At 36.9% G+C, this 57,671-nt stretch carries 57 protein-coding genes and 4 tRNA genes (1 of these 61 running past the window's edge); 34 read left to right on the forward strand and 27 right to left on the reverse strand.

Features of this window, described 5'->3' with window-relative positions:
- The 7 genes from H344_RS21035 to H344_RS0109915 all read left to right on the forward strand — a co-directional run.
- Positions 1 to 1,068 (forward strand): collagen-like protein (locus H344_RS21035; protein WP_051254249.1); only part of this gene is annotated, 1,068 nt, incomplete at its 5' end.
- A gap of 34 nt (positions 1,069 to 1,102) precedes the next feature.
- A complete protein-coding gene (locus H344_RS0109890; RefSeq protein WP_051254250.1) occupies positions 1,103 to 2,512 on the forward strand; it encodes an Ig-like domain-containing protein in 1,410 nt (469 codons plus the stop codon).
- Between the two features lie 4 nt (positions 2,513 to 2,516).
- The gene (locus tag H344_RS0109895) at positions 2,517 to 3,482 is read left to right on the forward strand and encodes a PorP/SprF family type IX secretion system membrane protein (protein WP_026810175.1); all 966 of its coding nucleotides are present in this window, start codon (positions 2,517 to 2,519) and stop codon (positions 3,480 to 3,482) included.
- 98 nt (positions 3,483 to 3,580) lie between these two features.
- The gene (gene idi, locus H344_RS0109900) at positions 3,581 to 4,114 is read left to right on the forward strand and encodes an isopentenyl-diphosphate Delta-isomerase (protein ID WP_026810176.1); all 534 of its coding nucleotides are present in this window, start codon (positions 3,581 to 3,583) and stop codon (positions 4,112 to 4,114) included.
- Entirely contained in the window at positions 4,111 to 4,518 is a 408-nt protein-coding gene (locus H344_RS0109905) for a 6-pyruvoyl trahydropterin synthase family protein (protein ID WP_026810177.1), read from the forward strand. The genes idi and H344_RS0109905 overlap by 4 nt, the downstream gene beginning before the upstream one ends.
- 108 nt (positions 4,519 to 4,626) lie before the next feature.
- Positions 4,627 to 5,595 carry a type I phosphomannose isomerase catalytic subunit gene (locus H344_RS0109910; protein WP_026810178.1) on the forward strand — a complete coding sequence of 323 codons (969 nt, stop codon included), beginning with the start codon at positions 4,627 to 4,629 and terminating at the stop codon, positions 5,593 to 5,595.
- 32 nt (positions 5,596 to 5,627) lie between these two features.
- The gene (locus tag H344_RS0109915; RefSeq protein ID WP_026810179.1) at positions 5,628 to 5,897 is read left to right on the forward strand and encodes a hypothetical protein; all 270 of its coding nucleotides are present in this window, start codon (positions 5,628 to 5,630) and stop codon (positions 5,895 to 5,897) included.
- Positions 5,898 to 6,050: 153 nt separating this feature from the next.
- Here the strand turns inward: H344_RS0109915 and H344_RS0109920 are convergent, their stop codons facing one another.
- The 6 genes from H344_RS0109920 to H344_RS0109945 all read right to left on the reverse strand — a co-directional run bounded on the left by H344_RS0109920 (position 6,051) and on the right by H344_RS0109945 (position 12,814).
- Complete coding sequence (locus H344_RS0109920) at positions 6,051 to 6,764, reverse strand: DUF4369 domain-containing protein (protein ID WP_026810180.1); 714 nt, start codon at positions 6,762 to 6,764, stop codon at positions 6,051 to 6,053.
- A 234-nt stretch (positions 6,765 to 6,998) separates the two neighbouring features.
- Positions 6,999 to 8,258 carry a DUF819 family protein gene (locus H344_RS0109925; protein WP_026810181.1) on the reverse strand — a complete coding sequence of 420 codons (1,260 nt, stop codon included), beginning with the start codon at positions 8,256 to 8,258 and terminating at the stop codon, positions 6,999 to 7,001.
- Between the two features lie 32 nt (positions 8,259 to 8,290).
- Complete coding sequence (locus H344_RS0109930; RefSeq protein ID WP_026810182.1) at positions 8,291 to 9,094, reverse strand: Cof-type HAD-IIB family hydrolase; 804 nt, start codon at positions 9,092 to 9,094, stop codon at positions 8,291 to 8,293.
- Between the two features lie 125 nt (positions 9,095 to 9,219).
- Positions 9,220 to 9,384: an Arc family DNA-binding protein gene (locus tag H344_RS21415; RefSeq protein WP_084148767.1), complete on the reverse strand. Its 165-nt coding sequence runs from the start codon at positions 9,382 to 9,384 to the stop codon at positions 9,220 to 9,222.
- Between the two features lie 138 nt (positions 9,385 to 9,522).
- Positions 9,523 to 10,383, reverse strand: coding sequence for an SPFH domain-containing protein (locus tag H344_RS0109940; protein ID WP_026810183.1), 861 nt, complete (start codon positions 10,381 to 10,383; stop codon positions 9,523 to 9,525).
- Positions 10,384 to 10,573: 190 nt separating this feature from the next.
- Complete coding sequence (locus H344_RS0109945) at positions 10,574 to 12,814, reverse strand: transglycosylase domain-containing protein (protein WP_026810184.1); 2,241 nt, start codon at positions 12,812 to 12,814, stop codon at positions 10,574 to 10,576.
- A 351-nt stretch (positions 12,815 to 13,165) separates the two neighbouring features.
- Between H344_RS0109945 and H344_RS0109950 the strand changes: the two genes are divergently transcribed.
- Positions 13,166 to 13,936, forward strand: a complete 771-nt coding sequence (locus tag H344_RS0109950) for a S1/P1 nuclease (protein ID WP_026810185.1) — start codon at positions 13,166 to 13,168, stop codon at positions 13,934 to 13,936.
- Between the two features lie 283 nt (positions 13,937 to 14,219).
- On the opposite strand, the gene H344_RS0109955 is transcribed toward H344_RS0109950, so the two are convergent.
- From H344_RS0109955 to htpG, 4 genes are all read right to left on the reverse strand, one after another.
- On the reverse strand, positions 14,220 to 14,822 hold the full coding sequence (locus tag H344_RS0109955) for an alpha-ketoglutarate-dependent dioxygenase AlkB family protein (RefSeq protein ID WP_034256403.1): 603 nt from the start codon (positions 14,820 to 14,822) through the stop codon (positions 14,220 to 14,222).
- Positions 14,823 to 14,893: 71 nt separating this feature from the next.
- A complete protein-coding gene (locus H344_RS0109960; RefSeq protein ID WP_026810187.1) occupies positions 14,894 to 15,526 on the reverse strand; it encodes an MOSC domain-containing protein in 633 nt (210 codons plus the stop codon).
- Between the two features lie 13 nt (positions 15,527 to 15,539).
- The gene (locus tag H344_RS0109965; RefSeq protein ID WP_026810188.1) at positions 15,540 to 15,902 is read right to left on the reverse strand and encodes a DoxX family protein; all 363 of its coding nucleotides are present in this window, start codon (positions 15,900 to 15,902) and stop codon (positions 15,540 to 15,542) included.
- Positions 15,903 to 16,086: 184 nt separating this feature from the next.
- Positions 16,087 to 17,973: a molecular chaperone HtpG gene (gene htpG, locus H344_RS0109970; protein ID WP_026810189.1), complete on the reverse strand. Its 1,887-nt coding sequence runs from the start codon at positions 17,971 to 17,973 to the stop codon at positions 16,087 to 16,089.
- Between the two features lie 268 nt (positions 17,974 to 18,241).
- Between htpG and H344_RS0109975 the strand changes: the two genes are divergently transcribed.
- Positions 18,242 to 19,252 carry a 3-oxoacyl-ACP synthase III family protein gene (locus tag H344_RS0109975; protein ID WP_026810190.1) on the forward strand — a complete coding sequence of 337 codons (1,011 nt, stop codon included), beginning with the start codon at positions 18,242 to 18,244 and terminating at the stop codon, positions 19,250 to 19,252.
- 510 nt (positions 19,253 to 19,762) lie between these two features.
- Here H344_RS0109975 and H344_RS0109980 read toward each other — a convergent pair.
- Positions 19,763 to 21,238 (reverse strand): sodium:solute symporter, encoded by a 1,476-nt coding sequence (locus tag H344_RS0109980; RefSeq protein ID WP_026810191.1) that lies wholly within the window; start codon positions 21,236 to 21,238, stop codon positions 19,763 to 19,765.
- Positions 21,239 to 21,390: 152 nt separating this feature from the next.
- Here H344_RS0109980 and recR point away from each other — a divergent pair, with 152 nt between their 5' ends.
- The 11 genes from recR (at position 21,391) to rimO (ending at position 30,206) form a co-directional block, all read left to right on the forward strand.
- Positions 21,391 to 22,008 (forward strand): recombination mediator RecR, encoded by a 618-nt coding sequence (gene recR / locus H344_RS0109985; protein ID WP_026810192.1) that lies wholly within the window; start codon positions 21,391 to 21,393, stop codon positions 22,006 to 22,008.
- Positions 22,009 to 22,102: 94 nt separating this feature from the next.
- Entirely contained in the window at positions 22,103 to 23,473 is a 1,371-nt protein-coding gene (locus H344_RS0109990) for a dihydrolipoamide acetyltransferase family protein (protein WP_026810193.1), read from the forward strand.
- 199 nt (positions 23,474 to 23,672) lie between these two features.
- Positions 23,673 to 24,449 (forward strand): 3'-5' exonuclease, encoded by a 777-nt coding sequence (locus H344_RS0109995; RefSeq protein ID WP_026810194.1) that lies wholly within the window; start codon positions 23,673 to 23,675, stop codon positions 24,447 to 24,449.
- Between the two features lie 160 nt (positions 24,450 to 24,609).
- Positions 24,610 to 25,221, forward strand: a complete 612-nt coding sequence (locus H344_RS0110000; protein WP_026810195.1) for a fumarylacetoacetate hydrolase family protein — start codon at positions 24,610 to 24,612, stop codon at positions 25,219 to 25,221.
- Entirely contained in the window at positions 25,222 to 25,560 is a 339-nt protein-coding gene (locus H344_RS0110005; protein WP_026810196.1) for an Hpt domain-containing protein, read from the forward strand.
- Positions 25,560 to 26,807, forward strand: a complete 1,248-nt coding sequence (locus H344_RS0110010; protein ID WP_026810197.1) for a competence/damage-inducible protein A — start codon at positions 25,560 to 25,562, stop codon at positions 26,805 to 26,807. Before H344_RS0110005 ends, H344_RS0110010 begins: the two co-directional genes overlap by 1 nt.
- A gap of 73 nt (positions 26,808 to 26,880) precedes the next feature.
- Positions 26,881 to 27,117, forward strand: a complete 237-nt coding sequence (gene rpmB / locus H344_RS0110015; RefSeq protein ID WP_026810198.1) for a 50S ribosomal protein L28 — start codon at positions 26,881 to 26,883, stop codon at positions 27,115 to 27,117.
- 20 nt (positions 27,118 to 27,137) lie between these two features.
- Positions 27,138 to 27,320 (forward strand): 50S ribosomal protein L33, encoded by a 183-nt coding sequence (gene rpmG / locus H344_RS0110020; RefSeq protein ID WP_026810199.1) that lies wholly within the window; start codon positions 27,138 to 27,140, stop codon positions 27,318 to 27,320.
- A gap of 6 nt (positions 27,321 to 27,326) precedes the next feature.
- Entirely contained in the window at positions 27,327 to 27,479 is a 153-nt protein-coding gene (locus H344_RS21420) for a DUF4295 domain-containing protein (RefSeq protein WP_084148768.1), read from the forward strand.
- A 91-nt stretch (positions 27,480 to 27,570) separates the two neighbouring features.
- Positions 27,571 to 28,530 carry a signal recognition particle-docking protein FtsY gene (ftsY, locus tag H344_RS0110025; RefSeq protein WP_026810200.1) on the forward strand — a complete coding sequence of 320 codons (960 nt, stop codon included), beginning with the start codon at positions 27,571 to 27,573 and terminating at the stop codon, positions 28,528 to 28,530.
- A 374-nt stretch (positions 28,531 to 28,904) separates the two neighbouring features.
- Complete coding sequence (gene rimO / locus H344_RS0110030; protein WP_026810201.1) at positions 28,905 to 30,206, forward strand: 30S ribosomal protein S12 methylthiotransferase RimO; 1,302 nt, start codon at positions 28,905 to 28,907, stop codon at positions 30,204 to 30,206.
- 619 nt (positions 30,207 to 30,825) lie between these two features.
- Here rimO and H344_RS0110035 read toward each other — a convergent pair.
- Positions 30,826 to 31,965 carry a serine hydrolase gene (locus H344_RS0110035; protein ID WP_051254251.1) on the reverse strand — a complete coding sequence of 380 codons (1,140 nt, stop codon included), beginning with the start codon at positions 31,963 to 31,965 and terminating at the stop codon, positions 30,826 to 30,828.
- Between the two features lie 16 nt (positions 31,966 to 31,981).
- Positions 31,982 to 32,230: a hypothetical protein gene (locus H344_RS0110040; protein ID WP_026810203.1), complete on the reverse strand. Its 249-nt coding sequence runs from the start codon at positions 32,228 to 32,230 to the stop codon at positions 31,982 to 31,984.
- A 194-nt stretch (positions 32,231 to 32,424) separates the two neighbouring features.
- Here H344_RS0110040 and H344_RS0110045 point away from each other — a divergent pair, with 194 nt between their 5' ends.
- The 6 genes from H344_RS0110045 (at position 32,425) to H344_RS0110070 (ending at position 39,372) form a co-directional block, all read left to right on the forward strand.
- Positions 32,425 to 33,309 carry a hypothetical protein gene (locus H344_RS0110045; RefSeq protein ID WP_034256408.1) on the forward strand — a complete coding sequence of 295 codons (885 nt, stop codon included), beginning with the start codon at positions 32,425 to 32,427 and terminating at the stop codon, positions 33,307 to 33,309.
- Positions 33,302 to 34,753: a peptidylprolyl isomerase gene (locus tag H344_RS0110050; protein WP_026810205.1), complete on the forward strand. Its 1,452-nt coding sequence runs from the start codon at positions 33,302 to 33,304 to the stop codon at positions 34,751 to 34,753. The genes H344_RS0110045 and H344_RS0110050 overlap by 8 nt, the downstream gene beginning before the upstream one ends.
- A gap of 4 nt (positions 34,754 to 34,757) precedes the next feature.
- Positions 34,758 to 35,711, forward strand: a complete 954-nt coding sequence (locus H344_RS0110055; RefSeq protein ID WP_026810206.1) for an AAA family ATPase — start codon at positions 34,758 to 34,760, stop codon at positions 35,709 to 35,711.
- 183 nt (positions 35,712 to 35,894) lie between these two features.
- The gene (locus H344_RS0110060) at positions 35,895 to 38,162 is read left to right on the forward strand and encodes an aconitate hydratase (RefSeq protein ID WP_026810207.1); all 2,268 of its coding nucleotides are present in this window, start codon (positions 35,895 to 35,897) and stop codon (positions 38,160 to 38,162) included.
- An 89-nt stretch (positions 38,163 to 38,251) separates the two neighbouring features.
- Entirely contained in the window at positions 38,252 to 38,806 is a 555-nt protein-coding gene (locus H344_RS0110065) for a TlpA family protein disulfide reductase (RefSeq protein ID WP_026810208.1), read from the forward strand.
- Positions 38,803 to 39,372 (forward strand): TlpA family protein disulfide reductase, encoded by a 570-nt coding sequence (locus tag H344_RS0110070; RefSeq protein WP_034256410.1) that lies wholly within the window; start codon positions 38,803 to 38,805, stop codon positions 39,370 to 39,372. The genes H344_RS0110065 and H344_RS0110070 overlap by 4 nt, the downstream gene beginning before the upstream one ends.
- Positions 39,373 to 39,421: 49 nt before the next feature.
- On the opposite strand, the gene H344_RS0110075 is transcribed toward H344_RS0110070, so the two are convergent.
- The 8 genes from H344_RS0110075 to H344_RS0110110 all read right to left on the reverse strand — a co-directional run bounded on the left by H344_RS0110075 (position 39,422) and on the right by H344_RS0110110 (position 43,936).
- The gene (locus tag H344_RS0110075; protein ID WP_026810210.1) at positions 39,422 to 39,874 is read right to left on the reverse strand and encodes a sterol desaturase family protein; all 453 of its coding nucleotides are present in this window, start codon (positions 39,872 to 39,874) and stop codon (positions 39,422 to 39,424) included.
- Between the two features lies 1 nt (position 39,875).
- Positions 39,876 to 40,715: a phytoene/squalene synthase family protein gene (locus H344_RS0110080; protein WP_026810211.1), complete on the reverse strand. Its 840-nt coding sequence runs from the start codon at positions 40,713 to 40,715 to the stop codon at positions 39,876 to 39,878.
- Entirely contained in the window at positions 40,712 to 42,184 is a 1,473-nt protein-coding gene (locus H344_RS0110085; protein ID WP_026810212.1) for a phytoene desaturase family protein, read from the reverse strand. The genes H344_RS0110080 and H344_RS0110085 overlap by 4 nt, the downstream gene beginning before the upstream one ends.
- Before the next feature lie 11 nt (positions 42,185 to 42,195).
- Entirely contained in the window at positions 42,196 to 43,119 is a 924-nt protein-coding gene (locus H344_RS0110090; RefSeq protein ID WP_026810213.1) for a MerR family transcriptional regulator, read from the reverse strand.
- Between the two features lie 145 nt (positions 43,120 to 43,264).
- Positions 43,265 to 43,351, reverse strand: a tRNA-Leu gene (locus H344_RS0110095).
- A 99-nt stretch (positions 43,352 to 43,450) separates the two neighbouring features.
- Positions 43,451 to 43,523: transfer RNA gene (locus H344_RS0110100), tRNA-Lys, on the reverse strand.
- Positions 43,524 to 43,696: 173 nt separating this feature from the next.
- Positions 43,697 to 43,780 (reverse strand) — tRNA-Leu (locus tag H344_RS0110105).
- A gap of 83 nt (positions 43,781 to 43,863) precedes the next feature.
- Positions 43,864 to 43,936: transfer RNA gene (locus H344_RS0110110), tRNA-Lys, on the reverse strand.
- A gap of 136 nt (positions 43,937 to 44,072) precedes the next feature.
- Between H344_RS0110110 and H344_RS0110115 the strand changes: the two genes are divergently transcribed.
- Positions 44,073 to 44,588: a shikimate kinase gene (locus H344_RS0110115; protein WP_026810214.1), complete on the forward strand. Its 516-nt coding sequence runs from the start codon at positions 44,073 to 44,075 to the stop codon at positions 44,586 to 44,588.
- Here H344_RS0110115 and H344_RS0110120 read toward each other — a convergent pair.
- The 3 genes from H344_RS0110120 to H344_RS0110130 are packed head-to-tail and all read right to left on the reverse strand — an operon-like array spanning position 44,577 to position 46,067.
- Positions 44,577 to 45,077 carry a phosphoribosyltransferase family protein gene (locus H344_RS0110120; RefSeq protein WP_026810215.1) on the reverse strand — a complete coding sequence of 167 codons (501 nt, stop codon included), beginning with the start codon at positions 45,075 to 45,077 and terminating at the stop codon, positions 44,577 to 44,579. The genes H344_RS0110115 and H344_RS0110120 overlap by 12 nt on opposite strands.
- Positions 45,078 to 45,085: 8 nt before the next feature.
- The gene (locus tag H344_RS0110125; protein WP_026810216.1) at positions 45,086 to 45,673 is read right to left on the reverse strand and encodes a methyltransferase domain-containing protein; all 588 of its coding nucleotides are present in this window, start codon (positions 45,671 to 45,673) and stop codon (positions 45,086 to 45,088) included.
- On the reverse strand, positions 45,657 to 46,067 hold the full coding sequence (locus H344_RS0110130; protein WP_026810217.1) for an RNA-binding S4 domain-containing protein: 411 nt from the start codon (positions 46,065 to 46,067) through the stop codon (positions 45,657 to 45,659). The genes H344_RS0110125 and H344_RS0110130 overlap by 17 nt, the downstream gene beginning before the upstream one ends.
- Positions 46,068 to 46,146: 79 nt before the next feature.
- Between H344_RS0110130 and H344_RS20035 the strand changes: the two genes are divergently transcribed.
- Complete coding sequence (locus H344_RS20035) at positions 46,147 to 46,893, forward strand: FKBP-type peptidyl-prolyl cis-trans isomerase (protein WP_169514960.1); 747 nt, start codon at positions 46,147 to 46,149, stop codon at positions 46,891 to 46,893.
- Positions 46,894 to 48,437: 1,544 nt separating this feature from the next.
- Here the strand turns inward: H344_RS20035 and H344_RS0110145 are convergent.
- From H344_RS0110145 to H344_RS0110155, 3 genes are all read right to left on the reverse strand, one after another.
- On the reverse strand, positions 48,438 to 49,016 hold the full coding sequence (locus H344_RS0110145; protein ID WP_026810219.1) for a porin family protein: 579 nt from the start codon (positions 49,014 to 49,016) through the stop codon (positions 48,438 to 48,440).
- Positions 49,017 to 49,231: 215 nt separating this feature from the next.
- Positions 49,232 to 50,185: a transketolase family protein gene (locus H344_RS0110150; RefSeq protein ID WP_026810220.1), complete on the reverse strand. Its 954-nt coding sequence runs from the start codon at positions 50,183 to 50,185 to the stop codon at positions 49,232 to 49,234.
- A 37-nt stretch (positions 50,186 to 50,222) separates the two neighbouring features.
- Positions 50,223 to 51,068 (reverse strand): transketolase, encoded by an 846-nt coding sequence (locus H344_RS0110155; protein ID WP_026810221.1) that lies wholly within the window; start codon positions 51,066 to 51,068, stop codon positions 50,223 to 50,225.
- Positions 51,069 to 51,236: 168 nt separating this feature from the next.
- On the opposite strand from H344_RS0110155, the gene tgt reads away from it, so the two are divergent.
- The 6 genes from tgt to H344_RS0110185 all read left to right on the forward strand — a co-directional run.
- Positions 51,237 to 52,367: a tRNA guanosine(34) transglycosylase Tgt gene (tgt, locus tag H344_RS0110160; RefSeq protein ID WP_026810222.1), complete on the forward strand. Its 1,131-nt coding sequence runs from the start codon at positions 51,237 to 51,239 to the stop codon at positions 52,365 to 52,367.
- Entirely contained in the window at positions 52,368 to 53,450 is a 1,083-nt protein-coding gene (locus H344_RS0110165) for an LptF/LptG family permease (RefSeq protein WP_026810223.1), read from the forward strand. It begins immediately after the preceding gene.
- Positions 53,437 to 54,327: a DMT family transporter gene (locus H344_RS0110170; RefSeq protein ID WP_026810224.1), complete on the forward strand. Its 891-nt coding sequence runs from the start codon at positions 53,437 to 53,439 to the stop codon at positions 54,325 to 54,327. Before H344_RS0110165 ends, H344_RS0110170 begins: the two co-directional genes overlap by 14 nt.
- Positions 54,328 to 54,395: 68 nt before the next feature.
- Complete coding sequence (locus tag H344_RS0110175; protein ID WP_026810225.1) at positions 54,396 to 55,349, forward strand: acetyl-CoA carboxylase carboxyltransferase subunit alpha; 954 nt, start codon at positions 54,396 to 54,398, stop codon at positions 55,347 to 55,349.
- Positions 55,350 to 55,505: 156 nt separating this feature from the next.
- Positions 55,506 to 57,053 carry a replicative DNA helicase gene (gene dnaB / locus H344_RS0110180; protein ID WP_026810226.1) on the forward strand — a complete coding sequence of 516 codons (1,548 nt, stop codon included), beginning with the start codon at positions 55,506 to 55,508 and terminating at the stop codon, positions 57,051 to 57,053.
- Between the two features lie 176 nt (positions 57,054 to 57,229).
- Positions 57,230 to 57,671, forward strand: the 5' portion of a protein-coding gene (locus H344_RS0110185; protein ID WP_240484969.1) for an asparagine synthetase B. It continues 746 nt past the right edge of the window; 442 of the gene's 1,188 nt are visible here — the first part of the coding sequence; the start codon lies at positions 57,230 to 57,232; its stop codon lies off the right edge, out of view.

The following is a 57,671-nucleotide window of genomic DNA, read 5'->3' on the forward strand; positions in this document are numbered from 1 at the left end:
GGTCCGGTTGGACCGAAAGGAGATCAGGGAAATCCAGGTATTCAAGGCCCAGCAGGTCCAAAGGGTGATCAAGGAGACCCAGGAATTCAAGGTCCAGCAGGTAATGATGGAGCCCAAGGCCCTCAAGGTATTCAGGGTGAAAAAGGAGATAAGGGTGATCAGGGAGATCCAGGTCCCGCTGGTCCCCAAGGTCCAGCAGGAGATCCAGCCACAGATGATCAGACATTATCAACGAATGGGAATCCAGGTGATATAAGTATTTCAGGAGGTAACAATATTAGCCTAAACGTCAATGATGCCGATAGTGACTCAACCAATGAACTTCAAGACCTAAATCTAGCAGGTAATATATTAACGCTGACTAATCCGGCAAATGTAGGGAATCAAGTAGATTTAAGTGGTTATATGGACAACACAGATAACCAGAACATAGAAAGCCTTGGATTGTCTGGTACTACCTTAACAGTGGGTATCGAAAACGGAACCTCACAGACGGTTGACCTATCTAGCTTAATTGGTACGGATAATCAGACCGCCAGTGAAGTTAACATCAGCGACGCTGCAGGTAATTTCACCGCTACGGAAGTAGAGGGAGCCTTGGCCGAATTGGCCGCTAGTAGCACAGATGATCAATACGATGATGAAGTACCATTAAGAACGCCTATTGATGTTAATGAGGCTGGTAAAGATGCTATAACACTAGAAACAACGGTAGAAGAGGTAATCCAAGCAATAGCTCCAATCACCTCTAAAGCGGCAAGGATATTCTATCCCCCATCTATTGCAATTGATGCTTCAACAACTGGGACAGGTAGAACTTTAAATTTATATACAGAATATACGGACCAGTATTCGACACCTATGGTAGTAAGTGGGAGTGGAGCAAGTAAAGCTCCTACCGCCATCCCTACCTATGCAAATACAGAACTGTATTACTATATTACTTACTATGATAATACTGTATTTGCTAATGTCCAAATAAGTGATGTTGGGGTAATGACCTATGATGTAATTGCAACGCCAGCGGATTACAATTCCATAATTAACGTAGTTTTTGTTGTAAAATAATTTAAAAGCCTAATAACCAATTACAACCAACAATTTGAGACCGTACAATCCATATAGATCCTTATTTATCACGCTGGTATTTGCTTTGCTGAATATTACCGTAATTAGTGCGCAATTCTTGTTGCAAGCTCCTAACAGTAGTGATGAGCATAACTATAAATGGTATGAGGCATCGGATAGAAATACCGTATTAGGAACCGAATTTTTTTATGAGGTAACTCAGCCTGGAATCTATTTTGCTACCTATGATGGCACCCTTTGTGGGTCCAACGCCAGTGGTTATTTTATTGTAACCGATTGTTCTAGTCCAGATAACGAGGTTACCTTGGATGTTTCCAATAGGGTAAGTCCAACTGCAAATTTAAGCTGGTCGCCACCAATTAGCGGAGACCAGTTTATGGCAACAGTGACCGCTACCCAAGATGTTACCAAGTATACCGCTACGGTCAATAAGGCTGGAAATAACTTTATCCTTCCCAATTTTACCGTGGTTTGTATTCAACAAGCTGCTATCCTTGAGGATGATTTTGTTACGCTAGATGAAGATACCTCTGTAATAGTACCTATATATGATAACGATAGTAATATCCCCACAGAAGGGCTCTTAACCGCACCCAATCCGTTTAATGGTACTGTATTCATAGACGATAACGGTACGCCTAACGACCCATCGGATGATATTATGACCTTTACTCCAAACCCTAATTTTAATGGAAATACTTCTTTTACCTATACCGTCTGTAACGTTAAGGGCGATTGTAGTACCGCTACCGTTTATGTGGAAGTAGTACCAATAGTGGATGCCTTTGACGATACCGTAGATATAGTGGAAAATGAAGTTGTGGAAATTGATATTTTGGCGAATGATAATGATATTCCAATCATAGGCACTTTGGAGACCTCTAGTGCGACTAATGGAACTGTGGTGATTAACGATAACGGAACACCCAACGACCTCTCCGATGATACCGTAACCTATACCCCCGATGCTAATTATGAGGGGACAGATAATTTTACTTATACACTTTGTGATGATCTTGGGAATTGTAGCACTGCGAGTGTTACCGTTTTGGTAAATACCGATGGCACACCGGATCCAGATCCAGACACGGATGAAGAACCGGATGATTGGGGTAAAGATGTGGAAGTGTTTAATGTAATTACTCCGAATAACGACGGAATTCATGATGTATTAACGATAAAGAATATCGGAAGTTTCCCTAACAATACTATCAAAATATACAACCGTTGGGGAGTACTAGTTTATGCTACCAGAAGTTATAACAACAACACCAATAATTTTGACGGAACATCCCAAGGCAGGGTTACTGTTCAAGAAGATAATAAGCTGCCGACAGGTACTTATTTCTATATGTTAAACTTCACCAATGCGGATCAAAGTAAGAGCAAGACCCTAACGGGATACATTTATATAAATCGATAAAAGAATGTCGTATTCAGTAAAACTATTTTTATCTAAGCAATTATCCTTTCTGGGCCTGTTTCTACTATTGTTTACGGGGTCAGAGGTCATGGCACAGCAAGATGCTCAATACACCCAATATATGTATAACACCGTTAGTGTTAACCCCGCATATACCGGATCTAGGGGACACATAAGTATTGCGGCACTTCATAGGTCGCAGTGGGTGGGTTTAGATGGTGCACCCACTACCCAGACTTTAAATATGCACTCCCCAATCGGTTACAGAGGGGTAGGTTTGGGATTCTCAATTGTAAATGATAAGATAGGTCCCACTTCAGAAACCTATTTTGATGGTGATTTTTCTTATACCGTTCATACCTCTAGAGAGGGTAGATTAAGCTTTGGCCTTAAAGCCAGTGCTCATCTTTTAGATATACGTTTTTCAGAATTAAATCAGGATTATACTAATTCTAATGGGCCAGATCCTACTTTACAAAACGATATAGATAATAAATTCTCCCCTAACATTGGAGCAGGAGTGTATTATCGCACCGATAAATTTTATGTAGGGCTCTCTGTTCCTAGATTTCTACAAACTACTCATTTTGATGGAGCAGTACTTTCAACTGCAAAAGAAAGAATGAACTTTTATTTAATAACAGGCTATGTTTTTGATATAAATGCCTATTTAAAGTTTAAGCCTACGCTCTTAACTAAAATGGTGTCGGGAGCCCCTTTACAGGTCGATGTTTCTGCCAATTTCATGTTAAAAGAGAAATTTATTTTAGGAGCAGCTTACCGTTGGGATGCTGCAGTAAGTGCAATGGCAGGATTCCAAGTTTCAAGTGAGCTTTTAATTGGTCTTGGATATGACAGAGAGACTACAGAATTGGGGCAAGCTATGTTTAATGATGGTTCTTTTGAGATTATACTGCGATACGATTTTATAAGTCATATTACCAATCTAAAATCCCCTCGCTTTTTCTAATACCCGAAGCTGTTTTTTCGGACTCTCTTCCTTTCTTAATCTAGCTTTTTTAAGAAAGCATTAACCCTTATAATGGGGGAAAGCCTTATTTTTACGGTATGGAAGAAGAAAAAGTAATTTTAGTTAATGAGTCGGATGAGCCAATTGGGACCATGCCTAAAATGGAAGCTCATGAGAAAGCTTTGTTACACAGGGCTTTTTCGGTTTTTATTATGAACGATAAAGGGGAGACCATGATTCAACAAAGGGCGGCCCATAAATATCACTCGCCTTTAATCTGGGCTAATACTTGCTGTAGTCATCAAAGGGTAGGGGAGTCCAATACAGAAGCTGGAAAAAGAAGGCTGATGGAAGAAATGGGGTTCCAGGTGCCTTTAAAGGAACTATTTTCCTTTATCTACAAAGCTCCTTTTGACAACGGACTTACAGAACACGAGTATGATCATGTTATGATCGGTAAATACAACGGTGAGCCCAATATTAATCCCGAGGAAGTGGCCGATTGGAAATGGATGAAACCAGAGGATATAAAAGCTGATATCGCTGCAAATCCTGATAAATACTCAGCCTGGTTTAAAATTATTTTCGATAAATTTTACAATCATATTACAAAAGAGATGAGTGTCTTATGAGAGTAAAAGTTAGCAGGAAGGCGCATTTTAATGCGGCGCATAGACTATATAGACCGGATTGGAGTGATGAAAAGAATAATGAGGTCTTTGGCTTATGCAATAACCCTAACTTCCATGGTCATAACTATGAATTAGTAGTTAGTGTTACTGGTGAAATAGACCAAGAAACAGGCTTTGTAATGGATATGAAGGTGCTTAAAGACCTAATAAAAGTTAAGGTGGAAGATGTATTAGACCATAAGAACCTTAACGTGGAAGTCGATTGGTTTAAGACGAATAATCCAACCGCTGAGAATATAGCGGTTTTTATTTGGAATAAACTAAGGGCATTTATAAAATCTGATCTCGATCTAGAAGTCACCTTATTCGAAACGCCTAGAAACTTTGTAACCTTTTCTGGATAAATTAAAATTTTCGGAGCTTTGTAAGTTTCCTTGCCCTACAAGGAAAAGTTTAGGCAAATGCATCTACTTTTAAAAAAAAATAATCTAAATCTTAAAACATAAAGGAATATGAGCCTATACCCGTTGAAGTTTAAACCTATCCTTAAAGAAAGACTCTGGGGAGGAACAAAGCTAAAACAAGTACTGGGAAAGGAAATTTCTAGTGATATTACTGGTGAAAGTTGGGAGCTATCCGGGGTAAATGGAGATGTTTCTATAGTAGCAAATGGCGAATTAAAGGGGGGCTCCTTGCAAGAACTCATAGAAAAGTATCCTGAGGACCTATTAGGGAAAGGCGTTTTAGAGCGATTTGGAAGAGAATTTCCTGTCCTCATTAAATTCATTGATGCCAAACAAGACCTATCCATTCAATTGCATCCTAATGATGAGTTGGCTAAAAAGAGGCATAATTCTTTTGGAAAGACTGAAATGTGGTACGTAATGGATGCAGATAAAGATGCAGAGCTTATCGTAGGATTTAACAAGACCGTAACTAAAGAGGAATACGCAAAAAGTATTGAGGATAACACCTTGTTAGATTTATTAAACTATGAAAAGGTATCTGAAGGCGATACATTTTTTATCAATACCGGAAAAATACACGCTATTGGTGCAGGTGTACTCTTGGCAGAGATTCAACAAACTTCTGATATAACCTATAGGGTTTTCGATTTTAATAGGAAAGATAAGGATGGGAAATATAGGGAATTACATACAGACCTGGCATTGGATGCTATAGACTATGAGAAAAAGGACGACTTTAAAATTGCATATAGTCAAGATAAGGATAAGGTAAACGCAATGGTTACTTGCCCTTATTTTACCACTAATTTTTTAGATCTAACACAACCATTGGAAGTAGATGTTACCAATAGAAATTCTTTTACAATTTATCTTTGCGTAGAGGGAGCGGCAAGTATTACTAACGAATTTGGACAGGTTGATTTGCAAAAAGGGCAAACAATATTAGTTCCCGCAGTATCAAAGACTATACATATTAATACAACGAAAGCAAAACTTTTAGAGGTTACTATCTGAAATTGATTACTTTTGCATAAAATATATTACCAATGGCAAGTATAAGAGATTTAAAAAAAGACATCAATTACGTTTTAGGAGATATCATTGAAGCGGTTTATTTGGTTGACGCTTCTGACAATGGACAAGTTTCTAAAGAAGGTGAAGCTGTTATAGACAGTTCAATTGCTACTTTTGATAACCTGATTGAAAAAGTAAACAATAAGGAGGTTGAGAACAGAGCAGCACACCTTAAGGAAGTAAGAAAGGAATTGGAAACCAAAGCTGCGGCTTTAGTAGGAGAGCTTAATAAGTTAGGCTAACCAAAAAGACATTTCATTAATAAAAAAGCATCCATTTAAGGATGCTTTTTTTGTTTGGTCTAATAACACTTTATTAAAAAAACTCACGATACCCTTTGCTTTAAAATTTCCATTTTTTCAAAGGACAGATAAGCTTAGATATCTCTAGAAGTCTTATTTTTCTTGATTGGATTTTTGATCAGAGATGAATTGTTTAAGTTCTTTTCCATACTTAGAATTAGCTACTTCAGGGCTAAGGGTATTATTGATGGAATCTAAGTACTTAATATTGGCGTCCGATACTTCTTTTAGAGCAATATAAGGTGCAATATAAGAGTCGGTGTTATTCATGGCAAAGTTAAGAGCAAACAAGTAGCCTCGCTTTACATTCTTATCGCTAAGTTCTTGTAGAGAGTCCATTAGAGCTTGATTATTTTGAGCCTTAGGATCTAAACTAGTCTTTATATACTGCAGGTTTTGGGTGTTAAACCTAGACATTACTTTTTGGTACTCTGTTAGTTTGTCATGACTTTCAGATCCTTTGATAATAGGATTTAAATCAAACGTATTCCAAGCAGTATTAATAGTTATCTCACCTGGCTCACCAAAAAACATTATTCGATCGTTAATATCGTTATTGTCTTTTTTGTCTAAATAGAGGTAAAAGATTTCCGGACTTTCTATTTCGGTGGCAAAAGAAAAATTACCATCTCCTTTAACAATTAAAGAATCGATATTAATTAAACTGGTGTCTACAATATGCTGGAGGTAAAGCGTTCCCTTTTTTAATCCTTTTACCTTTCCGGAAACGGTCATGGTATTTTCGTTAGTTCCTGCACAAGAGGCAATAAAAGCAGCAATTAGCCCTGTGATAAATATTTTTTTCATCTGTTTAAATTTTATTGTTTTTTATCGGTCAGATGTAATTTGCCATTAAAAATTTCGGTTGGTGTCAACTTAATTGTTATGGCTCATTTCATAAGTAGATGTTTATTTTTTTTGTTGGTCTTAGGTGAACTTGCCATATGGCAGCTCGGTTCGCATAACCTAATTCATAATTAAGACCATGCTCATTTCATAGTTTTTTAACGGTGCGCAAATATCATTAAAGTTTGTGGAATTTTAAACTTTTGATGCAACTTCCATAAGAATAGTACAAAGAATTGCACCTCCAGTTCCCACCACATATCCAAAAACGGCTAATAGTACCCCTACAGAGGTAAGGGAAGGGTGAAATTCTGCTGCTACGATTGGGGCGGATGCTGCCCCACCTACGTTGGCCTGACTCCCCACAGCTAGGAAGAAATAAGGGGCTTTTATTAGTTTTGCCACTAGGATAAGTAGCCCAGCGTGAATGGCAATCCATATAAATCCTATCAGAATAAGTCCTGGGTTTTCTAATACCTTACTAAGGTCCATTTTCATACCAATGGTAGCAACCAAGATATAAATGAATACGCTACCAATTTTACTCGCTCCCGCACCTTCATAATTCTTAGCTTTGGTAAAGGATAATATAATTCCTATAATGGTAGCAATAACCACCATCCAGAAAAAGTTAGATCCTAAAAAGGATAAGAAACTTCCCTTATCACTTACGCTTTCAAAGGAACTTAGATAAGCACTTAAATAGTCTCCAAAGAAATGGGATAGTCCAACGGCAGTAAATGCAAAAAAGAGCATCATCATATAATCATTTAGCGTGGGGACTCTTGTAATTCGCTCAGAAAATTCGGAAACCGTTATCTTTAATTTTTCAATAGCTGAGGTATCGGCCTTAAGCCATTTATCTATTCGTTTGGTCTTCCCAACACCTAGGAGGATAATAGCCATCCATACATTAGCAACCACGATATCTACTAGGACCATACCGCCATATTTTTCTGGGTTATATTGGTATATTTCTAACATTGCAGCCTGATTGGCTCCACCGCCTATCCAACTACCTGCAATAGTAGATAAGCCTCTCCATACGGCATCAAAATCGTTTCCACCCACAGTCTCCGGTGAAAAAATGGAGACTATTAAGATTGCTATTGGACCACCAATAATAATACCGACAGATCCCGTTAAAAACATAATTAAAGCTTTAGAACCTAAGTTAGCTATAGCTTTCATATCTATACTCAAAGTCATTAAAACCAGGGCCGCTGGCAGTAAGTACCTACTGGCCATATAATAAAGATTGGAGGTTTCATCTGAAACTAGTCCGCTACTTGCTAAAATAGAGGGTAAGAGATAGCACATTAAAACAGCAGGAACAATATTGTAGAATTTACTCCAAAATCCTGTTTTTATAGAAGAGGTATAAAAAATGAACCCGAGACAAAGGGTAAGGAGTCCAAAAACAATGGTATCGTTAGTAATAAATGGTTCGGTCATAATATAATTAGTTCAATTTGGAATAAAATTAGTTAAATATACAAGTGTTGTTTTATATAATGGGCTACTCCATCTTCGGTATTCTTAAGGGTTATTGCTTGGGAAATCTCTTTTACTTCTTCCCTAGCATTTCCTACTGCAACCCCATGGCCGGCATGTTGAAGCATTTCTATATCATTGTAATTATCACCAAAGGCAATTACATCTTCTAGATTTTCTCCAGGATGTAATAATAAAGATATGGCAGTGAGCTTGGATACCGATTTTGGAGCTACTTCAATCAACGTATCGTTAGAACGATATAGATTTAAGGTATTAGAAAATGTCTTGGACAAGATAGGAAAGATAGTATCCATATTTTCCTTTTTGCCCATCATCATAATTTTGTGTCCGCCTAACTTTCTAGTATACCAATCTTTTAAAGTTAATTGGGTATCGCGAAATTGGGGGAGTGCCTTTGTATATTTTATTTCTTTCTGTACTCTTTCTGAGTCGGACTCCACATACCATTCATCTCCGGAATAAAGTCCTAGTTTTATATCTAATTTGTTTGCTTCCTTATATATACCTTCAATTAGGTCTAATTCTATAAAAGTAGAACTCAATTCTTTTTTCCCATTAAGGACCAAGGCCCCATTGTAGCAAATAATGGGCTGATCTTCAATTCCAAGACTTTTTTGGATATAGATCATGGATTTCGGCATTCTAGCAGAAACTAGAACAACTCGCATATGGTTCCTTATTCTTTTTATTTCATTGATGGTATATTCGGATACGTTGTCCTTATAGGTTAAAAGGGTGCCATCTAAATCGGAGCATAAAATCTTATAGGTCATTAAAGCGTATTCTATTGGATTGAAGTCCAAGGATTAGTTGGTGCCAAATATAAACTTATGCTGAAATATATGGAACTGATTTTATGTTAGATCCATATTTTCGTGACATAGTTTACTATATTGCCTTATTCATCCTTGCGTTTTGGCTCTCTTTTAGCCTCTTTAAGTCCCTTCATCAATATCCATTCTATTTGCCCATTAACACTACGAAACTCATCCGAAGCCCATTTTTCAATAGCCTTCAGCATGTCTTCGTTTAGTCTCAGGGCAAAAGCTTTCTTTTTACTCATTTTAACTTTATCTATTTTATCCGAATTCTAGAACTACTTGCTAGATAGTTGTGTTTTTTATTTTAGGCAACAGATTTTTTTCGATCGCCCATCAATAATTTCTTTTCAGACCTTTTAACTATCAAAAATTAATTATGCTTAGTGATTTAAGGTGCCAGAGTTTACTACAGGTGAAACATCCTTGTCCGAACATAGTACTACCATAAGATTACTAACCATGGCTGCTCTTCTTTCATCATCTAGATCAACAATATCCTTTTTACTAAGATGGTCCAAAGCCATTTCTACCATACTTACCGCACCCTCAACAATTTTATGCCTAGCCGCTACAATTGCTGTTGCTTGCTGTCTTTTAAGCATAGCATTGGCAATTTCTTGGGCATAGGCCAAATATCCAATCCTTGCTTCCAAAACTTCTATTCCAGCCATAGATAATCGCTCCTGAACTTCTTTTTCCAAGGCATCGCTTACCTCGTTAACACTAGAACGTAAGGTAATATCTTCATCTACACCCTCATCAGCAAAATTATCGTAAGGATACATGCTCGCTAGTTTGCGTACCGCAGCATCGGTCTGTACGCGTACAAAATTGGTGTAATCATCTACATCAAAAGCTGCTTTATAGGTGTTGGTAACCCTCCATACCAGAATGGTGCTGATCATTATGGGGTTTCCAAGCTTGTCGTTAACCTTTAATCGTTCACTATCAAAGTTGCTTGCCCTTAACGAAATTTTCTTTTTAGTATAAAATGGATTTACCCAAAATAAACCATTGGTTTTAATGGTGCCCATATATTTTCCAAATAAAAGAAGTACCCTAGAGCCATTTGGATTTACTAATACAAAACCGGGAAGAGTTAATAAAATAATTATTCCTAAAGGAAAGGCGTATACCATCATTCCATTAACGACAAGGATTATAGCGCCAATTATCATTAAGACTAGTAATCCTAGCATTAGATATCCGTTTGCAGGGGTAATGTTTTTTTCTTGTGTCATGGCTTAGTTATTTAATATGATATTATAATGATATCATAAATATATTAAAATATATCTAATGTCATGTCCTTTAATCAAGAACATTTTTAAGAAGAGGTCTAACATAGACTTATTCTTAGCAAAAGAAATCTAGAAGTAGTAGGTCTTAGCTATTAATAATTAGTAGGCACAACTATTCAAGTCTTTAATTTTAGGAATTAAACTTCTTGACTTTTTTCTTATTTGGATTTTTAAACAGTCGTTTAAAGAAGCCGTCTCTTTTTACCGGATCGCAATCTAATTTCCTTAACGCGGATGAGCTTGGGGACTTAAATCTAGCTTTTGTGACGTAATCAAAGGACTTGTCTACATTTAATTTTTGTGTCCATAGAGCAAAAATGGGTAATGCCGCATTTGCACCCTGGCCTAGGCTGGTACTTTTAAAGCCAATTTCGTGATTGTCTAATCCTACCCATGTAATGTTTAGTAACTTGGGGGTTAGAGCTACAAACCACGCATCTTTATTGTTTTGGGTGGTGCCAGTTTTACCTGCAATTTCATTTTTTAGGCCATAGGTAGACCTTAAGCGTGCCGCCGTGCCACTATTAACTGTAGCCTTCATCATTTGTATCATAATCTGGCCATTTTCATCAGAAAAAGCGGGCTCTTTAGAAATCTCTGGTTTAAAAGTGACAAGGGTAGAATCCTTTTCATTATTAATATGGTGAATGAGAAAGGGGGTAACTGACCTTCCATTGTTGAGGTAGCTAGAAAAGGCTCCTGCTAATTCATTTATTTTTATCTCTGCGGTACCCAAAGCCAAAGAAGGAGTTTGAGGCAGGTTGGTGGATATTCCCATTTTTTTTGCCTGTGATAATACGGCTGGGATACCAGTTTGTTCTAATACTTTTACTGCTACAGTATTCACCGAGTTGCTTAAGGCTTCTTCCATAGAATAATTAAGGTAAGCCTCGTCCTTATTTCCGGAGTTGCTAGGTGACCATCCCTCCATATTCTCGTATTCTACTTCCTGTGCAGAGAAATAGGTGCAAGGGTCTATTCCGTTTTCTAGGGCAGCAGTATAAACAATAGGTTTAAAGGCAGATCCAACTTGTCTTTTACTCTGTGAAATATGATCGTATTTAAAATTTTTAAAATTAATTCCCCCTATCCATGTTTTTACCGCCCCATTAGTTGGGTCTACGGAAAGGGATCCGGTATTTAAAAATTTAGCGTAATGTAATATGCTGTCTATGGAGCTAGCCAGTAAAGTGGTGTCTCCTTCCCAATCTGTTAAGGTAATTTGTTTTTTTACTCCCAAGGAGTCCATGATTTGTGATTCGCTTAACCCCGTTTTTTTTAATTTTTTATATACATCAGAACGTTGTATAATTTTTGAAATTAATTGTTTGTTGGTCTTCCATGGTGCCTTTTGCCCATAACTCTTTTCAAAGCTATTTTGAAGTTTTTGCATATGTTCTTGCATGGCTTCTTCGGCTAAGAGTTGCATTTTATAGTCTAAGGTGGTATATATTTTTAATCCCGAGGTATAAATATTGTATTCCTGTCCCTTTGCATTCTGTTCCTCTGTCCATTTTAAAAGGTGTTTTCTTACCTCTTCTCTAAAATAAGGAGCTATCCCATCATTGTGATCGTAATCCCGGTAATCTAATTTTAACGGGGTTAGCACAAGGCTGTCTACAGCCTTGGCATCTAAATACTCATTCTTCTCCATAGCGCGGAGTACTAGATTTCGTCTTTGTACACTGTTCTCTGGGAATACACGTGGATTATATCCGTAGGTGGCCTTTAACATCCCTACTAAGACAGCACTTTCTTCTACTTTTAGGTCCTTTGCCCTCTTGTTAAAAAACTTCAAGGCTGCACTTTCTATACCAAAGGTATTATCGCCAAAGGAAACGGTGTTTAAGTACAACATTATAATCTCATCTTTAGAGTAGCGTTTCTCTAGCCTCTTAGCAATAATCATTTCCTTAAACTTAGTGGCCACTAGTTGTAGCATTCCCGATCTTTCACGTGGATAAAGGTTTTTTGCCAACTGTTGTGTTATGGTGCTGCCCCCTCCAGAAGATTTGTCTTGCATGAGAATGGTTTTGATGGCTACCCTTCCAAGACTTGCATAATCTATTCCCGAATGTTCATAGAATCTTTCATCTTCAATGGCAATTAAAGCATCTATTAACTCTGGAGAAAGGTCTTCGTAAGCTATCGGTTGTCGGTCATACAAATAATACTTCCCAATCAATACGCTGTCGGCAGAGTATACTTCGGAAGCTCTATCATAATGGAAGTTAGAGAGGGCTTTCTTAGACGGGAGTTTTCCCCAAGCGCCTAAATATATACTTAATAGGAAGATGAAAAATAAACAACCTAATAAGCAAACCGCAATTGCAGCATATCTAAGCATCGGATTTTTTATCATTTTCAACATAAAGGATATCTTTTATGGGTGCAATATCAAATTTAATTATTTATAAGAGGTGTTTCTTAACAATACCTTTTAACGCTATCTGAAAAATTTCTCAACATCAATGCGCCATAGTCCGTATTGTAGATTTCTATTTAACTCCTATATAATAGTATCTATCATAAGTTGACTAGGCTAAAAAGTACTTCAAATAATTGGTTGAGTAAGGAGTAATAAAAAATCAAAATTTATACAAATTATTAGTTTTTGAAGTATTAGAACTATTTTTGACTTTAATAAGGAGAATAATACCCTGAATCAGTTGTAAACCGACGCATAAATAACGATTACGTCTACTATAAATCTAATCTTAACATGAAAAAAATTATCCTATCTTGTTTAATTATGGTGCAAATGTCCTTTGCCAATGATATGGAATGGTCTAAAACAGGGCATAGAACTATCGGCGAAGTTGCACAGCAACATTTAAGTGGAAAAACAAAAAGAGCCATAACAAAACTATTAGACGGACAGAGTTTGGCTTTGGTGTCTAACCATGCCGATGAAATAAAATCGGATCGTAGTTATTCTAAATTTGGCCCATGGCACTATGTAAATTATCCATTAGATAAAAAGTATACAGAGGTAGAGCCTAGTGATGCTGGCGATATAGTGATGGGAATCGAGAAAAGCATTGCTATTATAAAAGATGAAAATAGTACAAGGGAAGACAAGGCGTTTTACCTTAAAATGTTAGTGCATTTAATTGGGGATTTGCACCAACCCATGCATGTAGGTAGATTAGAAGACAAAGGAGGGAATGATATTCAGCTACGATGGTTTGGTAGAGGTACTAATTTGCATAGGGTTTGGGATTCTAATATGATTGAGGATTTTGGTATGAGCTATTCCGAGCTAGCTGACAATTTGCCGAAACTTTCCAAAAGTGAGATAAAGGTCATTCAGCAGGGCGATGTTTATGATTGGGTTGAAGAATCTCATGAGTTAGCTGCTATTATATATGATTCAGTTGAAACTGGAGAACAGCTGAGGTATGGCTATAATTATAAGTACTGGTCAATTGTTGAGCAGCAATTACAAAAAGGCGGACTTCGTTTGGCGAAAGTACTGAACGATTTATTCTAAAAGTTAATAAGTTATGTTGAATCTAGTTTAACCTAGCATTATAAAAGATTCTTTAAAAAAGATAAACGGGGCTAATGAGTATTGGAAGAAATTTAGAATCCCTTCCAATAATCGATATTTAATGGAATTGGTCCCTGCTAAAGATCTATATACAACACCGGTACGTTATTATAATTGAGAATTGGCGTTAGGATATTGATATTTCAGATGCTTGTTATGTTAAGGGTAGTGCCATTCAATAGTTTTAAAGGCATAAAAAAAATCGGTTTTTAAACCGATTTTTTTATTTAATTATTCTGAACGTTAGATTAATCCTTTCCTCAATCGGTTTAGCTGTCTTAGGGATTTGATGTAGCCAATTGTGTTGGGTTTCTCCCCTCATAAGCAGTAAACTGCCGTGCTGTAAAAGTATTTTATGTTTTAAATTTTTGTTGGTTTTATGCTTTAAATGAAAATAGCGTTCTTGTCCTAAAGTAATAGATGCGATTATAGGGTTAGTTCCCAACTCCTTCTCATTATCTGCATGCCAACCATTACTATCGCTCCCGTCTCTATACAAATTGATTAAGCAGCTAGTGAATTCTTCATTCGTTTTGCTGCTGAGGAGATTTTTAATCTCTAAAAGTTCTGGGGTAAAGCTATGGGGGAGCATGGTTATACCAGAGTATTTGTAGGGTTTTCCATTATTCCCATACAAGGCGGTGAGTCGTGGCTGAGGATATGTTTTCCCAAATAAGGTGATGCTATCTTGTTGCCAAGGGGTGTTTTTCTTTATGGTATTAAAAAAGAAATTGGCCTTTGTACTAGCTATAAAATTAGGATAATAGATAATATCGCTATCAGGGAGCTGAAGGTTTATTGGGTTAGGAGATAAGGCATCGCTCATTTAAAATCTGATTAATTGTTAAACGGTAGACATTAAGAGATATAGTTAGCGTTTGCAGTTAAAACCACTATTTATAAATATTTTTGTAGTCGTACCCGTTTGTATTCTGGTAAAGCAAAATTATTAACTGCTTTCTCTAAAAGTACAGGGTCTTTGTGTTTAGAAAGGATAATAGTAAAGCATTCTTTTACAGTTAAGGTGTTTTCCGATTGCTCAACTAGTTCTATAGCATCTCCTTTTCTTAGGTTGCCTTCTTCTAGTACTCTTACATAAGTGCCGGGCTGTCCGTATTCTAAATATTTTTCTATAATATCAGGGTCTTTAAATCGCACTTTCAATTTATAGCAGGGTTCTCTGGGGGTGGAGATTTGTACTAAAGCTGTTCCTATCCTATAGATGTCTCCAATCCTAGTAGTTGAATCGTTCATACCTTGGGTGGTCAGATTTTCTCCAAACATGCCCCAATCCCAATTGAGGTGTGGGTAGATTGTCTTCCAATAATTATAGTGTTCGGAAGCGAATAAGAAACAAGCTTTATGAATGCCTCCATGATGTTTACGATCAACGACTATATCTTTTTCTACATCGGTTTCCCCAAGAAACAAAGGGTGATTGGTGGGATATTTAAAAATTCCTGTTTGCTCTTCTTTTCCGTTCCATAGGAAAGTAGTTGCGGTACCAATGTTTGTGCTTATAACTTTCATTTTCTATCTATACTTAAATATCTCCCAAGTAACTATAGGCCCAATAAATTAAAACAAATTGTAATGGAATTCTAAGAATTAATATCCACCTAGGAATTCCAGCTGCTTCTTTTTCTCCTTTTAGCATGTAAAAATGTACCAAGAGAAAGGTAAGTAACATTCCTATAATACCATAGAGAGAAATATCTTTTGTGACAGAGAACCATAAACCTAGCCCCAAAAATATTTCTGCAAAACCGCTTAAAGTGACCAAAAGTTTGGGTTTAGGTAGGTATCTAGGCATTATTCTTAAATACACGTTTGGTTTTATAAAATGCATTATTCCTGCAAGTATATAAACAAGGGACATGAGGTAAAGATGCCAGGGGTATGTCATTTTAATATTTATTAGGGTGAATTAGATGTAGCTAGGAGGTACAAGATAGGAGGAAATCGTTTAATTTGAGCAATTAAAAAAAGCCGTATCAAAATAAATTGATACGGCTTCCTATTTTAATTTTCAATACACAATACTTTGTACTCGGTTCTATGCTCTGTACTCCATACTGTGTTTTTAGAACTTATTTCACCATTTCGTAGCTACGCTTAATGAAATTAGTAAGCTCTTCTCCTTTTAGTAATCCTTTGGATAAACGTGCCAAATCTAAGGATTGATTAATAAGACGTTCTTTCTTTTTAGCAGTTTTTGTGCTAAGAATTTCAGAAACCAATTCGTGATTAGTGTTTACCACTAGGTTGTACATTTCTGGCATATTTCCCATAGCGAACATTCCGCCACCACCGGTTTGCTGCATCTCTTTCATCCTTCTCATAAACTCTGGTTCAGTGATGATAAATGGAGAGGCGCTACTATCCATTGCTTCCATCTGAATGGTATAGCTTTTATTGTTGATGATTTTTTCGATGTCTGTTTTTAAGGCTTCTTTTTCCTCATCAGAAAGTTTAGAGATTTGCGTATCCTCTTTCTTGATTAGGTTGTCCACATGATCGGCATCTACCCTAGCGAAGGAAATGTTTTCTTTGCTAGTTTCTAGTTTCTGCATTAAATGCGGAACAATAGGTGAATCTAATAATAATACTTCATACCCTTTTGCCTTAGCAGCCTCTATATAACTGTGCTGCTCTTCTTTGTCCGAAGCGTAAAGAATCACCAACTTATCATCCTTATCGGTCTGATTCGCTTTTATCTTCTCCTGAAGTTCTTCAAAAGTATAGTAAGTGCCATCTATAGTTGGGTATAGAGCAAATTTATCTGCCTTTTCAAAAAACTTCTCTTCAGAAAGCATTCCGTACTCGATAACGATTTTTATATCGTTCCATTTAGCCTCAAAATCTTCTCTACTATTCTTAAATAAGGATGATAGCTTATCAGCAACCTTACGGGTAATGTAAGATGATATCTTTTTTACCGCTCCATCTGCCTGAAGATAAGATCTAGAAACGTTTAGTGGGATGTCTGGAGAATCTATTACCCCGCGAAGCATAGTAAGGAATTCTGGAACTATTCCCTCTACGTTATCCGTGACAAATACTTGATTTTGGTATAACTGTATCCTGTCTTTCTGGGTGTTTAAATCATTGGTTAATTTTGGGAAATATAAAATCCCCGTTAAATTAAAAGGATAGTCAACGTTTAAGTGAATGTGGAATAATGGCTCCTCAAACTGCATAGGGTATAGTTCCCTATAAAATCCAGTATAATCCTCCTCTTTAAGCTCTGTAGGTTGCTTGGTCCAAGCAGGGTTAGGATTGTTAATAATGTTATCTACCTCTTGGGTTGGTGCTGGATCTTCTTCTTTAGCGCCTTCCGGTTTAGGTAGGGTTTCTGTTCTTGTCCCAAACTTAATTGGGATAGGCATAAATTTATTATACTTTCTCAGCAATTCCTCAATTCTGCTTTCTTCCAAGAATTCGGTGGAATCTTCAGCAATATGAAGTATAATTTCTGTACCTCTAGTATCTTTTTCAGCTTCTTCTAAGGTAAAGCTTGGCGAACCATCACATGTCCAATGTGCAGCAGGTGCGTCAGTATAGCTTTTGGTGATGATTTCAACTTTTTCTGCTACCATAAAAGCAGAGTAGAATCCTAGTCCAAAATGACCGATAATACCCGAATCTTTTGCAGAATCTTTGTATTTGTCTAAAAATTCCTCAGCTCCAGAAAATGCAATGTCATTAATGTACTTTTCAACCTCTTCTTTGGTCATACCCACACCTTGGTCAATAATGTGGATTTTTTTACCTTCTTTATCAACCTTTACCTCAATAACAGGATTGCCGTAGTCAACGGTGGTCTCTCCTATGGAGGTTAAGTGCTTTAATTTTAAGGTTGCATCAGTAGCATTGGAAACCAGCTCCCTTAGGAAAATCTCGTGGTCGCTGTATAAGAATTTTTTTATAAGAGGAAATATGTTCTCTACGGAAACATTAATCTTGCCTGTGGCCATACTTCTATAATTTTTATGTTTTACGGAATATCAAAGTCAAAAAAAGTACCATGTTTTAAAATAGTGACAAACTGACACGATGAGGGTTTAACGGCGTTTGCTTTGTGTCACTTATGCAGGTGTATAACTTTCAAAAGGAGTGAAATACTAAAAACGAAGAGATTGTGAGATTTTTTAAAAGATTATGGGGAATCTTAATTTTTTTCTCATACTTTAGATTTAATAATTAACAATTAGGCAGAAGCCTAATACCTTAAAAGCAAAACAGATGTTCAACTCAAAAATAATTGGACTTGGTTTTTATGTGCCTGAGAATGTAGTCACTAATGACGATTTGTCCAAGGTGATGGATACCAATGATGAATGGATTCAAGAGCGTACTGGTATCAAAGAAAGAAGACATGTAATTAAAGGTGATGGGGATACCACCACTACTATGGGGGTAAAAGCGGCAAAAATAGCTATTGAACGTGCGGGAATAGATAAGGATGATATTGATTTTATTGTGTTCGCTACTTTAAGTCCAGACTATTATTTTCCTGGACCCGGTGTATTGGTCCAGCGAGATTTAGGAATTAAAACCGTAGGAGCGTTAGATGTGAGAAACCAGTGCTCTGGTTTTGTCTATGCTTTATCTGTGGCAGATCAATATATAAAAACGGGAATGTATAAAAATGTTCTAGTTATTGGTTCAGAATTGCACTCCCATGGTTTAGATATGACGACTAGGGGAAGGGGTGTTTCTGTGATATTTGGTGATGGTGCAGGCGCTGCGATATTAAGTAGGGAAGAGGATACAACAAAAGGTATACTGTCTACTCATTTGCATTCCGAAGGACAACATGCAGAAGAGTTGTCTTTAATTGCACCTGGTATGGGAAAACGTTGGGTAAACGATATTTTGGCAGATAATGATCCCAATGATGAATCTTACTTTCCCTATATGAATGGTCAATTTGTATTTAAAAATGCTGTAGTCCGTTTTAGTGAGGTAATCGTAGAAGGCTTAAAAGCCAATAATTTGGAGGCCAAGGATATTAATATGCTGGTTCCTCATCAGGCTAATTTAAGAATCTCTCAGTTCATTCAGAAAAAGTTTGGTCTGCAAGATGATCAGGTATATAATAATATTATGAACTATGGAAATACTACGGCGGCTTCTATTCCTATTGCACTTACAGAGGCTTGGGAACAGGATAAGATAAAATCTGGAGACCTAGTAGTACTTGCTGCTTTTGGTAGTGGTTTTACATGGGGAAGTGTCATTATTAGATGGTAGTTTAATAATATTAGTTGTAATAAACGCGAAACCCGGAACAGAAGCTCCGGGTTTCTTCATTGATAAACTATACTAAACACTAACCATTAACTATAAAAATACAGTCATATCAATGATTGGTCTTTTTATATGCCTAAAGGAAGGGATTTTTAGTCTTATTTTACGCTGTTTAACATTATTTAACGCGGGTTTTAACATTGTAATCGCTTAATAGTCTTTGTGTTACTTCTAATGTTTTGGTGCAGGCCTGTTTAGTCGCATTTCTCCTTTATTAACTAATAAGTTTAGTAACCCTAACCATAGCTTAATTCGCTATAATGGAAGGTTTAGTATATAGCAAAAAGAACAGCGGTCTCTTAGGTGCTTTATGTACAGGTTAGAATATTAGAACACTTATGATTACCTATGTGTTCTGTTTAGATAGGCACAGAAATTGGGGTGAACTGTTAGCCGCTTTTCTGTTGTATATTTTGTGCGCTTGCCGCAGTGACACTAACTTCTGTTACCAAATTAGGCGATACTTGGTTTATCTTTTATTCTAATAAACCATAGCCCGATGAATGTTATAATTCCGTTAATAGGTAATAATTCATACCCTACTTGATAGCCGCCAATAACCTCTGGTGGAATATTTGCAATTACTATTATTAGCAGTACAGAAATCACTGAAACCACAGCAGCATATTTATCCTTTATCTGATATTTGGTGATAATCCCAAAGGAAAATAGTCCTAATAGAGGGCCATAGGTATATGTCGCAACCGTTAGGAGTCCGTCTATAACGTTCTTGTCTAATATATGTTTAAAAATCACGATGACTATGATGAGCAGTATACTCATTCCTATATGTGTTCTTTTTCGGATAGATTTTTGTTTGGCTTCTGGTTTTTTGCTGATATTTAAGAAATCCACACAGAAAGAGGTAGTAAGGGCTGTAAGTGCGCTATCTGCACTACTATACGCCGCAGCGATTAGTCCAAGCATAAAAGTGGTGGCTACTGCAATACCTAGTCCGCTGTTAATAGCTATTTCTGGAAACAATAAATCGGGCTTAGGAACCCCATCCATCAAGGGGATACCAATATTAAATTTGTTGGCATATATAAATAAAAGTGCTCCTAATAATAAAAAGGCAAAATTCACAACAATGAGCACCAAGCTAAAGGAAACTACATTTTTTTGAGCATCCTTGAGATTTTTGCAGGTGAGGTTCTTTTGCATCATGTCCTGATCTAACCCGGTCATGCAAATAGCAATAAACATCCCGCCAAGAAAGGATTTTACAAAATGGACCTTATTAAAAAAATCGTCAGTAAAAAGTATTTTATTGTATTTTTTTAACTCATCGGAAGCCAAGAATTCCGTAAAACTCCATCCTAGTTCTTGGTTGATTTGGTAAATAGACAATCCAACAGCAGTTAACATAAATAATGTCTGTAAGGTGTCTGTCCAAACAATAGTTTTTATTCCTCCTTTAAAAGTGTATATCCATATTAGAAGTATAGACAAGGTAACGGTAACTTCAAAGGGGACGTTCCAAGCATCAAAAACAAATTGTTGTAAAACAATGGCTACTAAGAAAAGTCTAAAAGAGGCGCCTAATACTCGAGATATAAAGAAGAAAAATGCGCCTGTCTTATAACTAACCGTTCCAAACCGTCCCTCTAGGTATTCGTAAATGGAGGTTACATTTAATCTGTAATATATAGGTAATAGTACGTAGGCAATTACTAGGTAGCCTGCTAAGTACCCAAAGACAACTTGCATATAGCTAAATTCTGATCCTTCTACCCACCCCGGTACAGAAATAAAAGTGACCCCTGAAAGTGAGGCCCCAATCATACCAAAAGCTACTAAAAACCAAGGTGATTGTTTCCCAGCTTTGAAAAAATCTATGTTGGAATCATTTTTTCCTGTGAAATAGGAAATTAATAGGAGTAATAGGAAGTAACAGCCTATCAGTGCTAATATTAGGGTAGGATTCATATTCATTAATTAAGTGGCCAAAGTACAAAAAACAAATAAATTTTTAATCAATAGATCCAATGCGGTGAAATAAGTGATGGTTTGCCTAATTCATTTTTTTCTTTTCCTATAATGGCCCTTATTAAATACTTTAAAATTGTAATTTTGTAGTTATGGAATTTTCATCTAAACTATTGGAGAACGCAGTCTATGAAGTGTCTCAGCTACCAGGAATTGGTAAACGTACGGCATTGAGATTGGTGCTTCACCTGTTAAAACAACCCAATGAGCAGACCACAAGGTTGACCAGCGCTTTGGTTAATTTGAAAAGCAATATTAAATTTTGTAGAAACTGTCATAACATTTCAGATGTAGTGCTTTGTGAAATATGTGCCAATCCCAAAAGGGATCAGACTACGGTTTGTGTAGTAGAGGACATTCGTGATGTAATGGCGATTGAAAATACAGGGCAGTTTAAGGGACTCTACCATGTGTTGGGTGGAAAAATATCACCAATGGAAGGGGTGGGGCCACAAGATTTAACCATTGCTTCATTGATAAAGAAAGTAAAGCAAGGAGAAGTAAAGGAGCTTATTTTTGCCTTAAGCTCTACTATGGAGGGAGATACTACTAACTTTTATATCTTTAAGCAGTTGGAAGGAACCGATGTAAAAACCTCTACTATTGCTAGAGGGATTGCGATAGGGGACGAATTGGAATATGCAGATGAGGTAACCTTGGGAAGGAGTATTTTAAATAGAATTCCATTTGAAAACTCTCTAAAGGCCTAATTTAAAAACAAGAGGTAATTAAAAGGGAATATTATGGCCCTTATTTTATTATTTTTGTAAAATATTAATCATTATAAGTCTATTAAATACGAATATGTCAAAGTTTGAACTAAAATTACCGCAGATGGGTGAGAGTGTAGCGGAAGCTACTCTTACCTCTTGGCTTAAGGAAGTTGGGGAAGTTATTGAAATGGATGAAGCCGTTTTTGAAATTGCGACCGATAAGGTAGATTCAGAAGTTCCTAGTGAGGTAGACGGTGTTCTGGTGGAGAAATTATTCGAGATAGATGATGTAGTAAAAGTGGGGCAGACCGTAGCAATCATAGAAATAAATGGGACTGGGGAGCAAACTACCAAAGCTGTCCAATCAGAGGCTGCTGCTAATGTTCCAGAAGCTCAAGTAGAAGCAGTAGAGAAAACGATAGAAATAGCAAAGCAAGAAGCTTCGCCAACGGTAATGGATTTTAAAGGGTCAGACCGATTTTATTCACCGCTTGTTAAAAATATAGCCAAAGAGGAAGGAATTTCTGTTGCAGAGCTAGACACTATTCCAGGTACAGGTAGTGAAGGAAGAGTAACTAAAAATGATATTCTAGAATATGTTGCCAATCGAAAATCAGGAAATGTGCAGCCTTCTAAGGAAGCGCTAGGGGATAGTGAGAATTTTGCAGCTGTTAGTAGGAGAGAAGAGCAACAAGTGGCCTCGGTAAAATCACCAGAAGTTAAGACTAATGTTGCTGCAGTGCAACCTGCTAATGGTGATGAGCATATTCCTTTATCTCGTATGGGTAAATTGATTGCTAATCATATGACGGCTAGCTTAGAAAAATCTGCTCACGTGCAAAGTTTTGTGGAAGTAGATGTTACTAATCTGGTGAATTGGCGAAATAAGGTGAAGAATAGTTTTGAAAAAAGAGAAGGGGAGAAGTTAACATTTACCCCAATCTTTATGGAGGCGGTTGCCTTTGCCTTAAAAAAATACCCTATGATGAATATCTCCTTGGAAGGAGACACAATAATTAAAAAGAAAAATATAAATATAGGTATGGCCGCAGCCTTACCTGATGGGAATTTGATTGTTCCGGTAATAAAAAATGCAGATCAATTAAATTTGGTTGGCATGGCAAAGGCAGTAAATGATTTAGCTAAACGAGCAAGGGCTAATGCGCTAAAACCAGATGAGATAAAAGAAGGTACCTATACGGTAACCAATGTGGGAACCTTTGGTAGTGTTTTTGGGACGCCCATTATAAATCAGCCACAGGTGGGGATTCTTGCTTTAGGTGCTATTAGGAAAATGCCTGCGGTGGTGGAGACCCAAGAGGGCGATTTTATAGCTATTAGAAGTAAAATGTATCTCTCACATAGTTATGATCACCGAGTTGTAAATGGTGCCTTGGGTGGTATGTTTGTTAAAACAGTAGCAGATTACCTAGAATCTTGGAATGTAAATAGGGAGGTTTAATCTCTTAGGCTTACATAGTAATATATTTTACAGTGCTTTGTAGATAATCACAATAATCGCGTTGTACCAACCAAGCGCCTGTTTGTGCTATTTCAGTATTTATAATGCCAGGAAAGAAAGTTGTTCCTCATAAAATCCTCGGTCTATATTTTAGACCGTACCTTTATAATTAATTATTATTGCAAAAACTACTTATAACATGCAACTAAAGCTTACAAGGCCAATATGTTTTTTTGACTTAGAGACAACGGGAACCAATGTGGCAAAAGATAGAATCGTTGAAATAGCCATTTTAAAAGTGTATCCCAATGGGAATAAGGAAAGTAAAACATGGTTGGTAAACCCAGAAATGCATATTCCAGAGGAGGTTGTGGCCATTCATGGTATTTCTGATGAAAAGGTGGCACAAGAGCCTACTTTTAAACAACTTTCCAATGAAATTTATCAAATGATTAAGGACTGTGATCTTGGTGGTTATAACTCCGATCGTTTTGATATCCCATTGCTGGCAGAGGAAATGTTGAGAGCAGGAGTAGATTTTGATATGAAAAGTACAGTTTCTGTAGATGTACAGACCATTTTTCATAAAATGGAGAAACGTACCTTGGAAGCAGCTTATAAGTTTTATTGCGATAAGGACCTTAAAAATGCACACAGTGCAGAAGCAGATACTTTGGCAACCTATGAAGTGCTTTTGTCGCAATTGGAACGCTACCCCGAATTGGAAAATAATATTAAAAAGCTGTCCGAATTTACAACGAGAAAACAATCAGTGGATTTTGCTGGATTTATAGGGTTGAATAAAGAAGGAGAAGAAGTGTTTTCTTTTGGGAAACACAAAGGCAAAAAAGTTCATGATGTGCTAGAAAAGGAACCAGGCTATTTTGGATGGATACTCAATGCCGATTTTCCACTTTACACCAAAAAAGTATTAACTCAGATAAAGTTGAGTAAGCTAAATAATAAGTTAAGCTAATATATTGATGCCTGTGTTAGATGGTAGCTGTAGATTTCCTATTTCTTCGGTTTTAAAAGACTTAGACTCATTAATGGGTCTTAAAAAGTAGGAGTCTTAACAGCTATTTATTTAAGTTTGATTTTTGTGTTTACTAAACCTTAATGAATCTATAACTTTTATGAAGATTATTTGTATTGGTCGCAATTATGTTGATCATATAGCGGAATTGAATAACGAGAAGCCTAGTGAGCCGGTGGTGTTTATAAAGCCAGATTCTGCGGTTTTGCCAAAAGAACAGGATTTTTATATTCCAGAATTTTCCCAGGATGTTCATTATGAAGTGGAGGTGTTGGTGAAGATTAAAAAAGTGGGAAAACATATAGATGTCAACTTTGCCAAGAATTATTATGACGAAATTGGGTTGGGTATAGATTTTACTGCTAGGGATCTGCAGGCTCAATTAAAAGAAAAAGGGCTACCATGGGAAAAGGCAAAAGGTTTTGACGGTGCTGCAGTAGTAGGCGCTTGGTTGCCTAAATCTCACTTTAAAGATTTAAATAACATTAATTTCCAACTTAAAAAGAATAATGAGGTGGTGCAGGATGGGAATACTGGTCTTATGATTTGGAAGATAGATGAGCTAATTTCCTATGTCTCTCGATATTTTATGTTAAAAAAAGGCGATATTATCTTTACAGGAACTCCGGCAGGAGTAGGAAAAGTTAAAGCAGAAGACTATCTTGTGGGTACACTTGAAAATACGGAGTTATTCTCTTTAAATATTAAATAAATGATTTATAATCTAGATAAAATAAATGAAATGGCAGAAGGGGATGAGGAGTTCGTCCGATCTGTTATTGCTGTATTTTTAGAAGAGGTTCCTCAAGACTTAAATGAGTTGGAGAAGGTATTAGAGCTAAAAGACTATACAAGGGTTTATAAGTTGGCGCACAAAATTAAACCAAATGTAGACTTAATGGGTATGGAACAGTCTCATGCAATGGCTTTAGAAATTGAAACGCTTGGTAGAAATATGGAGAATGTTTCGGAAATAGATCGATTAGTGCCCTTGCTAAAGAAAGATGTTAATCAGGTGATTACGGAACTTAAAAACGATTTTAATCTTTAATGTTTGCGGAGATAATTACCATAGGAGATGAAATCTTAATTGGGCAGATTATTGATACCAATTCTGCTTTTATTGCCCAGGAATTAAATAAAATTGGGGTTTCTGTATATCAGATTAGTTCGGTGCAGGATAATAGAGAGCATATTTTAGAAGCTCTAAGGGAAGCTGAATCGAGATCCGATGTTATAATTGTTACCGGTGGTCTTGGTCCTACAAAAGATGATATTACTAAGCATACCTTATGTGAGTATTTTGGTGATACCTTAATAGAAGATAAAGGAGTGCTTTCTCATGTAGAGCAAATATTTAAAAAGTATATAACTACCCCTATATCTGATTTAAACAGGAAACAGGCCTGGGTGCTTAGCACAGCAGAAGTGCTGCATAATGAGTATGGTACTGCGCCTGGTATGTGGATCCCTAAAAATGGAAAAGTAATAGTCTCGTTACCGGGAGTTCCCTTTGAGATGAAGAACCTAATTACGAGTAGTGTAATTCCAAAGATTATAGCAGAGTTTAAGCGTCCGTTTATCATACATAAGACTATTATCACGTATGGGATTGGAGAAAGTCCTATTGCAGAGATTCTAGAGCCTGTGGAGGAGGGGCTCCCCGATGAGGTAGGGCTTGCTTATCTTCCAAGTTTAGGGTCGGTTAGGTTAAGGCTTACGGGAAAAGGTCCAGACAAAGAGCGCTTGCATCAATTAATAGAAATAGAGGCGGATAAGATAAAAATCTTATTGAAAGATTATATATTTGGTGAAGATGGAGGAGAACCCCTAGAGGTCATTATAGCCAATTTGCTAACGCGATTGAAAATGACCTTGGGTACAGCGGAGAGTTTTACTGGGGGGAGGATAGCGGAAAAAATAACTAGCATTCCTGGTGCTTCGGCTTATTTTAAAGGAAGTGTGGTGTGTTATGCTACCCAAACTAAAATAGAAGTGCTTAAGGTGCCCCAGGGATTAGTAGAGCAATACTCAGTGGTAAGTCCCCAAGTGGCAGAGGCTATGGCCGTTAACTTAAGGGCTTTGTTGAAAACCGATTTTGCAATTGCTACTACTGGTAATGCGGGACCAACAAAAGGGGACTCAGATGCGGAAGTAGGAACGGTGTATATCGCCATTGCTACACCAAAGCATGTGCTCGTAGAAAAATTCCTTATGGGGAGTCAAAGAGATAGGGTAGTGCAAAAGTCTGTAAATAAGGCATTTGAGTTGTTGCAAAAAGAAATTTCAAAATTGTGACAAAGAATTTTGTGCGTACCATATAAATAGCTTAAATTTGCAGCCTGTTTATAACAAAATTAAAAGTAGCGAGATGTCAAAAGTTTGTGATGTTACTGGAAAGAGAGCCATGTTTGGAAATAATGTGTCCTTCTCGATAAATAAAACCAGAAGAAGATTTGATGTAAATCTTTCCAAAAAACGTTTCTATATTCCGGAAGAAGACCGTTGGGTAACCTTAAAGGTGTCCGCTAAGGCTTTAAAGAGTATTAACAAAAAGGGAATTTCCGTTGTTTTGAAAGAAGCAAAAGGGAAAGGGTTGATTAAATAATCCTGAAATACTAAGATAAAATGGCAAAGAAAGGTAATAGAATCCAGGTTATTTTGGAATGTACTGAGCATAAGGAGTCTGGCATGCCAGGAACTTCTAGGTACATTACAACTAAAAGTAAAAAGAATACTCCAGATAGGATGGAAATAAAAAAATACAATCCTATTCTTAAGAGAGTGACAGTTCATAAAGAAATAAAATAATACGTCATGGCAAAGAAATCAGTAGCAACTTTACAAACTAGTTCAAAGAGGTTAACCAAGGCTATTAAAATGGTAAAGTCACCAAAATCAGGGGCTTACGTTTTTGTAGAGTCGGTTATGCAACCAGAATTGGTTAACGACTGGTTGAATAAGAAATAGTAATCCTTTTTAATGGATTATATAAGCTACTTTCATTAGAGAGTAGCTTTTTTATTTTCATATCTTTGGGCAAAAGGAATACGCCACGATTATGAGTTTATTTAAGAAATTATTTTCGAAACCCAAGAAAGAATCTCTAGACAAAGGTTTAGAGAAAACGAAGTCTACCTTTTTATCTAAACTAGGTAAGGCTGTAGTAGGGAAGTCTAAGGTAGATGATGATGTATTAGATAGTCTTGAGGAAATTTTGGTATCCTCCGATGTAGGAGTAGATACTACCTTGAGGATAATAGATCGTATAGAAGCTAGGGTGTCTAAAGATAAATATGTAGGTACCAGTGAGCTCAACCGTATCTTAAGAGAAGAGATTGCTGGTTTATTGTCTGAAACCAATTTTGGCAATGAGGTAGAATATTCTGTTCCTAAGGATAAGAAGCCTTATGTTATTATGGTGGTAGGAGTAAATGGCGTAGGAAAAACTACTACTATAGGGAAATTAGCCTACCAGTTTAAAAAACAAGGGTTAAAAGTAGTTTTGGGAGCGGCAGATACCTTTAGGGCTGCTGCAATAGAACAGCTCGAAATATGGGCCGAAAGAGTAGATGTTCCTATTGTAAAACAGAGTATGGGTAGTGATCCTGCTTCAGTTGCTTTCGATACGCTTAGTTCTGCAGTTCGTCAAGATGCGGATGTGGTGATTATTGATACCGCTGGTAGGTTACACAATAAGGTGAACCTGATGAATGAGCTTTCTAAGGTTAAAAGGGTAATGCAGAAAGTTGTTCCCGATACCCCTCATGAAGTGCTTTTGGTGTTGGATGGCTCTACCGGTCAGAATGCATTTGAACAAGCTAAGCAATTTACTAAAGCCACAGAGGTGACTTCACTAGCGGTTACTAAATTAGATGGTACAGCTAAAGGTGGTGTGGTGATTGGTATTTCCGATCAGTTTAAAATTCCTGTGAAATATATTGGTGTTGGGGAAGGGATTGAAGATTTGCAAGTTTTTAATAAAATAGAATTTGTAGACTCCTTTTTTAGTGAAAATTAATTTATTTAGTAGGAATTTAATCTCAAGCATAAGGACCTGTTTCTATTTGTTGTAGAGATTAAAAGTTATCGTGGTTGGTGTAAATTAGTTTAATTCCTTAGTGCAGTTTATGTGCTAGGTAAGATTTGAGTGGTTTATCTCCAACTTTTATTTGCACTAAGAATTTTCAGTCTGTTACCTTATGGGATTGATTAATGGTAATAGAGGTATCCCCTTTTTTAATTTTAGTGGTAGCTTAAACTACCCGCTATAGCGTTCTGTGGTCTCCATACTTTTTAGAACCAAGAGCGTTTTGTTTTAGAAACGTTAAATATTAAGTATAAACTAACTGCAATCTTTTTGCATATTGTACTTTTGCACTTCATTAAGAAATTATGCGCACAAAATCACTTAAAAAGAATAAAATCAACGTAGTTACCTTGGGGTGCTCTAAGAACGTTTACGACTCAGAAGTATTGATGGGTCAATTGAAGGCTAATAATAAAGAGGTGGTTCATGAAGAGGAAGGTAATGTAGTTGTGATTAATACCTGCGGGTTTATCTCAAATGCAAAAGAAGAGAGTGTAAATACCATTTTGGAGTACGTTCAAATGAAAGAGGAAGGTGCCGTAGACAAAGTATTTGTTACCGGCTGTTTAAGTGAACGTTATAAGCCAGATCTTCAGAAAGAAATACCGAACGTTGATGAGTATTTTGGAACAAGTGAGTTGCCCAATTTGCTTAAAGCGTTGGGAGCAGATTATAAGCACGAGCTAATTGGAGAGCGATTAACTACTACGCCTAAAAACTATGCTTACCTTAAAATTGCAGAAGGATGTGATAGACCATGCTCATTTTGTGCTATCCCTCTTATGCGAGGTAAACATAAGAGTACTCCAATAGAAGAGTTGGTGACAGAAGCTAATAAATTGGCAGCTAATGGGGTTAAAGAATTAATTCTTATTGCTCAAGATCTTACTTATTACGGTTTGGATCTATATAAGAAACGTAATTTGGCCCAGTTACTAGAGGAATTAGTGAAAGTAGAGGGGATTGAGTGGATTAGGTTGCATTATGCCTTCCCTACCGGGTTCCCAATGGATGTGTTAGATGTAATGAAGCGTGAGCCAAAAATATGTAGCTACCTAGATATTCCTTTGCAGCATATTTCAGACTCCATTTTAAAGAGTATGCGTAGGGGAACTACCCAAGAGAAAACAACCAAATTGTTGAAGGATTTTAGGGCAGCGGTTCCAGGGATGACTATTAGGACTACATTAATCGTTGGGTACCCAGGAGAGACTGAGGAAGATTTTAATACGTTAAAAGAATGGGTCAAGGAAATGCGTTTTGAAAGATTAGGGTGCTTCACCTATAGTCACGAGGAGAATACCCATGCATTTAATTTGGTAGATGATGTTCCAGAAGAAGTAAAGCAACAGCGAGCCTCTGAAATTATGGAAATTCAATCTCAAATCTCTTGGGAGTTAAATCAAGAGAAGGTGGGACAAACATTACGCTGTATTATTGATAGGAAAGAGGGGGAATTCTTTGTTGGTCGCTCTGAATTCGATTCCCCAGATGTAGATAATGAAGTTTTAGTAGATGCTTCTAAGCACTACCTAAAAGTGGGCGAATTTGTAAATCTCTCTATTTTTGAGGCGGCAGATTTCGACCTATACGGAGAGCCGGTTTAGATGAGAATTTAGTACTAATTACAGAGTACAGTGTATTGAGAGTTGTGTGCTTTTTAATATTTCCGAGTATTTAAGCCGTTTTCGTATACTCCGTATATTTTCTTTCATAGCTTTCCACGTTTTGGTGGTCAACCTATATCAGAGACGTGCACTTTTCCGAAATCTAAAAGAAAGAATTGAATATCCCCGTGATTTATCACGGGGATTAATAGCGATTCAGATAAACGGCTTTAGTAAAAATTTGAAGGCTTTATTTGCAGTGTAATCAACAGCAAAGGTTGTTAACTCCTCTATAGGATGAGAATTCTCAGTCTATTTATAATGAGAATTATCGCTAAATGAATAGTCCTCAATGATATTCAATTTTGGCCACCCCTACCTAACTCCAAGTAAGCACAATCTCTAATTATGAAGTAGTTGTTCCTATCTGTGGATGGGAATTGATGGTTTTAGCCGCCTTCCTAGGTAAGCGTAAATAATTAGGAATAAAATTCAGTGTTTGGGGAATAGTATTCTATATAACGTAGAGAGAAATCGCTGTCTTTAATGATGAAATAATATCTAAAACGGGTCAACTCTAATCAGGGGAGAACAGGAATGAGATCTTTTTACGGAGCCTTTATCTTCTTTGCAGTTCTAGCTCATAAATTTCCCTGCCTAATTGTGCTAAAAATGGTAGTCCGATGGTTTTATATTCATATTTATCATCGTTAAAAACGCGGTTTTGGTTGACTGGGATTGTGCCTGCAAGCATAAATTCTATGTTGTTCTCTGTATCTACGATATAGGCGCAATCCGTTAAGGTTCCGTAAGCACTGCCTACTTTGTTGTATATTTTTAAATTATCAGGAATTTTATTTCGATTATCCCCAAACATTAAAAATTTACCATATCCGTCATAGTATTCGTTTGTGTCGTATCCCAATTCTCTTGGAAGTGTGCTCATTGCCTTAAGTAGAAACTCTCTACTTTTGTCGCCTAAGTTAAATTGGGCCTCTTTTTTGTAAAGTTCTGGAAAAACAATTCGTTTTAAAACCTGAAGCTGTGCATTGAGTGGGAAGTGATTTCTTAAGTTAAAATCGAATGGTTGTTGGATAAGATTATCATCCTCATAATAGGCATTCCCCTTAATTATTCCGTTAAGAGCTAGTGGTGTGGGGGGTGTGTTAATAGTAGGAGTTATAGGAGTAGTAGTGGTGTCGTTCAAATAGACGATTAGTGGGGTGGTAGTTACTTCAAAGGCATTAGGTGTAGAGAGTCGATGAGATATGCGCACGGGAGAAACCTGCTTTTCCTTTAGCTTTTCATTGATGTAATCCTGACCTAGAAATTCAAATAAACGGTTGTTTGCCTCATTATCACTTACCGAGAAAATCTTAAGAATGTCGTGGGCAAAAGTGGTTTCAATAGAGTCGCCTTCTATATAAAATCGACTGTAATAATCTACTCCTGCTGTTTGTTGCAATTTTTCTAAAGTCAGTGCCGCGGTAATCAGTTTCACCGTACTCGCAGGGTAAAAATAATTGCTATCGTTGGTATGGTAGAAATAGTCGGTTAGGGTTACACTATCTTTTTTTCTTTTTATCTGAGTGTAGATTAGCTGTAGCTCGTAATTGTTTACGCTATCCATTACCCTTTTAATTTTAGGGTTAGTAGATGATAGCGCAATATCCAATAGGTTTTTTGGCTTCACCGGCTCAGAGCATCCGCTAATTAATAAGGTAAGAAGCGTTATTAATAGCACAGGTTTTAAAGGCACGACTTAATATTTAGTATTATTCACTTGAAGTGTAAACCTCTCCTCTATGGGGTTTAAGGGCGTCTCTCATTGCAATCATTTTAGATTCCTTTACTACTAGAAATGCTATGGAGTGCATTTCATTGATGTCTTGGCTGCCAGTAATACAGTTTTCTAACTGCTCCGATTCACAATATTCGTTTAGGTGAAGCTTATGGTGTAACGCAGTTTTATGCGCTGCTTCGCCTCTAAAATCCCAAATAAGTTTAATTTCTCTTTCTTTCATTTTGTAAAATTAATGAAAAAACAAAAAGGAGGAGGCTGTAGAGCCGCGGTTAAGCTAATTATAGTGTAACTTTCTTAATATCATGGTGGCTATATGTTTGCTATCTTTGCTGTAAAGGTTATGTTAAACGCTGTAGATTTATTATAAAAAAAATGAGAACTTGCATAACGATGTGTTATTGTTAAATTTGCTTCATGCATTTACATGAATTAAAACTTAAAAGGGTGCCGGGATTTATATTGTGGGCCGTTTTGTTATGCGCCTTTATTTCCTGTGATTCACTTTTTAAGAGAGAATCAAATCGTGTAGCAGTTGCTAGGGTTGGTGAGGCTTATCTTTATAAAGAGGATCTTGCTGGTTTAAAATTTGGGAATTTGTCTAAGGAAGACAGTATTTCGATTATTAATAATTATATTAATAATTGGGCTTATAAGCAATTACTGCTTTCAAAGGCTAAAATTAATTTGCCTGAAGAAAAAGTAAGAATCTTTGAGGAATTGGTGTCAGATTACCGCACCGATTTGTATACTGGAGCGTATAAGGAGGCATTAGTGCTTAAATCTCAAGATACTACTATTAGTGAGAGACAACTCTCAGAGTTTTATGATCGAGAGAAAGAAAACTTTAGGTTAAAAGAACGGATTGTGCAGCTGAGGTTTGTAGAGTTGCCTGTAAAATACTTAGATAAAGGGCTTGTAGTTAGTAAGTTAAAAAGCTTTGAAGAGGCAGATCGTACCTATCTCGATTCTATTAGTATCCAATTTAAGAAAATGAATTTTAACGATTCAATATGGGTGCCAGTTAGTAGGGTAATGGAGGAAATAAGGCCCTTAACTCCTGATAATCAAGCTAGGTACTTAAAAAAATCACAATTTTTTGAAATGCAGGACTCTTTAGGGGTATATTTGACAAAGATTAATGATATCCTGGAAATCAATGATATTGCTCCGCTTTCATATGTTAAGCCAACTATAAAACAGCTGCTTTTAAATAGAAGAAAGCTGAATTATATGAAAACATTAGAAATGGATATTTTAGATGAAGCTATTAAAGACAAAGAATTTGAAGTATATGAATAAGGTATTTAAACGAAGTTTTTCCCTATCTATTTTATTATTTGCGGGAGCACTTAGTGCTCAGGTTACTGAAAAGTTGCCTGATACACAGGTAGAGCCTAATGCAATTAATATTGAGGAATCCTCTATTTCTAAGAATGATACGGTGAATAATTTCACTAAAATTAAACTAGATGGTATTGCTGCGGTAGTTGGAGACTATGTAATATTGGAGTCTGATATTGAAAAAACCTTAATTGATTTAAAAAATCAGGGAGCTTCAACTGCAGATGTTACGCGATGCGGACTTTTGGGGAAATTGATGGAAGATAGATTGTATGCTCATCAGGCCGTTCAAGATAGTATTTTGGTTTCCGATGATGAGGTAAATGCTACCGGTGATCATCAATTGCAGCAATTAGTGGGGCAAATCGGATCCATGGAAAAAGTGCTTAGTTATTATAACAAAGAAGATGAGGCTAGTTTTCGTGAAGACCTTTATAAGATTAATAAACTGAGAATGCTTTCCGAAAAAATGCAGAACAAGATTGTTTCGGAAATAGAAATTACGCCAGAGGAAGTAAGGCAGTTTTTCAATAAAATTCCAGAAGACGAGAGACCCATATTTGGAGCAGAATTAGAAATAGCGCAAATTGTAAAAGAACCGAAAGCGTCCGCAGAGGAAAAACAAAAGGTGATTGATCAATTAAATGAAATTAGAGCAGATATTATAGAAAACGGTGCTAGCTTTAACGTAAAGGCTATTTTATATTCCCAAGATCCAGGATCAAAATCCAAGGGAGGCTTTTATAGTATGACTAGAGAAACCCCGTTTATTAAGGAATTTAAAGATGTGGCTTTTAGCTTAAGAGAAGGAGAGATTTCCGAACCTTTTGAAACAGATTTTGGATTTCATATTATTTTAGTCGAAAAAATAAGAGGTAGGGAATTAGATTTACGTCACATTCTAATTAGCCCAGAGATTTCTCAAGCGGAATTAGATAAGGCCAAAAAGGAATTAGATAGTATTCGTCAGGGTGTAATGGATGGTAAATTTACCTTTGCAGAAGCAGCTTTAAATTTCTCTGATGAGAAAGAAACAAAATATGATGGCGGATTGTTGAGAAACCCATCTGATTTTAGTTCTAGGTTTGAACTTACAAAAATGGAACCTTCTCTTTACAACCAGGTGAGAAATATAAAAGACAATGAGATTTCACATCCTATTTTGGAAAACGACCCTAGGGGAGGTGGACCAAAATATAAGATCATGAAAATCACCAACCGCTTTGACGAGCATGTGGCGAATTTTTCACAAGACTATATTAAAATCCAGGAATTGGCGTTAAGAGAAAAACAATTTAAGGCCATAAAAAAATGGATGGAAGAACATATTGAGGATACCTACATAAGTGTCAACGCAGTAAATAGGAGCTGTAACTTTGCCAATAATTGGATAAAGGAATAAAGGCATGTCAGATGTAGCGGCAATTGAGAGATTAGTAGCAAAAAACCATGCGCTTAAAAAGGAAGTAGCTAAGGTCATCATAGGGCAGGAAGAGGTAATAGATCAATTATTGCTTTCTATCTACACTGGAGGGCATTCTCTATTGATTGGAGTACCTGGTTTGGCTAAAACCTTAATGGTAAATACTCTTTCCTTGGCGTTGGGACTCAATTTTAAACGAATTCAGTTTACACCAGACCTTATGCCAAGTGATATTTTGGGAAGTGAGGTGTTAGATCAAAACCGGAACTTTAAATTTATTAAAGGTCCCGTGTTTGCCAATATTATTCTTGCCGACGAAATTAATCGTACTCCCCCAAAAACTCAAGCGGCCCTTTTGGAGGCTATGCAAGAAAGAGCAGTGACCATAGCAGGAAATTCCTATAAGCTAGATTTGCCATACTTTGTGCTAGCTACACAAAACCCTATTGAGCAAGAAGGAACCTATCCTTTGCCAGAAGCTCAGTTAGACCGTTTTATGTTTGCTATAGAATTAAAATATCCTTCTGTAGAAGAAGAAATACGAGTGGTAAAAGAAACTACTTCAGATGTTGAACATAAGATAGATCCGCTATTTACTGCAGCAGAAATCTTGGAAATACAGCATTTGGTAAGAAGAATCCCTGTGCCTGATATGGTGGTAGAATACGCAGTTAAATTAGTAAATAGTACTCGGCCAAATACAGAGGGAGCATCAGAATATGTAAAACAGTACATAGATTGGGGAGCAGGTCCTAGAGCTTCTCAAAATTTAATCTTGGCGGCCAAGGCTCATGCAGCGGTAAACGGAAAATTCTCTCCAGATATAGAAGATGTTAAAGCTGTGGCAATGGGGATTTTAAGACATAGGATCATTAAAAACTATAAGGCCGAAGCAGAGGGGATATCGGAAACCGATATTATCCAAAAACTATGGTAGTTTCTTTAAGAATTAGTAGGTTTAGTCCGTATAAATAGACCCTAATAATTACAATTTGGATAGGTTTGTCACATTCTTTTTTACAATTGTGTAAAATTGAACTATTCTTTGTTTAAAAGTTTTATAAACCTATTGTATTTTATTAATTTTGAAAAATTACGTTAACTCATAATATTATTTATAATGGCATTTGATATTGATATGATTAAGAAGGTGTATGCTAACATGGCTGAGCGTGTAGATAAAGCTCGTGAGGTTGTTGGCAAGCCTTTGACGCTTTCGGAAAAAATTCTATACGCCCACTTATGGGATGGAAATCCAACCGTAGCATTCAAAAGAGGTAAGGACTATGTAGATTTTGCTCCGGATAGGGTTGCATTGCAAGATGCTACCGCTCAGATGGCATTGTTGCAGTTTATGCAAGCAGGAAAAGCTAAAGTAGCTGTTCCTACTACAACTCACTGTGACCATTTGATTCAGGCAAAACAAGGAGCTGCGCCAGATTTATTACGTGCTAATGAAGTTAGTCACGAGGTGTTTGATTTTCTAGAGTCTGTTTCCAATAAATACGGATTAGGATTCTGGAGACCGGGAGCAGGAATTATCCATCAAGTGGTATTGGAAAACTATGCCTTCCCAGGAGGAATGATGATTGGTACTGATTCACATACAGTAAATGCAGGTGGATTGGGAATGGTTGCTATTGGAGTAGGAGGTGCCGATGCGGTTGACGTTATGGCTGGAATGCCATGGGAACTTCGCTTCCCTAAGCTTATTGGTGTTAAATTGACTGGTGAGCTTAATGGTTGGACAGCTTCTAAGGATGTAATTTTAAAAGTAGCCGAGATTCTTACCGTTAAAGGAGGTACTGGAGCTATTGTAGAATACTTTGGTCCTGGTGCAAAAAATCTTTCTTGTACAGGAAAAGGAACCATTTGTAATATGGGCGCTGAAATTGGAGCTACTACATCAACCTTCGGGTATGATGATTCTATGGAGCGTTTCTTGCGTGCCACAGATAGAGAAGAAGTAGCAGACGAAGCAAACAAAATTAGAGAATACCTAACCGGAGATGATGAAGTATATGAGAATCCGGAGCAGTATTTTGATCAAGTAATCGAGATTGATCTTACAGCCTTAAGGCCACTGTTGAACGGACCTTTTACGCCAGACTTGGCTACTCCAGTAGGTGAGTTGGGAGATAAAGCTCGTGAAAACGATTGGCCATTGAAAGTAGAATGGGGATTAATAGGGTCTTGTACTAACTCTTCTTATGAAGATTTAACACGTGCGGCTTCTATTGCTCAACAAGCTATCGATAAAAAATTAAAGCCTAAGAGTGATTTTGGAATTAACCCAGGATCAGAGCAAATACGTTACACTGCATCCCGTGATGGACTTTTGCAAACTTTTGAGAAAATAGGTGCTACCATCTTTACTAATGCGTGCGGACCTTGTATTGGTCAGTGGGATCGTAGTGATATGTTAGGGGATCAAAAGAACACTATTGTACACTCTTTTAACAGGAACTTCTCTAAACGTGCAGATGGGAACCCTAATACCCATGCATTTGTAGGTTCTCCAGAAATGGTTGCTGCAATAGCTATTGCAGGGCGATTAGATTTTGATCCGATGAACGATACCTTGATTAATGAGGACGGAGAAGAAGTGAAATTAGATGTACCAAGAGGGATTGAGTTACCTCCTTTAGGTTTTGAGGTGGATGATAATGGATACTTAGCACCAAAAGAGGACGGAAGCTCTGTAGATGTAATTGTTTCTCCAGACAGTGAAAGACTTCAATTACTAGAGCCATTTGAGCCAATAAAGCCATCTGAATTGCAAGGGGTTAAACTTCTTATAAAAGTTGAAGGGAAGTGTACAACGGATCATATTTCTATGGCCGGACCTTGGTTAAGATACCGTGGACACTTAGATAATATAGCGAACAATACCTTAATAGGTGCGGTGAACCACTTTAATGGGAAAACCAACTTTGTTAAGAATCAATTGACAGGGGAGTATGCTGGAGTGCCAGATGCTCAGCGTGCTTATAAAGCTGCTGGTGTAAAAACTATAGTAGTTGGTGACCATAATTATGGAGAAGGTTCTTCAAGGGAGCATGCTGCAATGCAACCTAGACACTTGGGTGTAGCTGTAGTTTTGGTAAAATCTTTTGCACGTATCCACGAAACTAACCTTAAGAAACAAGGTATGTTAGGGCTTACTTTTGCAAATGAAGCAGACTATGATCTTATTCAGGAAGATGATACCTTTAACTTTGTAGATATCAATGAGTTTGCTCCAGATAAGCAGCTTACTATGGAAATAGTACATGCAGATGGAACTAAGGATACTATTAAGTTGAACCATACCTATAACCAGGCTCAAATCGAGTGGTTTAAGGAAGGTTCTGCCCTTAATGTAATAAAGAAGGAAAATGCCCAATAAGGCATAACAATAAATACTTATTTTTACTAAAAACTCCTGATCTTCATCAGGAGTTTTTTAGTTTTGAAAAGCCTATAAATTAATCTAAGATGCGTAAGAAAACTGTTTTGAATATTGCTATTATAGCCTTAGTGCTGTCGTTTTTTGTAACACCACTAGGGGATTATAGTAAGTTGTTGTTGAATAGGATTTTTTCTTTTTCGCCCCAGATTCTGCAAGAAGATAATAGGAATCAAATTGTTAATTATGATTGGAAGCTTAAAGATGCCAATTGGGAAATTTTTAATTTTAATAGGTCTAAAGGGAGAGTTGTTTTTATTAATTTTTGGAGATCTTGGGTTTTACCTAGTGAGGTAGAATTAGAGAGCATTCAAAAGCTGTATGATGCGTATAGTGACAGGGTAGACTTCTATATCATCACTAATGAAGAGCGGGCACCTGTTAAAGAGTTTATGGGTAAAAAAGGATTTACTTTTCCTGTTACTTACTCTATTATGGAAGAATCTATGCCCGTAGATGGGAGTCAGCCCCCACAGTCTTATTTGTTAGATAAAGAAGGTAGAATTGTTATTAACCAAGTAGGGATAGCAGATTGGGATAATGATAAAGTAAAAGAATTGTTGGATAAACTATTGGTAGAATGACGCTAATTAAGCTAAAAAAGAATTGGTTAATAAGGCTAGTTATATTGGCGGGAGTTTTAGTGCTCTTGTTTTCTCCTCTTGGGTTTAAGATAAAAACCTTCGCTAGTAGGCTTATAGCTACCAGTGCCTCAAAGGTAAAAGAGAGCATGCAAGTCTCTTTGGACACCTATAATTGGGAATTATTGGATTTAGAAGGAAATGTCTTTCAGTTTGAATCTCAGAAGGAAGCAGTGGTGTTGATTAATTTTTGGGCCACCTGGTGTCCGCCTTGTGTGGCAGAGATGCCAAGTTTGCAAAATCTGTATGACGATTATGGTGATAAGATTACCTTTATGTTTGTTACAGATGACCACCGCAAAAAGGTAGATGCTTTTCTAGAAAAAAGAAATCTAAAACTACCCGTTTATTATTCCAATTCTCCAGTGCCCAATATGCTTAGTTCTAAATTACTCCCTACCACCTATATAATAAATAAGGAAGGGAAGATTGTAGTGGCAGAAACGGGAGCTGCTGATTGGAATAGTGATAAGACTAGAGAACTTTTGGATGAGCTACTGTCGGAGTAATTTAAGCTCTTGTGCTCTTCCTTAAAATTTGTGAAGGGAAAACACCTATTTATTTTTTTTGAAAATACTTAAAAGGTACCACTAACATTCCAAAACATTCCCCTTCCTCTTTTCCAAGATGTTTATGGTGCATCTTATGTGCTCTTCGTACCCCTTTGGCATACCAGTTGTTAGCATTTCTTAATAGTTTAAAGCGTTGGTGGATAAAGATATCATGCACTATAAAGTAAGTAGCTCCATAAGCCATAATTCCAAATCCTATTGGCCATCCAGCCCAAAAGCTAGTCTCTGAACCTAAATAAAAGAAGGTCATACTAATAAAAGCATAGAAAATAAAGAAGGCATCGTTTCTTTCAAACTTAGAGTCATGATCTTTTTTATGATGATCTTTATGTAGACTCCATAGGAAACCATGCATAATATACTTATGGGTAAACCAGGCCATAAACTCCATAAAACAGAAGGTGGAAAGAAAAATTAATATCCAATAAATTACATTCATCTTATACCAATTTAAGTTTATAATTTACATAAGAGCTAGCCAATAGACCAAACTTTTGGTAGTTGGAAACTCGTATTCTTTTATTTTTAATTTGTAACGGAGGGGTGTTTTTTAGTTTTTGTAGTAGTTTGGAATAATATTTATAGGCGGTATAAACGCCAAATTTTGCCTGTGCTGGTAATTTTATAATACCCGTGTACCCCAATTTAAAATCGGCCTCAATTTCTGCTATAATCCTGTTTTTGTTTTCTTGATCTAAGGCATTTAAATCTACATTGGGAAAATAACTCCGATTAAGTACTTCGTAATCGTCTTTAAGATCTCGTAAAAAATTTACTTTTTGGAAGGCAGAGCCCAAGGCCATAGCCGAATTTTGAAGCTTATGGTAGGCCTCTTGATTTCCGTTAACGAATACTTTTAAACACATTAGCCCTACAACATCTGCTGAACCGTAAATATACTCCTGATATTCCTTTTCGCTAAGTTGAACTTTTTCTCCTATATCCATACGCATACTTTTTAGGAATGATTCCACTAAATGACGCGGGATGTCATACTTAAAAAAAGTGTGCTGAAAAGAATTTAAGATCGGGTTAAGGCTGATTTTGTGTTCTAGTGCATCCCAAAGATCTTCTTCAAATTTATTGAATAAATATAGTTTATCATATTGGTGAAAGCTATCTACTATCTCATCGGCAAAACGTACAAATCCGTAAATATTATGTATGTCGGCCCTTATAGCCTTACCAAGCATTTTTGTAGCCAAAGAAAAGGAGGTGCTATAATGTTCCGTAACCAACTTGCTACAATCATAAGATACCGTATCGAATATTGTTTTCATAATTTCTTGTTTAGTTGGTTAGTGATAAGTTCCGATACTAGTTTACCTGAGATAAGTGCAGGAGGTACTCCTGGTCCTGGAACTGTTAATTGACCTGTAAAAAAGAGATCGGTCACTTTTTTACTCTTTAGCTTAGGCCTTAAAAATGCGGTTTGGGTTAGGGTGTTTGCCAAACCATATGCATTGCCTTTATAGGAGTTGTATTGCTCCTTAAAGTCGCTCACACAGAAGTCCTCCCTGAAAAGTATGTTGTTATCTAGGTTTTGACCTGTAAGCTCCTGAAATCGCTTTATAATCATTTTATAGTACCGCTCCCTAATCTCTGAGCTGTCTTCTAAGTTTGGTGCTATCGGAATAAGGAAAAAAGCATTTTCACATCCCTCTGGAGCCATAGTTGGATCTGTTATAGATGGGAAGTTTGCATAAAAGAGCGGGGCTTTAGGCCATTGGGGATCGTCGTAAATTTCTCTGGCATGCTGATTAAAATCAGTATCGAAGAATAGATTATGGTGCGAAACATTTTTTAGTTTAGTATTGAAGCCCATATAAAATAATAGAGATGAAGGGGCAAAGGTTTTTCTGTCCCAATAAGTTTCTGAGTATTGTCTAAGATTTTGGGGCAATAGTGTCTCTGTATGGTGGTAGTCTGCACCACTTAAAACTATGTCTGCAGTTACGGTTTGATCATCTAGCTGTATCCCGGTAGTCTTATTCTCGCTATCCACGTTTATACCGGTGACCGATTGGTTGGTGTAAATCTTAACTCCTAAATCCAGGGCTAAGTTCTCCATGGCCATAATTACTTGATGCATTCCCCCTTTGGGGTGCCAAGTTCCCATACCAAAGTCGGCATAATTCATAAAACTATAAAAGGATGGGGTTTTGCTTGGTTTGGCTCCTAAGAAAAGTACTGGAAATTCTAAAGTGGCTATTAGCTTTGGGTTTTTAAAACGTTTCCTTACCTCTTTGCTAATGGTGGTGAAAAATTGATCCAAATTGCTCACTGTTTCTTTAGTAACCAATTCTAAAGGAGAATTTCCTGGTCGTAATACTATTTTGTGAATGGCAATTTTGTAGTTTTCTTGTGCTTTTTTGATGAAACTTCTTAAAGGCACTGAACTACCTGTTTCTATCCGCTCAAATTCAGCGCAGATAATATCCATACTATCACCTATCGTTATTACATCATCATTAAAAAATACTTTATAGGCCGGGTTTAATTTGTCTAGAATGTAAAAGTCAGAGACCGATTTCCCAAAGTCATTAAAAAAGCGTTCAAAAACATCGGGCATCCAATACCAACTAGGCCCCATGTCAAAAGTGAAGCCATCTCTTTTAAATTGCCTTGCCCTGCCACCTATAGTCGCATTTTTTTCATAAATAGCCACCTCATAGCCCTGCTGTGCCAAATAGCATGAGGCCGACAGGGATGAAAATCCAGATCCAATAATGACAATTTTAGGTTTCATTTATTATTATGCTATTTGTTTTTATTTACGATTGCAGGCAATGCATCTATGGTTGCCTTAATGGTATTAAATGTTTTTACGCCAGTGGGTATGTTATTGGAATCCATATGACGTACTTGCTGCCCTAAGATCCATAATTCGTGTTTATTCTCAGAATTAATTAGATGTTGAAAGTTATTAATATACTCATTTATTTTATCAGGAGAAGGGGAGACCGTAAAGTAAGAGATAAAAACTATTTTGTTAAAATACTGAATAATATCTTCCATTGCTTCTAAAGGGGTTGCCTGTCCTAAATAGATGGTCTTAAGTCCCATAAGTGTCATCTCATAGTTTAGGTATAGCAATCCTAATTCGTGAATCTCATTTTCTGGTAAATAGAGTACAAAGGTCTTTTCGTTGTTTTCTTTTACCTGATCTTTTACGCTTTTCGTATTAGTGAAAATGAGCTCTTTTATTAGATGGGAAATAAAATGCTCCTGAGAGGGACAGATTAGATCGGTTTGCCATAGAAGGCCTATCTCATCTAAAAAGGGTAAGAGTATTTCATGCCAAATTTCCCTAAAACTTAATTTATCAGCTAACTGGGTATAGGTGGTATGAAACGCCACTTCATCAAACTTAATCATGGCCAATTTTAGATTCGCAATTGCATGGTTGTTTTTGTTCTTGCTTTCTGCAAGCTCTCTAACCATTTGCTGTACCTCCTTCTGAGGTAACTTGGCTATTTTAGATATCTTATTGCCTGCATTATATAATAATGTAATATTTAACAGACGTTGTAAACTATCTACGCTATAAGTCCTAATGTTGGTTGAAGTTCTTTCAGGAGCGAGTAAATTGTATCTCTTTTCCCAAATACGAATAGTATGTGCCTTAATTCCCGATAGGTTCTCTAGATCCCTTATGCTGAATTCCTTTTTAACTTTGTTCATTTTTTGATTAGAAAAGTTAAACAAAAATACAATTTATTATAATTGATTCTTCAAATTGAAGCAGAAAGTTTAAGATATTTGAAAAGTAGGAAGGAGTTGATAATAAAAAAACCGCTAGGCCAAGCAAAACTTGTGCTAACGGTTCTGGTGCCCACGACTAGATTCGAACTAGCACGTCCTTGCGAACACTACCCCCTCAAGGTAGCGTGTCTACCAATTTCACCACGTGGGCGCTTAAATAAAATGTCAGTATTGATTTCTTGTATAAAAATAAGAAATTACAAATGACTTTAAACAAAAAAAGTTAAGTGCTAGACTTAACTTTTTTTTGTGACCGGGCTGGGGCTCGAACCCAGGACCCTCTCCTTAAAAGGGAGATGCTCTACCAACTGAGCTACCAGGTCAATATGTGTTGCAGACAATTGCTGTTTGCGGGTGCAAATATAAGAGCATTTGTTTGTTTTGCAAGGGCTTTTTAAATTAATTTCAAATAATAGGAGTAGCGTTCAGATAATAAGTGTGTTACAAAAAATAATAAACCGTTAGTCCAAATAACTATTGGTGCTAACGGTTCTAGTGCCCACGACTAGATTCGAACTAGCACGTCCTTGCGAACACTACCCCCTCAAGGTAGCGTGTCTACCAATTTCACCACGTGGGCGCTTAATAAAGAACTTTGTTTGCTGTAAAGTAATTACAAACTACTTTAAACAAAAAAAGTTAAGCGTTAACTTAACTTTTTTGTGACCGGGCTGGGGCTCGAACCCAGGACCCTCTCCTTAAAAGGGAGATGCTCTACCAACTGAGCTACCAGGTCATTATGTGTTGCAATACTTGTCGTTTGCGGGTGCAAATATAAAATCATTTGTTCGTATAACAAGGACTTTTTAAATTTTTTTTAATTTTTTTTTATTTGCCATCAATTTGTAGCACTTTTACCTAAAATAAGAACTGTGAAAATAGTATTAGTAGGTTATATGGGTAGTGGGAAGACTACCATAGGGAAATTAATAGCTAAGGAATTGAAAAATAGTTTCTTAGATCTAGATGAAGTTATTGAGAATAGACTTGGAGCTTTGATCCCTGAGGTTTTTAAAACTAAAGGAGAGGTGTTCTTTAGAAAGAAAGAGCATGAATTTTTAAATGAAATTTTATTACAAGATTCTAGCTTTATTTTGTCTACTGGGGGTGGTACACCATGTTATTCGGGAAATATGGATAGCATGTTGAAGGAAGCAGACGCTGTAATTTACCTAAAAGTTTCTATTGCTGGATTGGTGGATCGATTAATTCCAGAAAAAGAACACCGTCCGCTGATTAAGAATATAGCTAATGAAGACCTGCCAGAATTTATTGGCAAGCATTTGTTTGAACGTAATAACTACTATTTAAAAGCTAGGCATATTATAGACTGTGATAATAAGGAGCCCCAACATATTGCAAAAGAGATTATAGAACTACTCCGATAAATAAACCGAATCATTATTCTCTTCAAACTGCACATTTATATGTTCCTGTAAAGAAGTAGATAGAGAAATTCCTTTATAATCTGCCTTTACAGGATATTTTTTGTGGTTCCTATTCACCAATACTGCCGTTTTAAGCTGTTTTAAAGGAACTTTTAAAAAGTGGTGTACGCCATAAATTAATGTGGTGCCAGAATTTAACACGTCGTCTACTAATACCACAGAACTATTTGTGTATTCAGATTCAGGAATACTAGTGCTAACTCCGCTTTCTAAAGGATTCTTTTTATTCATGTTTACCGTGCATAAGATAATATTTGCATCGGTGATTTCTTGCAGTACGGTTTGTATCTTTTTTGCAAAACTCAATCCGCCACCTACTATGCCCGCAAGAATAATTTCTTCTTCATTTACATTGGCTTCATAGATCTGATAGGCCATACGCTTAACCTTATGCTGAATTTGGTCGTGGGATAATATCTTATTGGACATAGTGGTTCTTATTTGGGTTCAAATATAAAAAACAGTTCTTTATCTTCCCTTGGTTTTATAGAATTGTAGGCTACTTCCAGCACCTTAAATTTAAAATGGTCTTTAAAAAGGGTCTTGTACTCCATAAGACTGCCTCCAAATGGAGGTCCATCTTCGGTTAATGGAAACGTGAACAACAACCCCACCAGTTTTCCTGTTGGTTTTAAGAGTTGCTTCATTTTATTAACATATTTTGGCCTTAAACTTGGGTTTAATGCGCAAAAAAATGTCTGTTCTAAAATCAGGTCGAAATCTGTTAAATCCAAATTAAAAAAATCACCTTCTATAAGTTGCTCTTCGGGGTAATTGGGAAGTTGGACTCTAATGCGATCTAAGGGGGCTTTGGCTATATCTACAACATAAACGTTAGTAAAGCCGTTTTCAAATAGGTAAATAAGTTCATAGGCATTTCCAGCTCCGGGAATAAGGATTTTAATGTCCTTATTGGGCAACTGGTCTATGTAAGTGGTTAGGGGAGGGGAGGCATACCCTATATCCCAGCCCGTTTTCCCGCTCTCGTATCTGTTTTCCCAGAATTCTTTAGATAATTTCGTCATCTTTTTTGTTGGTTAACGGATCTTCTGTGCCTTCTTCTAAATATTCGGTAATATCTCGTCTATCTTTTTTGGTAGGTCTACCAGTTCCTTTTTTTCTATAATAATCCTTAGAGTATTTTAATAGCTCATTATGTTCAAAGGCTTCCTTGGGAGTAGTGTCCTTTCTATAGATGTCAACCAATTTTGCACCTACTCGGCTAGAGGGAATATCCAAAACGGTAAACTGGTAATTAATTTGATTTTTTCGGACTACAACTTTGTCCATAGGGTATACCTCCCTAGAGGGTTTTGCCACTTGATCATTTATTCTAATGTGGCCTTTTTTACATGCCTCAGAAGCTATATTCCGAGTCTTAAAATAACGGATGCTCCATAGGTATTTGTCAATTCGCATAAACTATTCAAATTCTTTGTTAAGGTCTTCTACAAAAATAGGGGAAAATTGTATCTTGCCGCCTTTAAATAAGAAATCAATGATGATTAGGAGAATTCTATTGCCTGCTTTTATTTTTGTAGCTATTTGGTCCTGTAAGAAGGATGATAGTCCATCCGTTGAGGTGGTGCCCCCAAGATTGCTTAGTGAGGTAAGCGTGGAAAACGATGCCACTATAAGAGAGTTTCTAGAAAACCACTTTTATAATTATGAGGAGTTTGCCAATCCAGGTCCCGATTTTGACTATCGAATCGTAATTGATTCTATAGCGGGTGATAATGCGGATAAAACACCTTTGAGTGAGCAAGTGCTTGAAAAAGTGGTTAAAGTTTCTTCCAGTGATCTAAATTTGCCCTCAGAAGAAGTAGATGTTGAGCATACGCTATATTATTTAATTGCAAGAGAAGGAATTGGTAATCAGGCTACTGTAAAAGATTCTGTGTATCTTAATTATAAGGGAAGCAGATTGAACGGTACTGTTTTCGATAGCAGGTTTGGGAGTCCAACTTGGTTTGATTTACCAGGATCTATTTCAATGCAATCTGCTCCATCAGTTACTGGATTTAGAGAGGGGGTAGCCCAATTTAAGGCTGGAGGGGAAATTACCGAGAACGGTGATGGAACCTTTGATGTTGAAGGTAGTGGTGTCGGATTAATTATTATGCCTTCTGGTTTGGCGTATTTTCAGAGCTCTTCAGTGGGAGAAGCGTATGCCCCATTATTGTTTGAGATAAACCTTTTAGTTGCTAAAACAAAAGAAGACGAGGACGATAATATTGTGAAGTAATTAGAGTTGGGGATAGCCCAAATTATAATACACTAAAACCGACTTTTGAATCTGATTCAGGAGTCGGTTTTTTTATTCCTTTTTGTGATGTTTTTCTGGATTTTGTCTTTCGTGGTCAACCTATATTAGGGATGTCTACCCTGATTACAGTTAACCGGTTTTAGACATAAATTTCAATTATAAAGAGAGCGACTTCTTATCTGCTTAACACATAATTATGTTCAACGGACCCTGACTTTATTATTAATTATTTATGCTTTCCTAGTAAATTGGCTGTAATTAGGGTAATTCATTGTGCTATAATCCTCATTTTTTGTCGATTTAGAATTCTCATCTCCTGGAGGAACTAATTTACGAATGGTGTTTATTGCACTACAACAAAGATTTAAAACTTTGGCTAAAGCCGTTTTTCTCATTTGCCATGAATCTATTCAATATCTTTTATTAGGTCTTGGAAAAGTTGACCGTATCTGGGAAGCTAGATTAATTCCTAGTTTGAGTTCACCAGCAAGGTTAATTCTATTGATAGAAGGCTTCACTGGAAGTCTTCAACTTAGCAATATACAAAGTCTTATTAATAACTTCTCTACACTATAAACAAGCGAAAGCTCTGCTGTAACATCTTCCCCTCCAATTTGCATTTTAATGCAAATCACACCCCTTATGCTAATACTGCACCAACCTACGGTAGGTAAACTTCAGCACAGGGCGAAAAGAAATGATTTAATTTTTTCTTTATAGTGGGCAACCTATATCAGGGACGTTCACAAATCTCACTACTCACTACTATCATCTAACTAAACCTGTAAAAATTTGGTTTTGTGAGGTTTACGGAGGTGTGTTTATAATTTCATATATCAGTTTTTTTTAGGATAATATCTAAACATATATTGGGCATGCATTATGTTGTTAGTTTTGTAATTGAATCATAAGTGCTTTTAATCAATTTCTCTAACCTACTTGCTTTCATTTAGTTCATAGACTTCTATTTCTTTTTTAAAGGAATTCATGAACCTCCTACGTCGGTTTCTTTTGCTCGCCCAAATGCTATGCATTCATGAATTCCGTTAATATCAATAAGTAAGCGTATGAATAAAAGAAACGAACAGGGCCGATAAACTAAGGTACGGTGTGCCTTGGTTTAGAGGAGCCAGCCGCAGCGAAGACCAAGAATTTTAATTCAACAATCTATTTCAGTATAAAGCCGGAATACCATTACAAATGATTTTACATAAAAGTGAAGGAGTAATAAATCAAGTTAGGATGTTAAAGGTATGTAACAAACAAATCTAACTACTCACTACTTAATACTTTGTACTAGCGAAAGCGAGGAGCTTTATATGCTTCGCCATTTAAATAGGATATTATTAAAAAACTACCCAAAACTTACGTTAGCTAAAGTTCGTGTTCGCGGGCCTGCCCGAGGGAGGGACTCAATACTCAGTACTCACTACTTAATACTATAACAAAAAAACCGCCCAACAAACTAAATTGATGGACGGTTATAAAGTTTTTCGCTAGGTAATACCCTTGCGATGTTATTGTTACAAGCTCAGTGCAACACTTAGAATAAGTTGATCTGGTCTAGTATCTATTCTGTCTCCAGAAAATACGCCATCAATCACGGTAACCTCGTTCTCACTAAAGCCTCTTTCGTATCTAAGGTCTATTCCGAACTTTCCGAAGGAGATTCCAGCACCAATATTGAGGCCTACGGTGAAATCGTTTTCTACATCCCCAATGGTAATTCCATCATAATCAGTATCCAAAATATACTGGAATGCAGGTCCTGCAAATACATGAAGTGGTCCAACGAGATTGACACCTAGTAAAACAGGGAGATCCAATTTGCTCATCTCTAAGCTGTTGTTGTCATAATCAGACTTGGTTTTGGTATACACCAACTCTGGCCTTAAATATATTTTATCTCCTATCTTACCAAAAATACCAACGTGGTATCCAACGTTGCTCTTAGGATCCTTGTAAGCGTTCTCGGCAGATTCAAAATAATCGCCGTTGGCGCCATAATTAAGACCGCCTTTAATTCCAAAGCCTGGGTCATTTTGTGCGAATGCAGTGATGCTCACCAAAGCAAAAGCTGCCAATAAAATTGTCTTTTTCATCATAATAAGGTGTTCTTTTAGTTTAAAAAACATTGTTCAATATTACATACAATGTTCATACCAGTTTGTCTCAAATAAAAATAAACTTAATCCTAAAATCGACTAAAGTCAAAATTGCCCCTAATGAATCTCTTGTTAAAGATTTCCAATTCGGGGCAAATGATAGTATTTCTAATTTTCAAAACAAGTGCTATTCTTTGCTCTTGAATGTTGGTTTATTTTCTTTTCAACACCTTTAAAACGGCTTTTTCTATAGCTTTATTGTCTAATCCGTATTTTGACATTAATTCTTCTGGGGTGCCACTTTCACCAAATGTGTCTTTTGTTCCAACAAATTCTTGAGGTGTAGGAAGTGTAGTAGCAAGGTATCCGGCTACAGTTTCTCCTAAACCACCCAAGTAGTTATGTTCTTCTGCACTAACGATGCATCCAGTTTTTTTAACCGACTTTAGTACAGCTTCCCCATCAAAAGGTTTAATGGTGTGTATATTAATTACTTCTGCAGAAATACCTTGCTTTTCCAAGCTTTCAGCAGCAATTAATGCTTCCCATACCAAATGGCCAGTTGCTACTATTGTAACATCCGTACCTTCACTTAGCATAAGAGCCTTCCCAATTTCAAATTTCTGGTCTACGGGAGTGAAATTAGCAACTTTTGGTCGACCAAATCTCAAGTAAACTGGTCCTTCATGTTCTGCAATGGCAATGGTAGCTGCTTTGGTCTGATTGTAATCACAAGGATTAATAACAGTCATCCCAGGTAACATTTTCATCATCCCTATATCTTCCAATATCTGGTGAGTAGCGCCATCTTCTCCAAGGGTAACCCCAGCATGGGAAGCACAAATCTTTACGTTTTTACCAGAATAGGCAATGGATTGTCTAATTTGATCGTATACCCGTCCTGTAGAGAAATTGGCAAAAGTTCCTGTAAAAGGAATTTTTCCACCTATAGTAAGTCCCGCGGCAATACCCATCATATTGGCCTCGGCAATTCCGATTTGAAAAAATCGCTCTGGATTTTCCTCAATAAATTTTTCCATTTTTAAAGAACCTACCAAATCGGCACATAAGGCAACCACATTAGGGTTACTTCTACCTAGTTCGGCCAGTCCGGCGCCAAATCCACTTCTTGTATCGTTCTTACCTTGATCTATATATTTTTTCATCTTGTTTTTTCTTAATCGTTATTAGGAAATGATTGGATTAATAATCTCCGATAGTTTCTGGGTTTTGCGATAGGGCATTCTCCAGTTGCTCATCGTTAGGTGCTTTTCCATGCCATGCGTGGGTATGCATCATAAAATCAACGCCATTCCCCATAACGGTATGTAATAACACGCACACAGGCTTACCTTTACCGGTTCTGCTTTTGGCTTCCTTCATTCCGTTTATAACGGCTTCTAAATTGTTACCTTCTTTAATATCTACTACGTCCCAGCCAAATGCTTCAAATTTCTTTCTTAGATTACCTAGAGGTAACACATCCTCGGTAGCTCCGTCTATCTGCTGCCCATTATAGTCAATCGTAGAGATAAGATTATCTACCTTATTTCCGGCAGCATACATAATAGCTTCCCAATTCTGACCTTCTTGTAACTCCCCATCTCCATGAAGAGTATAAACCAATTTTGAATCTTTATTTAATTTTTTGGCTTGTGCTGCACCTAAGGCTACGGACATTCCTTGTCCTAAGGAGCCAGAAGCGATACGTACTCCCGGTAATCCCTCATGGGTTGTTGGGTGCCCCTGTAAACGAGAGTCAATTAATCTAAAAGTATTTAATTCATCTACAGGAAAATATCCTTTTCTTGCCAAAACACTATAGAAAACCGGCGAGATGTGGCCGTTGGATAAAAAGAAAAGATCTTCATCTTTCCCATCCATATCAAAACCTTCCTTAAGTTCCATTAATTCATTATATAGCGCTACCATAAATTCGGTGCAACCTAATGATCCTCCTGGATGTCCGGAGTTAACTTTGTGAACCATTCTTAATATGTCTCTGCGTACCTGAACGGTCAAATCTTGTAATTCTTGAAGTTTTGGCATTTTTCTCTAATTTTTTAAACTTCCCAAAAGTAATGGCTATCTTTTGTGAAAGCAAGAAGGAGTTATTATATTTTATCAACTTTGCCAATTAAATCATCAACTTTATTTTTTTCTTGGGAACTTAATGACAAGGAGTTGACTATATTTGCGGCTTTAAATCTCTTTTTTTTGAAATTTACTTTACAACATTCAGACAGTAGAACTAAGGCCAGGGCCGCAGAACTAGTAACAGATCACGGAAAAATACAAACTCCCATATTTATGCCCGTAGGTACCGTGGCATCGGTAAAAGGGGTGCACCAGAAGGAACTTAAAGAGGAGGTTAATCCAGATATTATTCTGGGGAATACCTACCATTTATACCTTAGGCCTAAAACGGAAATTTTAAAAAAGGCAGGCGGACTCCATAAATTTATGGGGTGGGACCGAAATATTTTAACCGATAGTGGAGGATTCCAAGTGTATTCCCTTTCCGGAAGTAGAAAGATTAAAGAAGAAGGGGTGAAGTTTAAGTCTCATATAGATGGGTCTTACCACGTTTTTACTCCAGAAAATGTAATGGAAATCCAAAGAGTAATCGGGGCCGATATTATTATGGCCTTTGATGAATGTACACCTTATCCCTGCGATTATAATTATGCCAAAAGATCTATGCATAGAACGCATAGATGGTTAGACCGTTGTGTAAGCCATTTGGAGAAAACCCCATTTGCCTATGATTATGCGCAAACGTTCTTTCCTATTGTACAAGGATCTACCTATAAAGACCTTAGGATACAATCTGCTGAATATATTGCCGGCGTAGGTGCAGAAGGTAATGCAATAGGCGGACTTTCAGTAGGGGAGCCTGCAGAGGAAATGTACGCGATGACAGAGGTGGTTTGTGATATTTTACCGGAGGATAAACCAAGATACCTAATGGGCGTAGGGACACCTATCAATATTTTGGAAAATATTGCCTTGGGAGTAGATATGTTCGACTGTGTGATGCCTACAAGAAATGCAAGAAACGGTATGCTGTTTACCGCTCATGGGACTATCAATATAAAAAATAAAAAGTGGGAAGACGATTTTTCTCCCTTAGACGAAATGGGGACCACTTTTGTAGATAGAGAGTACTCCAAAGCCTATCTAAGACATCTTTTTGCTGCAAACGAATATTTAGGGAAGCAAATTGCTACCATTCATAACCTAGGTTTCTATATGTGGTTGGTTAGAGAGGCAAGAAAGCATATTTTAGCGGGAGATTTTTACGAGTGGAAAACCATGATGGTAAAACAAATGGATAAAAGATTATAGGTGCTTACCATAATAGATAAATACATATTAAAACGCTATCTGGCAACCTTCTTTGTGATGCTGATGCTCTTTGTGCCTATAGGCATTATGGCAAATTTGGCTGAGCAAATTGGGAAAATGATAGATAATGAGGTTCCCCTAGCAGAAATTGTTGTTTATTATTGGAACTTTACTCTGGTAATAGGGAATATATTGTTTCCCATTTTTCTTTTCCTATCGGTTATCTTCTTTACTTCTATATTAGCTAATAATACCGAGATAGTGGCTATTTTAAGCTCTGGAGTGTCTTATGGTCGATTTTTGAGACCTTATATGATAGGGGCTACCATTATTGCAATAATCATGTTCCTTATGAATATGTTTATTGTCCCTCCTGCAAGTGTTGGCTACAATGAATTTAAATTTAAATACCTGAAAAGAGGAAAGCAAGATAGGGTTACCACCAATATCTTTAATCAATTAAATGAAACCGACTTCATCTATGTGAGTCGCTTTGATCCAGCTCGACAAATTGGTTATAATTTCTCTATGGAGCGTTTTAATGAGGATAATACCCTAAATTTTAAAATGTCTGCTGCCAATATTAGATGGGTGGAGAGTGATAGCGTCTATAGACTTACCTCCTATACCAAGAGGAGATTGGTAAACGGAATAGAGCAGATAGAGACCAAAAAAAGATTAGATACTATCTTTAATTTTAAGATAGACGACCTAACTCCTGTGTCTTATATTGCTGAGACAAAAAACATGTTTGAACTCAATAAGTTTATTGAAGATCAAAAACGAAAAGGGGCGTCCAATATAAATAGTTATGTGTTGGTGAAATATAAGCGATGGGCTCTACCTCTTGCAGCCTATATTCTTACCATTATTGCCGTTGCAGTATCTTCTGTAAAACGACGTGGTGGAATGGGGGTTAACCTAGCGTTTGGTATAGGGGTAGCTTTTATCTATATCTTTTTTGATAAGGTTTTTGGAACCCTAGCAGAACAGTCGGGCTTTTCACCCCTATTAGCGGTTGTTATCCCTAATGTATTGTTTGGTATTATTGGCTTTTACCTGTTACAAAATGCTAAGCGCTAAACTAAGAAATTACCTCCATTTACATTTCATTGTTTTTATTTGGGGCTTTACAGCAGTCTTGGGGAAGCTTATTACTATAGACGCTCTCCCTCTGGTCTGGTATAGGATGGGCATTGCTTTCCTTTTAATATTTGTATATGTTAAATTTCGGAAGTTCTCTTTAAGAGTACCGCCAAGGACCTTAGTGATGCTGATAGTGGCGGGGATAGTAATTGCCTTGCATTGGGTAACATTTTTTATGGCGATAAAGGTGTCCAATGTTTCCGTAGCTCTAGCAATCATGTCGACGGGGGCATTTTTTACTGCCTTGATGGAACCCATTTGGTATGGCCGTAAAATGATAGGGTACGAGGTGGTATTTGGTTTAGCAGTAATTTTAGGGCTCTATGTAATGTTTAATGTACAGGGGAATTACGTTTATGGAATTGTATTGGCGCTAGTTTCTGCATTTCTGTCCGCCGTATTTTCCTTGATTAACGGTAAACTTGCTCAGGAATATAAACCCTCCATAATTTCGCTTTACGAATTGGGAAGTGGTGTATTATTGCTCACTATCTATCTCTCCTTTAGAGGAAGGTATAATGAAGAATTTTTTACTTTAACAACCACAGATTGGGGTTACTTGTTTTTACTAGCCTCTGTTTGTACTGCTTATGCCTTTATTGCTTCAGTAAAAGTGATGAAGTTTATAAGTCCTTATACGGTGATGTTAACCACTAATTTAGAGCCGGTGTATGGGATTATTCTAGCATTTCTGATCTTTGGAGACAGTGAGAAAATGAATCCAGGCTTCTATATAGGAGGTATTATTATACTTACTACAGTAATGGCCAATGGAATATTAAAGAATAGAAAGAAATTAAAAAAAATAGTCTAAGGGGGTGGCTTCCCTTTAAAGTTTTATATTTGCCTACTGATATTGAAAAGAACAAAACCTGTAGACCTATGGAGTATTTAGATTTTGAACTTCCCATTAAAGAGCTAGAAGAGCAGCTGGATAAGTGCATGATAATTGGAGAGGAGAGTGATGTTGATGTTTCGGAAACCTGCAAGCAGATAGAGAAAAAATTAGCGGATACCCGCAAGGATATTTATAAGAACCTTACTGCTTGGCAACGTGTACAACTGTCTAGGCATCCTAATAGACCGTATACTTTAGATTATATTAATGCTATTTGTGGAGATACCTTTTTGGAGCTTCATGGAGATCGTAATGTAAAGGATGATAAGGCTATGATTGGTGGCCTCGGTAAAATAGGCGATCAGTCTTATATGTTTATTGGACAACAAAAAGGATATAATACCAAAACTAGACAGTATCGTAATTTTGGTATGGCTAACCCAGAGGGCTATAGAAAAGCTTTGAGACTAATGAAGTCTGCAGAAAAATTTGGTGTTCCTGTAGTATGTTTAATAGACACTCCAGGTGCCTATCCTGGTATTGAAGCTGAGGAAAGAGGGCAAGGTGAAGCTATTGCAAGAAATATCTTGGAAATGACCCGATTAAAGGTGCCTATTATCGTTATAATAATAGGAGAAGGTGCTTCTGGTGGTGCCTTAGGAATTGGTGTAGGTGATAGGGTGTTAATGTTAGAGAATACTTGGTACTCGGTAATTTCCCCAGAATCTTGTTCTTCTATACTTTGGAGAAGCTGGGAATACAAAGAGCAAGCTGCAGAGGCGCTTAAACTTACGGCGACCGATATGAAAAAGATGAAATTGATTGATGAGATTGTGAAGGAACCTGTAGGTGGTGCACATGCTAACCGTGACAAAACTTTCGAAATCGTGAAAAATAAAATTTCGACCCATTATGAAGAGTTGAAAAAGTTATCACCAAAAGATTTAGTAAATAACCGAATGGATAAATATGCTAACATGGGGGTTTTTAATGGATAACATCCCATTTTATCAGGCGGAAAAAAACTGGAGTAGTATTTCTCCAGTTTTTTTTTGCTTATGAACAATTTTCGTAACTTATCAACACGGGGATTGTTAATGAACTGTTGATATCCCTAACCTCCCATTTAATTCTTATTTGTTAATTTAGTGCTCATGGAAAAAACGAACCCAGTTATTGGTCATCGGATAGATAAATCTACCATTATTAGCCTCGAGAAAGGAAAAGTTCCACCTCAAGCTGTTGATTTAGAGGAGGTTGTTATTGGTGCGATGATGATTGATAAAAAAGGTGTAGATGAAGTAATAGATATCCTACATCCAGATGTTTTTTATAAGGAAGCTCATAAATATATTTATGAAGCTATCTTTAAACTGTTTGAAAATTCCGAACCTGTAGATTTATTAACCGTTTCTTCTCAATTGAAGAAGGATGGTCTTTTAGAAAAAGCTGGAGGTGATTTTTACCTTATAAAACTTACTCAAAAGGTGGCTTCTTCGGCGCATATCGAATTTCATGCGCGAATTATTCTCCAAAAATATATACAAAGAAGTCTTATTAAAATCTCTAATGAGATTATCGAGGAGGCCTATGATGATTCTACTGATGTATTTGATCTCTTGGATGCAGCAGAGTCAAAATTATATGATGTTACCCAAGGAAACTTAAAACGTTCAGCAGAAACTGCTCAGAACTTGGTAATCCAAGCAAAGAAAAGAATTGAGGAAATTGCCGGAAAGGAAGGACTAAGTGGAATTCCCTCCGGATTTGATAAGTTAGATAAGTTAACCTCTGGGTGGCAACCAAGTGATTTAATTATTGTTGCAGCGCGTCCAGGTATGGGTAAAACGGCACTAACGCTATCTATGGCAAGAAACGTTGCTGTTAACTCTAATATAGGTGTAGCTTTCTTTTCCTTGGAGATGTCATCTGTTCAGTTGATTACAAGGTTAATATCTTCGGAAACAGGACTGTCTTCGGAGAAATTAAGAACAGGTAAATTGGAAAAACACGAGTGGGAACAGTTGAATGTAAAAGTTAAAGCCTTGGAGTCCGCTCCATTGTTTATAGACGATACCCCTTCGCTTTCTATTTTTGACCTTAGGGCAAAGGCAAGGCGACTCGCTTCTCAGCACAATATAAAGATGATTATGATAGATTATCTTCAGTTGATGACCGCTGGGGGAACCCAAAAAGGGGGTAACCGTGAACAGGAAATCTCTACCATTTCTCGTAACTTGAAAGCCTTGGCTAAAGAATTGAATGTTCCAGTAATAGCCCTATCACAGTTATCACGTGCCGTGGAAACTAGGGGAGGAAGTAAGCGTCCTGTGCTATCGGATTTGAGGGAGTCAGGAGCTATTGAGCAAGATGCAGATATCGTTTCCTTTATCTATAGACCGGAATATTATAAGATTGATGAATGGGATGATGAAGAACGTTCCCCGACCGCTGGACAAGGGGAGTTTATTGTGGCAAAACACAGAAACGGTGGCTTGGAGAATATTCGATTGAAATTCCTTGGGCATTTAGGTAAGTTCGATAACTTGGATGATTTTGATTCCCCCTTCGAATTCCAGTCCAAAATGAATGCAGATGATGATAATCCATTTATTACTAAAGGGTTGCCAGATGCTAGTGAGGCTTTTGGTAGCGCAATGAATAATGACCATATGCCCGATGATAATGATGTGCCTTTTTAAGGATATCGTGACAAGATAGTTACTATTACCTCCTCTTTTTATTAGGAGTGGAAATTATAAAAATATATTTAATGAAAAATAATATTTGGCCCCCGAAATTTTTTGGAGGCCTTTTTTTTTATATTCTCTGTTTCTTGTGTGGTAGCTCCCTTTATGCGTCCTCTATTTTGATTCCTATGGATGCAGAAGGACAAAAAAATCACCTAAAGGCTTATGGTATTACCTATTGGGTGCTTACCAAACAGCAAAAAGTACAATGGTTATTAAATTATAGAGGAGGCTCATTTTTACTGCCAGACGGAGAAAATATCCGTAGAGAATGTCAGATTAGAGGGGTCTCTTTTGAAATTTTATCCGATGGGCAAACCCAAGAGATTTTAGACGGAATAAGTAGTCCATCGCAAAATCAAGAATCGGTGATATTAGAAAAAGCTCCTAAAATTGCAGTGTATACACCTAAAGACAACCCCCCTTGGGATGATGCTGTAACCATGGTCCTTTCCTATGCGGAAATACCTTATGAAAAAGTATATGATGAAGAGGTGCTAGAAGATCAATTGGTGCTATATGACTGGCTGCACCTGCATCATGAAGATTTTACCGGACAATATGGAAGGT

The organism is Arenibacter latericius DSM 15913 (assembly GCF_000424985.1).
GTDB lineage: Bacteria > Bacteroidota > Bacteroidia > Flavobacteriales > Flavobacteriaceae > Arenibacter > Arenibacter latericius.

Bases quoted from the DNA above. Each gene is read 5' to 3' on its own strand.
- H344_RS0109895 (WP_026810175.1), top strand. From the start codon at position 2,517: ATGTCGTATTCAGTAAAACTATTTTTATCTAAGCAATTATCCTTTCTG.
- idi (WP_026810176.1), top strand. From the start codon at position 3,581: ATGGAAGAAGAAAAAGTAATTTTAGTTAATGAGTCGGATGAGCCAATT.
- H344_RS0109905 (WP_026810177.1), top strand. From the start codon at position 4,111: ATGAGAGTAAAAGTTAGCAGGAAGGCGCATTTTAATGCGGCGCATAGA.
- H344_RS0109910 (WP_026810178.1), top strand. From the start codon at position 4,627: ATGAGCCTATACCCGTTGAAGTTTAAACCTATCCTTAAAGAAAGACTC.
- H344_RS0109915 (WP_026810179.1), top strand. From the start codon at position 5,628: ATGGCAAGTATAAGAGATTTAAAAAAAGACATCAATTACGTTTTAGGA.
- H344_RS0109920 (WP_026810180.1), bottom strand. From the start codon at position 6,764: ATGAAAAAAATATTTATCACAGGGCTAATTGCTGCTTTTATTGCCTCT.
- H344_RS0109925 (WP_026810181.1), bottom strand. From the start codon at position 8,258: ATGACCGAACCATTTATTACTAACGATACCATTGTTTTTGGACTCCTT.
- H344_RS0109930 (WP_026810182.1), bottom strand. From the start codon at position 9,094: ATGACCTATAAGATTTTATGCTCCGATTTAGATGGCACCCTTTTAACC.
- H344_RS21415 (WP_084148767.1), bottom strand. From the start codon at position 9,384: ATGAGTAAAAAGAAAGCTTTTGCCCTGAGACTAAACGAAGACATGCTG.
- H344_RS0109940 (WP_026810183.1), bottom strand. From the start codon at position 10,383: ATGACACAAGAAAAAAACATTACCCCTGCAAACGGATATCTAATGCTA.
- H344_RS0109945 (WP_026810184.1), bottom strand. From the start codon at position 12,814: ATGTTGAAAATGATAAAAAATCCGATGCTTAGATATGCTGCAATTGCG.
- H344_RS0109950 (WP_026810185.1), top strand. From the start codon at position 13,166: ATGAAAAAAATTATCCTATCTTGTTTAATTATGGTGCAAATGTCCTTT.
- H344_RS0109955 (WP_034256403.1), bottom strand. From the start codon at position 14,822: ATGAGCGATGCCTTATCTCCTAACCCAATAAACCTTCAGCTCCCTGAT.
- H344_RS0109960 (WP_026810187.1), bottom strand. From the start codon at position 15,526: ATGAAAGTTATAAGCACAAACATTGGTACCGCAACTACTTTCCTATGG.
- H344_RS0109965 (WP_026810188.1), bottom strand. From the start codon at position 15,902: ATGACATACCCCTGGCATCTTTACCTCATGTCCCTTGTTTATATACTT.
- htpG (WP_026810189.1), bottom strand. From the start codon at position 17,973: ATGGCCACAGGCAAGATTAATGTTTCCGTAGAGAACATATTTCCTCTT.
- H344_RS0109975 (WP_026810190.1), top strand. From the start codon at position 18,242: ATGTTCAACTCAAAAATAATTGGACTTGGTTTTTATGTGCCTGAGAAT.
- H344_RS0109980 (WP_026810191.1), bottom strand. From the start codon at position 21,238: ATGAATCCTACCCTAATATTAGCACTGATAGGCTGTTACTTCCTATTA.
- recR (WP_026810192.1), top strand. From the start codon at position 21,391: ATGGAATTTTCATCTAAACTATTGGAGAACGCAGTCTATGAAGTGTCT.
- H344_RS0109990 (WP_026810193.1), top strand. From the start codon at position 22,103: ATGTCAAAGTTTGAACTAAAATTACCGCAGATGGGTGAGAGTGTAGCG.
- H344_RS0109995 (WP_026810194.1), top strand. From the start codon at position 23,673: ATGCAACTAAAGCTTACAAGGCCAATATGTTTTTTTGACTTAGAGACA.
- H344_RS0110000 (WP_026810195.1), top strand. From the start codon at position 24,610: ATGAAGATTATTTGTATTGGTCGCAATTATGTTGATCATATAGCGGAA.
- H344_RS0110005 (WP_026810196.1), top strand. From the start codon at position 25,222: ATGATTTATAATCTAGATAAAATAAATGAAATGGCAGAAGGGGATGAG.
- H344_RS0110010 (WP_026810197.1), top strand. From the start codon at position 25,560: ATGTTTGCGGAGATAATTACCATAGGAGATGAAATCTTAATTGGGCAG.
- rpmB (WP_026810198.1), top strand. From the start codon at position 26,881: ATGTCAAAAGTTTGTGATGTTACTGGAAAGAGAGCCATGTTTGGAAAT.
- rpmG (WP_026810199.1), top strand. From the start codon at position 27,138: ATGGCAAAGAAAGGTAATAGAATCCAGGTTATTTTGGAATGTACTGAG.
- H344_RS21420 (WP_084148768.1), top strand. From the start codon at position 27,327: ATGGCAAAGAAATCAGTAGCAACTTTACAAACTAGTTCAAAGAGGTTA.
- ftsY (WP_026810200.1), top strand. From the start codon at position 27,571: ATGAGTTTATTTAAGAAATTATTTTCGAAACCCAAGAAAGAATCTCTA.
- rimO (WP_026810201.1), top strand. From the start codon at position 28,905: ATGCGCACAAAATCACTTAAAAAGAATAAAATCAACGTAGTTACCTTG.
- H344_RS0110040 (WP_026810203.1), bottom strand. From the start codon at position 32,230: ATGAAAGAAAGAGAAATTAAACTTATTTGGGATTTTAGAGGCGAAGCA.
- H344_RS0110045 (WP_034256408.1), top strand. From the start codon at position 32,425: ATGCATTTACATGAATTAAAACTTAAAAGGGTGCCGGGATTTATATTG.
- H344_RS0110050 (WP_026810205.1), top strand. From the start codon at position 33,302: ATGAATAAGGTATTTAAACGAAGTTTTTCCCTATCTATTTTATTATTT.
- H344_RS0110055 (WP_026810206.1), top strand. From the start codon at position 34,758: ATGTCAGATGTAGCGGCAATTGAGAGATTAGTAGCAAAAAACCATGCG.
- H344_RS0110060 (WP_026810207.1), top strand. From the start codon at position 35,895: ATGGCATTTGATATTGATATGATTAAGAAGGTGTATGCTAACATGGCT.
- H344_RS0110065 (WP_026810208.1), top strand. From the start codon at position 38,252: ATGCGTAAGAAAACTGTTTTGAATATTGCTATTATAGCCTTAGTGCTG.
- H344_RS0110070 (WP_034256410.1), top strand. From the start codon at position 38,803: ATGACGCTAATTAAGCTAAAAAAGAATTGGTTAATAAGGCTAGTTATA.
- H344_RS0110075 (WP_026810210.1), bottom strand. From the start codon at position 39,874: ATGAATGTAATTTATTGGATATTAATTTTTCTTTCCACCTTCTGTTTT.
- H344_RS0110080 (WP_026810211.1), bottom strand. From the start codon at position 40,715: ATGAAAACAATATTCGATACGGTATCTTATGATTGTAGCAAGTTGGTT.
- H344_RS0110085 (WP_026810212.1), bottom strand. From the start codon at position 42,184: ATGAAACCTAAAATTGTCATTATTGGATCTGGATTTTCATCCCTGTCG.
- H344_RS0110090 (WP_026810213.1), bottom strand. From the start codon at position 43,119: ATGAACAAAGTTAAAAAGGAATTCAGCATAAGGGATCTAGAGAACCTA.
- H344_RS0110120 (WP_026810215.1), bottom strand. From the start codon at position 45,077: ATGTCCAATAAGATATTATCCCACGACCAAATTCAGCATAAGGTTAAG.
- H344_RS0110125 (WP_026810216.1), bottom strand. From the start codon at position 45,673: ATGACGAAATTATCTAAAGAATTCTGGGAAAACAGATACGAGAGCGGG.
- H344_RS0110130 (WP_026810217.1), bottom strand. From the start codon at position 46,067: ATGCGAATTGACAAATACCTATGGAGCATCCGTTATTTTAAGACTCGG.
- H344_RS20035 (WP_169514960.1), top strand. From the start codon at position 46,147: ATGATGATTAGGAGAATTCTATTGCCTGCTTTTATTTTTGTAGCTATT.
- H344_RS0110145 (WP_026810219.1), bottom strand. From the start codon at position 49,016: ATGAAAAAGACAATTTTATTGGCAGCTTTTGCTTTGGTGAGCATCACT.
- H344_RS0110150 (WP_026810220.1), bottom strand. From the start codon at position 50,185: ATGAAAAAATATATAGATCAAGGTAAGAACGATACAAGAAGTGGATTT.
- H344_RS0110155 (WP_026810221.1), bottom strand. From the start codon at position 51,068: ATGCCAAAACTTCAAGAATTACAAGATTTGACCGTTCAGGTACGCAGA.
- H344_RS0110170 (WP_026810224.1), top strand. From the start codon at position 53,437: ATGCTAAGCGCTAAACTAAGAAATTACCTCCATTTACATTTCATTGTT.
- H344_RS0110175 (WP_026810225.1), top strand. From the start codon at position 54,396: ATGGAGTATTTAGATTTTGAACTTCCCATTAAAGAGCTAGAAGAGCAG.
- dnaB (WP_026810226.1), top strand. From the start codon at position 55,506: ATGGAAAAAACGAACCCAGTTATTGGTCATCGGATAGATAAATCTACC.